This is a genomic window from Proteus sp. G2673, from assembly GCF_009915125.1.
In the GTDB taxonomy this organism is placed as follows: domain Bacteria; phylum Pseudomonadota; class Gammaproteobacteria; order Enterobacterales; family Enterobacteriaceae; genus Proteus; species Proteus penneri.
The window spans coordinates 1-57,671 of record NZ_JAABLT010000023.1; the positions used below are offsets into that span (position 1 = coordinate 1).

The 57,671-nt window shown below is 36.2% G+C and carries 54 protein-coding genes, 1 tRNA gene and 1 pseudogene (1 of these 56 running past the window's edge); 32 read left to right on the top strand and 24 right to left on the bottom strand.

Features of this window, described 5'->3' with window-relative positions; translation table 11 throughout:
* Positions 1 to 46: 46 nt before the first annotated feature.
* Positions 47 to 1,389 (top strand): IS3 family transposase gene (locus GWI59_RS14085; protein WP_442958892.1). Its coding sequence is split into 2 segments (ribosomal slippage): positions 47 to 497 and positions 497 to 1,389, totalling 1,344 coding nucleotides; the frame shifts between segments, so codons are not numbered across the junction.
* Between the two features lie 129 nt (positions 1,390 to 1,518).
* On the opposite strand, the gene GWI59_RS14090 is transcribed toward GWI59_RS14085, so the two are convergent.
* The 3 genes from GWI59_RS14090 to rimJ all read right to left on the bottom strand — a co-directional run bounded on the left by GWI59_RS14090 (position 1,519) and on the right by rimJ (position 5,156).
* Positions 1,519 to 1,791 carry a hypothetical protein gene (locus tag GWI59_RS14090; RefSeq protein ID WP_006536582.1) on the bottom strand — a complete coding sequence of 91 codons (273 nt, stop codon included), beginning with the start codon at positions 1,789 to 1,791 and terminating at the stop codon, positions 1,519 to 1,521.
* A 1,012-nt stretch (positions 1,792 to 2,803) separates the two neighbouring features.
* Positions 2,804 to 4,339 (bottom strand): murein biosynthesis integral membrane protein MurJ, encoded by a 1,536-nt coding sequence (gene murJ, locus GWI59_RS14095; protein ID WP_161724960.1) that lies wholly within the window; start codon positions 4,337 to 4,339, stop codon positions 2,804 to 2,806.
* Positions 4,340 to 4,574: 235 nt separating this feature from the next.
* The gene (gene rimJ, locus GWI59_RS14100) at positions 4,575 to 5,156 is read right to left on the bottom strand and encodes a ribosomal protein S5-alanine N-acetyltransferase (RefSeq protein ID WP_006536580.1); all 582 of its coding nucleotides are present in this window, start codon (positions 5,154 to 5,156) and stop codon (positions 4,575 to 4,577) included.
* Positions 5,157 to 5,353: 197 nt separating this feature from the next.
* On the opposite strand from rimJ, the gene mdtH reads away from it, so the two are divergent.
* Together mdtH and GWI59_RS14110 are read left to right on the top strand one after the other, a co-directional pair.
* On the top strand, positions 5,354 to 6,556 hold the full coding sequence (gene mdtH, locus GWI59_RS14105) for a multidrug efflux MFS transporter MdtH (protein WP_072064026.1): 1,203 nt from the start codon (positions 5,354 to 5,356) through the stop codon (positions 6,554 to 6,556).
* A gap of 42 nt (positions 6,557 to 6,598) precedes the next feature.
* Positions 6,599 to 7,153: a lipoprotein gene (locus GWI59_RS14110; RefSeq protein WP_161671596.1), complete on the top strand. Its 555-nt coding sequence runs from the start codon at positions 6,599 to 6,601 to the stop codon at positions 7,151 to 7,153.
* Between the two features lie 109 nt (positions 7,154 to 7,262).
* Here the strand turns inward: GWI59_RS14110 and GWI59_RS14115 are convergent, their stop codons facing one another.
* The 4 genes from GWI59_RS14115 to ghrA form a co-directional block, all read right to left on the bottom strand.
* Complete coding sequence (locus GWI59_RS14115; protein ID WP_161671597.1) at positions 7,263 to 7,844, bottom strand: TorD/DmsD family molecular chaperone; 582 nt, start codon at positions 7,842 to 7,844, stop codon at positions 7,263 to 7,265.
* Between the two features lie 252 nt (positions 7,845 to 8,096).
* A complete protein-coding gene (locus GWI59_RS14120) occupies positions 8,097 to 8,705 on the bottom strand; it encodes a 2OG-Fe(II) oxygenase (RefSeq protein WP_115065382.1) in 609 nt (202 codons plus the stop codon).
* Positions 8,706 to 8,942: 237 nt separating this feature from the next.
* Positions 8,943 to 11,888 (bottom strand): hypothetical protein, encoded by a 2,946-nt coding sequence (locus GWI59_RS14125; protein WP_161724963.1) that lies wholly within the window; start codon positions 11,886 to 11,888, stop codon positions 8,943 to 8,945.
* A gap of 197 nt (positions 11,889 to 12,085) precedes the next feature.
* Positions 12,086 to 13,027 carry a glyoxylate/hydroxypyruvate reductase GhrA gene (ghrA, locus tag GWI59_RS14130; protein ID WP_109847389.1) on the bottom strand — a complete coding sequence of 314 codons (942 nt, stop codon included), beginning with the start codon at positions 13,025 to 13,027 and terminating at the stop codon, positions 12,086 to 12,088.
* A 317-nt stretch (positions 13,028 to 13,344) separates the two neighbouring features.
* Here ghrA and GWI59_RS14135 point away from each other — a divergent pair.
* Positions 13,345 to 13,432 (top strand) — tRNA-Ser (locus GWI59_RS14135).
* 577 nt (positions 13,433 to 14,009) lie between these two features.
* Positions 14,010 to 15,710 carry a C4-dicarboxylic acid transporter DauA gene (gene dauA, locus GWI59_RS14140; RefSeq protein WP_161724966.1) on the top strand — a complete coding sequence of 567 codons (1,701 nt, stop codon included), beginning with the start codon at positions 14,010 to 14,012 and terminating at the stop codon, positions 15,708 to 15,710.
* Positions 15,711 to 15,796: 86 nt separating this feature from the next.
* Here dauA and GWI59_RS14145 read toward each other — a convergent pair whose 3' ends face one another.
* From GWI59_RS14145 to hemA, 6 genes are read right to left on the bottom strand one after another with little or no spacing between them, the layout of a single operon-like run.
* Entirely contained in the window at positions 15,797 to 16,720 is a 924-nt protein-coding gene (locus GWI59_RS14145) for a TIGR01212 family radical SAM protein (RefSeq protein WP_161724968.1), read from the bottom strand.
* An 8-nt stretch (positions 16,721 to 16,728) separates the two neighbouring features.
* Positions 16,729 to 17,583, bottom strand: coding sequence for a 3-deoxy-8-phosphooctulonate synthase (kdsA, locus tag GWI59_RS14150; protein ID WP_109847386.1), 855 nt, complete (start codon positions 17,581 to 17,583; stop codon positions 16,729 to 16,731).
* A 57-nt stretch (positions 17,584 to 17,640) separates the two neighbouring features.
* Positions 17,641 to 18,450, bottom strand: a complete 810-nt coding sequence (gene sirB1, locus GWI59_RS14155; protein ID WP_167426104.1) for an invasion regulator SirB1 — start codon at positions 18,448 to 18,450, stop codon at positions 17,641 to 17,643.
* The gene (gene prmC, locus GWI59_RS14160; RefSeq protein WP_006536563.1) at positions 18,434 to 19,282 is read right to left on the bottom strand and encodes a peptide chain release factor N(5)-glutamine methyltransferase; all 849 of its coding nucleotides are present in this window, start codon (positions 19,280 to 19,282) and stop codon (positions 18,434 to 18,436) included. Before prmC ends, sirB1 begins: the two co-directional genes overlap by 17 nt.
* Positions 19,282 to 20,364, bottom strand: a complete 1,083-nt coding sequence (gene prfA, locus GWI59_RS14165; protein ID WP_072064034.1) for a peptide chain release factor 1 — start codon at positions 20,362 to 20,364, stop codon at positions 19,282 to 19,284. The genes prmC and prfA overlap by 1 nt, the downstream gene beginning before the upstream one ends.
* A gap of 28 nt (positions 20,365 to 20,392) precedes the next feature.
* Complete coding sequence (hemA, locus tag GWI59_RS14170; protein WP_109847385.1) at positions 20,393 to 21,655, bottom strand: glutamyl-tRNA reductase; 1,263 nt, start codon at positions 21,653 to 21,655, stop codon at positions 20,393 to 20,395.
* 240 nt (positions 21,656 to 21,895) lie between these two features.
* Between hemA and lolB the strand changes: the two genes are divergently transcribed.
* The 3 genes from lolB (at position 21,896) to prs (ending at position 24,441) form a co-directional block, all read left to right on the top strand.
* Complete coding sequence (gene lolB, locus GWI59_RS14175; RefSeq protein ID WP_006536558.1) at positions 21,896 to 22,534, top strand: lipoprotein insertase outer membrane protein LolB; 639 nt, start codon at positions 21,896 to 21,898, stop codon at positions 22,532 to 22,534.
* A complete protein-coding gene (gene ispE / locus GWI59_RS14180) occupies positions 22,531 to 23,406 on the top strand; it encodes a 4-(cytidine 5'-diphospho)-2-C-methyl-D-erythritol kinase (protein ID WP_161724971.1) in 876 nt (291 codons plus the stop codon). The genes lolB and ispE overlap by 4 nt, the downstream gene beginning before the upstream one ends.
* Positions 23,407 to 23,493: 87 nt before the next feature.
* Positions 23,494 to 24,441 carry a ribose-phosphate diphosphokinase gene (prs, locus tag GWI59_RS14185; RefSeq protein ID WP_036912921.1) on the top strand — a complete coding sequence of 316 codons (948 nt, stop codon included), beginning with the start codon at positions 23,494 to 23,496 and terminating at the stop codon, positions 24,439 to 24,441.
* A 237-nt stretch (positions 24,442 to 24,678) separates the two neighbouring features.
* Here the strand turns inward: prs and ychH are convergent, their stop codons facing one another.
* Complete coding sequence (gene ychH, locus GWI59_RS14190; protein WP_006536555.1) at positions 24,679 to 24,957, bottom strand: stress-induced protein YchH; 279 nt, start codon at positions 24,955 to 24,957, stop codon at positions 24,679 to 24,681.
* Positions 24,958 to 25,301: 344 nt separating this feature from the next.
* Between ychH and pth the strand changes: the two genes are divergently transcribed.
* From pth to GWI59_RS14205, 4 genes are all read left to right on the top strand, one after another.
* The gene (gene pth, locus GWI59_RS14195) at positions 25,302 to 25,886 is read left to right on the top strand and encodes an aminoacyl-tRNA hydrolase (protein WP_109847384.1); all 585 of its coding nucleotides are present in this window, start codon (positions 25,302 to 25,304) and stop codon (positions 25,884 to 25,886) included.
* A gap of 183 nt (positions 25,887 to 26,069) precedes the next feature.
* Positions 26,070 to 27,161: a redox-regulated ATPase YchF gene (ychF, locus tag GWI59_RS14200; RefSeq protein ID WP_072064039.1), complete on the top strand. Its 1,092-nt coding sequence runs from the start codon at positions 26,070 to 26,072 to the stop codon at positions 27,159 to 27,161.
* Positions 27,162 to 27,225: 64 nt separating this feature from the next.
* Entirely contained in the window at positions 27,226 to 27,432 is a 207-nt protein-coding gene (locus tag GWI59_RS17465; protein ID WP_115065385.1) for a hypothetical protein, read from the top strand.
* Positions 27,433 to 27,574: 142 nt separating this feature from the next.
* Positions 27,575 to 28,192: a Fic/DOC family protein gene (locus GWI59_RS14205; protein WP_006536549.1), complete on the top strand. Its 618-nt coding sequence runs from the start codon at positions 27,575 to 27,577 to the stop codon at positions 28,190 to 28,192.
* On the opposite strand, the gene GWI59_RS17470 is transcribed toward GWI59_RS14205, so the two are convergent.
* The 3 genes from GWI59_RS17470 to GWI59_RS14215 all read right to left on the bottom strand — a co-directional run bounded on the left by GWI59_RS17470 (position 28,189) and on the right by GWI59_RS14215 (position 29,997).
* Complete coding sequence (locus GWI59_RS17470; protein ID WP_006536548.1) at positions 28,189 to 28,353, bottom strand: hypothetical protein; 165 nt, start codon at positions 28,351 to 28,353, stop codon at positions 28,189 to 28,191. The two genes, GWI59_RS14205 and GWI59_RS17470, sit on opposite strands and share 4 nt — an antisense overlap.
* A 267-nt stretch (positions 28,354 to 28,620) precedes the next feature.
* Entirely contained in the window at positions 28,621 to 29,112 is a 492-nt protein-coding gene (locus GWI59_RS14210; protein ID WP_109847383.1) for a hypothetical protein, read from the bottom strand.
* 366 nt (positions 29,113 to 29,478) lie between these two features.
* Positions 29,479 to 29,997, bottom strand: coding sequence for a hypothetical protein (locus tag GWI59_RS14215; protein WP_115065386.1), 519 nt, complete (start codon positions 29,995 to 29,997; stop codon positions 29,479 to 29,481).
* A gap of 251 nt (positions 29,998 to 30,248) precedes the next feature.
* Here GWI59_RS14215 and GWI59_RS14220 point away from each other — a divergent pair, with 251 nt between their 5' ends.
* The gene (locus tag GWI59_RS14220; RefSeq protein WP_006536543.1) at positions 30,249 to 30,422 is read left to right on the top strand and encodes a hypothetical protein; all 174 of its coding nucleotides are present in this window, start codon (positions 30,249 to 30,251) and stop codon (positions 30,420 to 30,422) included.
* A gap of 127 nt (positions 30,423 to 30,549) precedes the next feature.
* On the opposite strand, the gene GWI59_RS14225 is transcribed toward GWI59_RS14220, so the two are convergent.
* Positions 30,550 to 32,178: a DUF4435 domain-containing protein gene (locus tag GWI59_RS14225; protein WP_161669350.1), complete on the bottom strand. Its 1,629-nt coding sequence runs from the start codon at positions 32,176 to 32,178 to the stop codon at positions 30,550 to 30,552.
* Between the two features lie 918 nt (positions 32,179 to 33,096).
* Between GWI59_RS14225 and budA the strand changes: the two genes are divergently transcribed.
* Together budA and alsS are read left to right on the top strand one after the other, a co-directional pair.
* Positions 33,097 to 33,924 carry an acetolactate decarboxylase gene (budA, locus tag GWI59_RS14230; protein ID WP_161671601.1) on the top strand — a complete coding sequence of 276 codons (828 nt, stop codon included), beginning with the start codon at positions 33,097 to 33,099 and terminating at the stop codon, positions 33,922 to 33,924.
* Between the two features lie 67 nt (positions 33,925 to 33,991).
* A complete protein-coding gene (gene alsS / locus GWI59_RS14235) occupies positions 33,992 to 35,671 on the top strand; it encodes an acetolactate synthase AlsS (protein ID WP_006536537.1) in 1,680 nt (559 codons plus the stop codon).
* A gap of 232 nt (positions 35,672 to 35,903) precedes the next feature.
* Here the strand turns inward: alsS and GWI59_RS14240 are convergent, their stop codons facing one another.
* Positions 35,904 to 36,977: a hypothetical protein gene (locus GWI59_RS14240; RefSeq protein ID WP_161706475.1), complete on the bottom strand. Its 1,074-nt coding sequence runs from the start codon at positions 36,975 to 36,977 to the stop codon at positions 35,904 to 35,906.
* 456 nt (positions 36,978 to 37,433) lie between these two features.
* On the opposite strand from GWI59_RS14240, the gene GWI59_RS14245 reads away from it, so the two are divergent.
* The 10 genes and pseudogenes from GWI59_RS14245 (at position 37,434) to lhgO (ending at position 46,786) form a co-directional block, all read left to right on the top strand.
* Positions 37,434 to 37,859 (top strand): PPC domain-containing DNA-binding protein, encoded by a 426-nt coding sequence (locus GWI59_RS14245; RefSeq protein ID WP_006536534.1) that lies wholly within the window; start codon positions 37,434 to 37,436, stop codon positions 37,857 to 37,859.
* 80 nt (positions 37,860 to 37,939) lie between these two features.
* A complete protein-coding gene (locus tag GWI59_RS14250; protein ID WP_006536533.1) occupies positions 37,940 to 38,521 on the top strand; it encodes a hypothetical protein in 582 nt (193 codons plus the stop codon).
* 2 nt (positions 38,522 to 38,523) lie between these two features.
* Entirely contained in the window at positions 38,524 to 39,228 is a 705-nt protein-coding gene (locus GWI59_RS14255) for an energy-coupling factor transporter transmembrane component T (RefSeq protein WP_109847374.1), read from the top strand.
* Complete coding sequence (locus GWI59_RS14260; protein WP_161724973.1) at positions 39,219 to 40,061, top strand: energy-coupling factor ABC transporter ATP-binding protein; 843 nt, start codon at positions 39,219 to 39,221, stop codon at positions 40,059 to 40,061. The genes GWI59_RS14255 and GWI59_RS14260 overlap by 10 nt, the downstream gene beginning before the upstream one ends.
* Positions 40,048 to 40,689 (top strand): annotated as a pseudogene (locus tag GWI59_RS14265) (energy-coupling factor ABC transporter ATP-binding protein); the annotation flags it as partial. The gene GWI59_RS14260 and the pseudogene GWI59_RS14265, both read left to right, overlap by 14 nt.
* 248 nt (positions 40,690 to 40,937) lie before the next feature.
* Entirely contained in the window at positions 40,938 to 41,450 is a 513-nt protein-coding gene (locus GWI59_RS14270) for a DedA family protein (protein ID WP_006536526.1), read from the top strand.
* Between the two features lie 389 nt (positions 41,451 to 41,839).
* Positions 41,840 to 42,874, top strand: coding sequence for a TAXI family TRAP transporter solute-binding subunit (locus tag GWI59_RS14275; protein ID WP_109847371.1), 1,035 nt, complete (start codon positions 41,840 to 41,842; stop codon positions 42,872 to 42,874).
* A 12-nt stretch (positions 42,875 to 42,886) separates the two neighbouring features.
* The gene (locus GWI59_RS14280) at positions 42,887 to 44,854 is read left to right on the top strand and encodes a TRAP transporter permease (protein ID WP_072064049.1); all 1,968 of its coding nucleotides are present in this window, start codon (positions 42,887 to 42,889) and stop codon (positions 44,852 to 44,854) included.
* Positions 44,855 to 45,568 carry a FadR/GntR family transcriptional regulator gene (locus tag GWI59_RS14285; RefSeq protein WP_109400536.1) on the top strand — a complete coding sequence of 238 codons (714 nt, stop codon included), beginning with the start codon at positions 44,855 to 44,857 and terminating at the stop codon, positions 45,566 to 45,568.
* 15 nt (positions 45,569 to 45,583) lie between these two features.
* A complete protein-coding gene (gene lhgO, locus GWI59_RS14290; RefSeq protein ID WP_109847370.1) occupies positions 45,584 to 46,786 on the top strand; it encodes an L-2-hydroxyglutarate oxidase in 1,203 nt (400 codons plus the stop codon).
* Positions 46,787 to 46,849: 63 nt separating this feature from the next.
* Here lhgO and GWI59_RS14295 read toward each other — a convergent pair whose 3' ends face one another.
* Complete coding sequence (locus tag GWI59_RS14295) at positions 46,850 to 47,728, bottom strand: LysR substrate-binding domain-containing protein (protein WP_109847426.1); 879 nt, start codon at positions 47,726 to 47,728, stop codon at positions 46,850 to 46,852.
* 171 nt (positions 47,729 to 47,899) lie between these two features.
* Here GWI59_RS14295 and bla point away from each other — a divergent pair, with 171 nt between their 5' ends.
* Positions 47,900 to 48,790 (top strand): class A beta-lactamase, encoded by an 891-nt coding sequence (gene bla, locus GWI59_RS14300; protein ID WP_109847369.1) that lies wholly within the window; start codon positions 47,900 to 47,902, stop codon positions 48,788 to 48,790.
* A gap of 205 nt (positions 48,791 to 48,995) precedes the next feature.
* Here bla and GWI59_RS14305 read toward each other — a convergent pair whose 3' ends face one another.
* On the bottom strand, positions 48,996 to 49,460 hold the full coding sequence (locus tag GWI59_RS14305; RefSeq protein ID WP_023582027.1) for an Lrp/AsnC family transcriptional regulator: 465 nt from the start codon (positions 49,458 to 49,460) through the stop codon (positions 48,996 to 48,998).
* A gap of 161 nt (positions 49,461 to 49,621) precedes the next feature.
* On the opposite strand from GWI59_RS14305, the gene GWI59_RS14310 reads away from it, so the two are divergent.
* Complete coding sequence (locus GWI59_RS14310) at positions 49,622 to 50,233, top strand: LysE family translocator (protein WP_072064053.1); 612 nt, start codon at positions 49,622 to 49,624, stop codon at positions 50,231 to 50,233.
* Positions 50,234 to 50,289: 56 nt separating this feature from the next.
* On the opposite strand, the gene GWI59_RS14315 is transcribed toward GWI59_RS14310, so the two are convergent.
* Together GWI59_RS14315 and GWI59_RS14320 are read right to left on the bottom strand one after the other, a co-directional pair.
* Positions 50,290 to 50,859 (bottom strand): HutD/Ves family protein, encoded by a 570-nt coding sequence (locus GWI59_RS14315; protein WP_006536514.1) that lies wholly within the window; start codon positions 50,857 to 50,859, stop codon positions 50,290 to 50,292.
* Positions 50,860 to 50,973: 114 nt separating this feature from the next.
* Entirely contained in the window at positions 50,974 to 52,389 is a 1,416-nt protein-coding gene (locus GWI59_RS14320; RefSeq protein WP_161724977.1) for an aminotransferase-like domain-containing protein, read from the bottom strand.
* Between the two features lie 136 nt (positions 52,390 to 52,525).
* Between GWI59_RS14320 and GWI59_RS14325 the strand changes: the two genes are divergently transcribed.
* From GWI59_RS14325 to GWI59_RS14345, 5 genes are all read left to right on the top strand, one after another.
* Positions 52,526 to 53,860, top strand: coding sequence for a cytochrome ubiquinol oxidase subunit I (locus GWI59_RS14325; RefSeq protein ID WP_161724979.1), 1,335 nt, complete (start codon positions 52,526 to 52,528; stop codon positions 53,858 to 53,860).
* A complete protein-coding gene (gene cydB / locus GWI59_RS14330; protein ID WP_006536509.1) occupies positions 53,850 to 54,857 on the top strand; it encodes a cytochrome d ubiquinol oxidase subunit II in 1,008 nt (335 codons plus the stop codon). Before GWI59_RS14325 ends, cydB begins: the two co-directional genes overlap by 11 nt.
* Positions 54,838 to 54,999 carry a DUF2474 domain-containing protein gene (locus tag GWI59_RS14335; protein WP_006536508.1) on the top strand — a complete coding sequence of 54 codons (162 nt, stop codon included), beginning with the start codon at positions 54,838 to 54,840 and terminating at the stop codon, positions 54,997 to 54,999. The genes cydB and GWI59_RS14335 overlap by 20 nt, the downstream gene beginning before the upstream one ends.
* Positions 55,000 to 55,663: 664 nt before the next feature.
* Positions 55,664 to 56,047 carry a DUF805 domain-containing protein gene (locus tag GWI59_RS14340; protein WP_006536506.1) on the top strand — a complete coding sequence of 128 codons (384 nt, stop codon included), beginning with the start codon at positions 55,664 to 55,666 and terminating at the stop codon, positions 56,045 to 56,047.
* Between the two features lie 367 nt (positions 56,048 to 56,414).
* Positions 56,415 to 57,278, top strand: a complete 864-nt coding sequence (locus GWI59_RS14345) for a siderophore-interacting protein (protein ID WP_006536505.1) — start codon at positions 56,415 to 56,417, stop codon at positions 57,276 to 57,278.
* A gap of 86 nt (positions 57,279 to 57,364) precedes the next feature.
* On the opposite strand, the gene GWI59_RS14350 is transcribed toward GWI59_RS14345, so the two are convergent.
* Positions 57,365 to 57,671 carry the 3' end of a fimbrial biogenesis chaperone gene (locus GWI59_RS14350; protein WP_161724981.1) on the bottom strand. It continues 401 nt past the right edge of the window, so only the last 307 of its 708 coding nucleotides appear in the window; its start codon lies beyond the right edge, outside the window — the gene reads right to left on this strand; the stop codon is at positions 57,365 to 57,367.

The window sequence follows — 57,671 nt, forward strand, 5'->3', positions numbered from 1 at the left end:
TGAACTGCACCCCAAAAGTTGGACACCAACTTTGGGGTGTTTTTCTATGGCTAAATATTCTCTTGATTTTAAACTAAATGTGATTAATTTTTATCTCAAAGGCAATAGTCGTCTATCGACGGCTAAGCATTTTTCTATTAATGATTCTCAGGTTCGTTGCTGGTGCTCCGCTTATCAATTGCATGGTATTGAGGGAATTAAGCCTCGAAAATCCAAAGTAATCTATTCTCTTGAGCTAAAAATGCATATATTGTCTCACATGACAAAACATTCGCTTTCTGCCAGAGAAACAGCTGCTCTTTTTAATATTCCAGCCTTTACCACTATATTGGAATGGAAAAATATTATGGATATTCATGGTATTAAAGCACTAGTCCCCAAGAAAAAAGGAAGACCTACATTGACTAAAAAGAAAAAAGAATTACCTAAGGATGACAAAGATAAATCGGTTAAAGAACTTTTAAAGGAACTTGAGTATTTGCGTGCTGAGAATGCTTGCTTAAAAAAGTTACAAGAATTGCAGGAAACAAAACGACGGTAAAACAACGTGTTGCTGTCGTTAATCAATTAAAAATGATTTATCCGGTTTTGGTTTTATTACGTGCGCTTTCTTTATCAAAAAGTACGTTTTATTATCACCAAAAAAATAGTCATAATTCAAAAGACAAATTATTAAAAGATAAAATAAAGGAGATTTATCATCAACATAAAGGTCGATATGGTTATCGAAGGATCACTGCTGTACTGCGAAATGAAGTTGTTATTAACCATAAAAAAGTACAGCGGTTAATGCAGGTTCAGGGACTAAAATCTATTGTAAGACCTAAAAAATATCGCTCTTATAAAGGCCAATTAGGTCGAATTGCTGATAATCATCTCGAAAGAAATTTTAATGCCAGCAAGCCTAACGAAAAATGGGTTACTGATGTCACCGAATTTAAGGTAAAAGGTGAAAAGCTTTATCTTTCGCCTATTCTTGACTTATTTAATCAAGAAATTGTTTCCTATCAGATAGCTAGACGTCCTCATTACAACATGATTGAGCAGATGCTTACCCAAGCCTTTTCAAAATTGACTCAGAGAGGTGAGCTGATACTGCATTCAGATCAAGGATGGCAATACCAAATGAGCCATTATCAAAATAGCCTTAAGAAACAAGGAATTATTCAAAGTATGTCACGAAAAGGAAATTGTTTAGATAATGCAGTAATCGAGAATTTTTTTGGCATATTAAAAACAGAATGTTTTTATACAAAGCAATTTAGAGATTTGGATGAACTAGAAGAAGAGCTTCATGAATATATCAAGTATTACAATACTGAACGGATCAAGATAAAATTAAAAGGACTGAGCCCAGTTCAATACCGAACTCAGTCTTTACCTAACTAATTTAAACTGTCCAATAAATTGGGGTCAGTTCATAATACCATCGGTTTTTTATGCGTTAAATTTTAATTCAAGATAGCTAAAAAATACGTCAAATAATGGCTCAAACAAATTTCCAATACGCCTTAATTATTAATCTTCGTTAGCTGTAATAACATCTTGGCACAATAATCCTGAGATATCTTTACTTTCAATCCAACCATCAACACTATCAATAGGTTTATCGGGACTATATAAGCGCTGGTCAACGTCTTTCGCTGTAAAGCTTACTCTCTCATTCGTTTTATCAAAAACGCCGACACAATTCACTGGCGTCAATCTTGATGTTTTAATTTTTCCGTCAGCAGTACAGCCAGCAAGAAATAATGTAGCTAATGATACAGAAATGATAATTGCTTTTTTCATAGTAGCTCCTTGACTCTCTTATTGTTATTTTTACCAAAATCACTGAGTGATTATTTAGTAGTCTTAAACTAAAAATACCTGATGATTATAACTGTTTTGAGTATAACGAATAAATGGAGAAATATTTGAGTTATTGAGCTATGAATAAGAAATATTGAGAAGGGATAGAAAAGAGAGGGAAAAACAGAAAACAATGGCGGACAAATGAAAGCAGTAATTAGTGTACCATACTGAATTTTCAGTAATCTAATTATCTATTAACAATAGATTTAGCATTAATTTCATTATTCACACGACTTATTGTTTACTGCTTATCCCCAGCAATCGTGTTACCTATTTGAAGCGCAGACAAAATAGATATGATCACTTTCAGTAGTACTGAACGATAACAAGCAAATAACTTTACAGTCACGGTTAATCTACCTGAATAAAGAAATAATAATATGTCTTAAATCAAAAAAATCAAATGTTTTAAAATATACTGCAATATTTTGAAATATTCGTAATATCTCATCATTAAGTAAGAAATATTTAACAGATGTGTCAATTTTTAAACCTACACAGCACAAGAGAGTTTATCTAAAAAAAGATAATTCGTCAAACCGTAAGTACCTAGAATATAGCGTCTATTTTTTTACTTTATGTAGAATATCACGGCTAGTAAACAAATTGTCTAAAGATATTCGATATGATTAATGTTTAGATAAATTTATCAATATTGATTAAAAAACACATTCCAACACCGAAAAACTGTATAAATCATTTAGAAATTGGAAAAAAAATTTAATAAAAAAATAGAGAGAAAAAAGATTTTTGCATTTTCCTTACTTTTTCTTTTTTTAAAGGATGGAGCAAATCTACATAACTAAATGTTAGAAGTGTGATCAATGTGGCATTAAAAATAGTCTAAAAATAGAGAAAGGTTCTAAATAAGGAGAGTTGCATTGTTTGAAAGATTGTTAATTTTGCAACTCCTCGCTTTTATACAAAAGCGAGGGTTCAGTGTTATCAGTTATAACGCACGTAGTGAGAAATGGCGAGGTCTAAATCCTAACGCATATAACGCAACAAAATAGCTTCCTGCTCCGACTACTACAACTAGTAGCAAGCGCAAGATACGCATTAGCATGTTGCCGACATCCCAACTTGGCATGAACCACAACATTCCAACTAATACAGCCGCCATTACGGCAAGCGCGATAATAAGTTTTAATAAGAATACAGGCCAACCAGCTAAAGGCTGATAAATATCTTTTTTACGGATCTGCCAAAACAACATAGAGGCATTAAAACAAGCAGCAATACCGATTGAGAGCGCAAGACCTACATGTTTTAAACTACCAATAAACGCAAGATTCATTAATTGTGTGAGTATCAATGTAGCAATTGCAATTTTTACTGGTGTTTTAATATCCTGACGTGAATAAAAACCTGGCGCTAATATTTTTATGATGATCAGCCCCATTAACCCAACACAGTAAGCGATTAATGCCTGTTGTGTCATTAGTGCATCATGGGCATTAAAATTACCATACTGGAATAAGGACGCAGTTAAAGGCCCAGATAATATCGCTAAACCAATAGTACAAGGCAGTGCTAGTAAAAAACACAGTCTTAATCCCCAATCCATCAATTTTCTATATTCTTCAGTATTACCACTGGCAAAACTTTTAGATAATGAAGGAAGTAAGATTGTACCTAATGCAACACCCAATACCCCTGTCGGTAATTCCATTAAACGGTCTGCATAATACATCCAAGAAACTGATCCAGACACTAAAAAAGAAGCAAAAATAGTATTGATAATTAACGATATTTGGCTAACCGACACCCCCAAAATAGCCGGTCCCATCAGTCTCATCACACGCCAAACACCGCTATTTTTAAATGAAACACGCGGCAAAACAAGCATACCGATTTTTTTCAAATGTGGTAATTGATAACCTAGCTGTAATATTCCCCCAGCAACAACCGCCCATGCCAATGCCATAACAGGAGGATTACAATAAGGGGCGACCACTAAAGCGAAAAAGATCATACTGACATTGAGTAGTGTTGGAGCAAAAGCAGGTACTGAAAAACGATTCCAAGTATTTAAAATAGAGCCCGTCAATGAAGCTAATGAAATAAGGAAAATATAAGGAAAGGTGATCCGTAATAAATCTGTCGTTAATTGAAACTTATCGGGTGAACTACTAAAACCTGGTGCTGTAACATAAATCACCCAAGGCGCGGCAATAATACCAATTACGGTAACCACAGCGAGAATAAGCGTCAGCATACCCGAAACATAAGCAATAAAGGTACGCGTTGCTTCCTCGCCTTGCTGACTTTTATATTCTGCCAAGATCGGAACAAATGCTTGAGAAAATGCGCCTTCCGCAAAAATACGACGTAATAAGTTTGGCAGTTTAAACGCAACAAAAAAGGCATCGGTTGCCATACCTGCGCCAAAAATACGCGCAATAATTGCATCACGAATAAATCCTAGCACCCGTGAAAATAAGGTCATAGAACTCACTGCAGCAAGTGATTTAAGTAAATTCATAAAGTCATTCAGGTTTTTGTTAAATAGAATAAAAAGAAAGGGACTATACTCCGTCTCTAACATCGAAAAATCAATCTTCAATTGGCTAAGAATATGCTGATCCAGCCTATCTTGGACTAATCAAAGCGATTAAAAAATAGTTATTTATGGTTTCGTGAGTATTTTTCTCAACATTACTTCCACCATAGCGTGTATCTCACCTTCAATAATCGAGTTTTTATTCGGAAAGTAATGATTAACGTTTAAAATAAGCTCGCGTTGTTAATGCCGTCAGTACGTGATCTCGCCACTCTTGATTAATTTGTAGATAATTTTTGGCGTATCCTTCACGCTCAAAACCATGTTTAGCTAATAGGTTTCCACTGCGTAAATTATGAGGCATATAATTCGCCATAATACGATGCATCCCTTGTTGTCTTTGCATATAGCGAAGTGTTTCCGTTAACGCTTCCGACATATAGCCATGACCTTGCCATTTTTCACCGACTGAATATCCCAAAAAACAGGCATTAAAAGCGCCACGCATAACATTGCTATAATTAGCAACGCCAATAATTTCATCCTCTTTTTGTGTTAATAGCAGAAAATGAAAAGCACTTTCTTGTCGGTGTAATTCATTCATAAATTGTAAACGGTGTTCCCAACCAGAAGGTAAATAATGTGTTTTATCTCTTACGGGTTCCCATGGAATTAAAAAACGACGGTTTAATGTATAATAATCGGCCAATCTTTCAGCATCTCGCTCGTATGCTAAACGAATGACCATTCTTTGTGTTTCAAAACGAATTTTAGGAATTCCGCCACGATAACCAAACATTACAATCTCATTATCCTTTGATATAAATAAGTCTAATTCTGAAGCAACTCTTCTTATTCTGCCACTAACCTTAATAAAAAAATATCATCTTTAATTTACTAGGAATTATGCACATTTAGAGACAGAATAGTCGAAGAAATAAATTATTTCATTCCTCCCTTATTTTATTTAAATTATTTGCTTATTGATGGTGAGTAATGGCGCTGGTAACACAAGCCCGTACTTTGGGTAAATACTTTCTCCTAATTGACAATATGTTAGTTGTCTTAGGTTTTTTCGTCGTTTTTCCACTGATTTCTATTCGTTTCGTCGAACAATTAGGATGGGCTGGTGTTATTGTCGGCTTTGCATTAGGGCTTAGACAATTAGTACAACAAGGCCTCGGCATTTTTGGTGGTGCTATTGCAGACCGTTTTGGTGCAAAACCAATGATAATAACAGGCATGTTATTACGAGCTTTAGGTTTTGCTTTAATGGCAATCGCAGATCAACCTTGGATACTTTGGTTATCTTGCATTTTATCTGCATTAGGTGGAACGTTATTTGATCCTCCTCGCACAGCGCTAGTTATCAAATTAACCCGTCCTTATGAGCGCGGTCGTTTTTACTCTTTATTATTGATGCAAGATAGCGCCGGCGCCGTGATTGGTGCACTCATCGGTAGCTGGTTATTACAATATGATTTTCATTTAGTTTGCTGGGTCGGTGCTGGTGTTTTTGTTATCGCAGCCTTATTTAATGCTTGGTTATTACCCGCTTATCGTATATCCACAACCCGAACACCAATTAAAGAAGGGTTAAAACGAGTATTTCTTGATAAGCGTTTTGTCAGTTATGTCTTAACACTGACAGGCTATTTTGTATTATCCGTTCAAGTCATGTTGATGTTTCCTATCATCGTCAACGATATTGCGGGTACACCAACGGCAGTAAAATGGATGTATGCCATTGAAGCCCTGCTTTCTTTAACATTACTTTATCCGATTGCTCGCTGGAGTGAGAAACGTTTCCGATTAGAACAGCGTTTAATGGCCGGCTTATTTTTAATGAGCATCAGCATGTTCCCTGTTGGTATGATCCATTCATTACAAAGTATTTTCTTGATTATTGGCCTATTTTATCTTGGTACTATTACAGCAGAGCCTGCACGCGAAACATTAAGTGCCTCACTTGCCGATCCTCGAGCTCGTGGTAGTTATATGGGATTTAGCCGGTTAGGCTTAGCGTTTGGTGGTGCAATTGGATATACAGGTGGTGGATGGATGTATGACTTAGGCAATCAATTTGATATGCCTGAATTACCTTGGTTCTTACTAGGAACCGTAGGTTTAATAACACTTTATGCATTACATCGCCAATTTAATCGTAAAAAAATAGAAACAGCCATGCTTACTCCTTAAAGATCGGGTAAACTTTTAGTTATCAATGATCAAGGAGTGTTTATGAAAGCAATTTTTCTAACCGCTATATTCGTATTAACAAGCTTAGTCACAGGGTGTGATCAGCTCAAGCAATTTGATGTGAGTGAAAACCTTATTAATGACTACATCCGTCAAAAAATAAATCTCCAAAAACATATTGGTGAAGATGAAGTTGTATCCGCAGATATTAAATTAAGCAATCTTTCCATTCAAATTGGCCGCACTGAGCCGGGTAAAATTAGTCTTTCCGGTACAACCGACCTGATGATTAATTCATTTTTTGGTAAGACAAGCGCTAAAGTTGAGCTTACGTTATCAGGCCAACCTTCTTATCAAGCTGATAAAGGAGCGATATACATAAAATCAATGGTTATTGATAGCTACAAAGTCTTTCCAGAAAAAATGGATGCCGTGGTTATCGCACTAAAACCTTATTTAGATACCACAATCACGACTTACTTTGATAATCATCCTGTATATGTTCTTAATCCAGAAAAAAACAGTGCTGAAGCTGCCGCATTTAAACTGGCTAAAGGAATTGAAGTTAAACCGGGTAAATTCGTGATCCAACTCTAATCGTTACGCGAGTTGATTAAAAATATTTATCGTCATTAATGAGAAAGGCAAACCTAATGGTTTGCCTTTTTTATGAATAATAAAATACTTTTACAAAGAAATAGTTATATTACTCTACTTCTGGATCTTCTGCCTTATCACTCTCTTCATCATCAGAGAGTTCTTCGCGTAATGCTGATAATGCACCACGTGCAATACCTGCTAGTGTACGATAGAAGCCACTTGTTGCATGAGCTTCAACTTTTCCTAAAAATGTTCCAGCCCAAGGTAGCAAATATTCATCAAATAATTGTATTTGTGCTAATATTTCATCTTCCGCAGAATTATCTTCAAGCCATGAAGCAGCAAGTAATAAAGCACCAAAACTGTCTGTTGCATTATTAGTAATAGGCATCCCTCTTGTGACTAAGAATTGGCGGATATCATCTTCTTTGATTTCTTCATAATCATGGGCGTAAACTGACACAGCTGGCGCTTCACCAGCAAAAAGAGATTGATAATCAGCTTCAACGATAGCCAAATCTTTGACGCTACTTTTTAATGTATTAAATAGCTCATCTTGCTCTAATGGCCATAACTGACTAAGTTTCCCTTCAGCAATCATTTTAATAATTGGTGATAAAATAGGATCTTTGGGATCACGCTGAAATAATGTGCCTAAAAGTCGGCAAACTATTGAAAATTCATTCATTGTATTTTTATCCTAAAAAGTTTCGCGTTATTGTGCTTTTAATGGTAAGAAAATCAACTTTTTTCGTCATATCTCTTTTATTGTCAATATTAAGCTTACTCTCTTTAATCGCTTAAAACAGAAAAAGCGCGCTCTTATTATTAAGTCTTTTACTTAATATAAGAAACGCGCCTAATCCCATGCTACTTATCTTCTAAAGCAGTTTTATAAAAATATTAAAACAACTTTATGACAACAGCATTCTAATGCTTTTTAACTGGCTATATCGAGAAAGTTATCTCTTACACCATTTACACGAAACCACCCTGCAATACTGATTCTCTCTTTATAAGTAGGGAGTACTTCATGAGGGAATTGTTCTGAAAGGAAAACGACCAAACGTCCACCTTTAGGAGCGACTGTTGCAAGTTCATTATCTTCCAAATCATAAATAACTAACTCACCTCCATCTTCTTTTTTCCAATCCTCATTAAGATACAATACTGTCGTTAAACGTCGAGTAACATTCTGTTTAAATGCATCCAGATGTTTTTTATAAAAAGCGCCTTTTTCATAGCAAGCAAAATGCGCTTCATATTCAAAAAGTCCAAGAAAAAATTCACGATTCACAGCACGTTGAATAGACTCCATTTGCATTAAATAATGCTGAACGGGTGTTCCCATTTCGGGTTCTAGCCAACGAATTTTATCACTCCGTATCGCTATCTCTGCCTGTCGATTTTCATGACGCCCAATACGAGCTTGTTGTGCCTCGCCATTAAAACAAGTGCGTAATTGTTGAACAGCTTCTGGTGTGAGGAAATTATCCCATACACACCATCCTTTCTCTGCTATTTGCTCAAGAAGTTTTGCTATATTCATTAGGTATATTGCCTGATAAACATGGGAAACTACTTTATATCACCAAGTTAAACAAAATTACAATTTAATAAACTTATCTTTTCGATTACATCAATTAATTAGCGATAAATATCATAAGAATTAAAAATAATAGATTAAACAAAACTTAACACTGCTCATCTTTTTGAAATCCTTATTCACCTAAAAATGATTTTATAAGTTACATTACATTAACTATAAGCAAAACAAATGATTCCATTAGAAATAATAACTAGTTGATATTTTTTCGATTGTCTCTTCATCCCCATTAAAAATATAATTAATATTCCCTTTAACTTGAGTATGCGTAATCGCTTTTTCACTGTTTGGTCGTATAAATATTGTTGGTAATGTTTTCTTTTTGTATGAATATTCACTAATAGACATAATATCTGTAGATTCAATTTGATATTTAACATTAGTAAACTGCTGTTTATATTCAGTATATAAATCATCCAGCTTTGTTTTGATTATATTTAAATCAATTTTTTTATTACTTCTACACTCTTCAATTAGATGATTTATTTCTTTTTTTAAATCATAACGAATTGAGCACCCTTGTTTATTCAACTGATAATTAGATATAAAATAAGGCTTAAATTTTTCATTCATGTTATTTTTTTTCTGAGAAGACAAAGTCTCTTTTCTTTCCTTTAATGAGGCTAAAAAAAGGCGAATATTATATTGTCTATTTTCCTTTGTTATTTGATTCTGAAAATTATCTTCTTTACTTTGAGGTGGGACAGTAATAATATTTTCATCAGTAATAACATTTTCATCAACATTATCTTTTAATTCATTAATCGGATTTTTATCTGATGATAAATTTAAATAGACTTTATTTAATTTATTAATATTATTAGAAAGTTGATATTTTTCTGGATAACTTTCTAATAACTTATTTAACTTTAATACTCTTTTATAAATTCCTTTTATATTTTTATTATCTTTCTCCAGAGTTTCTGCTTCTATTAATTTTTCACTTTTAAAAAGTGTAAAATTCAATAAGCTATTTATTCTTTTTTTCACCATTAATTCGAAATCTTTTACGGATATTAATGGATACCATTGAACAGAATAATCAGAAGTCGTTGTAGAAGGCATAATTCTCAAATCACGATAAAAATCAAAACCAAGCTCGATTAAACTGAGATCAAGCCTTTTTGTTTTTTTTGTGACATCTGTTTCACCAATATCAATTAATTCATTAATATTTAAATTTAGTTTTAATAAATTGAGAATAAAATTTACACCAATAGCATTTCTTGGTATGGTTAATTCCATATCGGGATTAGCAACTACATCAACATCAAAACTCACTTCATTTCTTAGTTCAGTTCCCACAGAAACACTCATATTTTTATCCATTTCAAGGGTAGTATTAGTGATTAATTCATTTTCATTTAAATTAAGCCCTTGATTAATAAAATTTTTGACCTCGCTAATATCAATACTAAATGAGAAATTAGATTTTTTAGCATAAGTGGCATTTAATATAGCGCTTGCCATGACAGGAGTAACAAAACCATAATTTACACTTTTTGTACCCCATCTTTTTTCATATCCACCAATACCCGCGGACAACCCCGTAGATAAAAGTCTCGTCTTATTATTAATAAAAGAAAAAGTGATTTTATTATCTTCACTTTTTGATAATGTGATTGAGTGCGATTTTGCATAAGAAGCTAATATAAAAGCGTTAACTCCTATATTATAGGGTAAACTAAATGCATTAAAACCAAAGAAAGCTAAAAGCTCATTATGGTGTCCGATTGTAATACTTTCTTTATTTTTTAGATCATTAACCAATAAATGAATTACCTCACCTTGTGTTAAACCATTTTTTACACCTTTCACAATACGATTTAACACATCATAGCCTTTCCTTATATTTTCTTTAATACCATATAATGCCATTGGCTTACTTCTATATATAGTGTTCGAAGAATTAATAAGTCGTTTTATATTACAAACGGTTCCTATAAATCCAGGATCAATAGCTTTAGCAATATTTATCAACATTGATCGGTATTTTTTTAATGCATATTGTTCTTTAGCCTTACTAACATTTACTCTAATATTATCAATAAGAGATGATAAAAAAGGGATATTTCGGCTACTAAAATTTCCGATTGTCTGAGTCGAAAATGGTTGTCCTGAATGATAATTTTTATAATTATTTTCACCAACCATTGAGTAAAAAGATAAAGGAGGCTCCTGTTTTAAACGAGTAACCTCATACTGATAATCTTTAATCGCAAAAATATTGAAAGGATCTAGATAATATATTTTTATTTTATTACCTTTATCAACAATAATTTGAATCTGATTTAATATTGGTTTAATAGCTAATATTTTATCAGTTTTCTTCAATGGAAGTTTTATTCTATGCTTTTCAAGTTCAATATTACCATCAGTTTTAGCATAGTCAACTTGATCATATTCTGACTCTAATATTGCAGGTAATCCAGTTGTAAAAAGCTGGTTATCTTTAACTTCAACTGTAATATTTAGACCTTCTCTATTTATTTTTATTATATTATTTTCTTCTAATTCAACAACATTATTAATATTTGATAAATCTTGTTTTTGATTATCATCAACTATATATTCTTCATACTCAACAATAAAGTTACCATCAATATTATTTGATGAAAAATCATTTAAATCATATTCTTTTTCAATTTTATTAAACTTGATTTTATATAACTCATTCTTGTTTTCTTCTATACTATTAGATTTATTTTCACTTCTCTTACTTCCAATTAAAAAACCATTACAATCAACATAAAGTTCTTTAAACTTCATGTTATCACCTTTTTGAGACTCTATATTAAAAACATTATATTTAAATCCTCCATTAAAATGTTTTTGATATATTCCTGTAAATAAATCATATGTTTTTCCTTTAATTAAGATCAAAGAACCATCATCTGCAAGCGTGATCCCCATATTATTAAGTAAAGGTGCATTGGTTGAGCCTAAATATACATAGTTATTAATGTTATTTAAGCTAAATTGTTTTTCTTCTTTTTGCTTATCACACGTTTTAACATAGATACTATCGCTATTCTTTATATCTCTTACCAAGTCTCCTTCTTTACGTCCATGAAAAGTGCCCATAGGTGTTAATTTACTGTCTATCTTTTTTATTCCATTAACCATAATATACCTCATCATTTCGAAATAATGAGGAAATAATCAACAAGATAATTTGCAAAGGATATCTTTTTACAACCAGATTTTTATGACATTATATGGAATTTAAGAAAAGTATTTTTTTTGAAAGCTGACATAAAAAAATAGACAGTAAACTAAATTTTACCGTCTATTATCTAAAATTAAAAATAAATAAAATAGACTTAGTACCCACTCTTCATATCAACCACACCCAAAGGTACATCGCCTTTTTCAATTCGATGAATATTTTCAACAATCGTATCCATTGCAATATTAGGAATGGTAAAAGCAGCAATATGTGGCGTAATAGAAATGCGAGGATGCGTCCAAAATGGATGCATTCCTGCTAAAGGTTCTTGAGAGAAAACATCAAGAGTCGCGTCAGAAATATATCCTTGATCTATCGCTTCGAGTAAATCTTGATCAACTAAATGCGCACCACGGGCAAGATTAATTAAATAAGAAGAAGGCTTGAGTTGTTCAAATAGAGAAAAATTTAAAATACCGTGAGTTTCAGACGTATAAGGTAATAAATTGATCAGTAGATTACACTCTTTGAGGAAATCACTGAGTTGATCTTTACCATAAAAGCTTTCAACATTTTTAATTTGTTTTTCACTGCGACTCCAACAGCGAACTTTAAAACCAAGTTCGGCAAGTTTAGTCGCAACACACCCACCTAAAGCTCCTGCGCCTAAAACGCCGATCACAAAATTATCATAAGAATGCGCAGGAAGCTGTTTCCATAAACGTTGTGATTGTTGGCGTTTATAATCATCCATACGACGAAAATAATACATCACTTTCGCAATCGCATATTCTTGCATTTGAAGCCCCATTCCTGTGTCTTCCAAACGCATAACCGGAACACCTGTAGGTAATGTGCCAGGCTTTTGTTGTTCTTGCTTTAAAATAGCATCAACGCCTGCCCCTAATGCAAAAATACCTTTAAGCTGATTACGACTGGCAAGCATTTCATAAGGAGGAAGCCAAACCATAGCATAATCAGCAGGTTGATTATCGCCAGGTTCCCAAATACGTATATTGGCATTTGGCAAACGCGCCTTCATGCCATTGATCCATGTTTCTGCGTCAAAAAAAGGATGATAAAAAATAATATTCATTTTGCCTTCCTCCAGCATTTTTATCATAGGGTGCGAGGGTTACGTTCTGATTTCAAGTCTCTTTGAATAAGTTGTTAATAAAAATGTTGAGAATGTTAACCAGTTAACGAAATTCTCAATTCTTTTTTCAATACGCTAACCTATTGCATGAATTGGTTTACTGCATAATTTGTCTAGCATTTGTGCATATTGTTTTTTATTTGACTGCTTGATACAAAAGTTAAAGGAAAAATGCATTTAGCTGTTGACGCCTATGAACCTTTTCCATATAGTAGCGCCCCGTTGAGAGATGTTAAGTACATATCCAACAACAATACGGTGAGATGTCCGAGAGGCTGAAGGAGCACGCCTGGAAAGTGTGTATACGGCAACGTATCGAGGGTTCGAATCCCTCTCTCACCGCCATATTCTAAAATAGAGCCTAGCTTTTTTAGCTAGGCTCTATTTTTTGGTATTAAAAATATACACTTCTAGTCTCGTTTCTCTTCACTAAGTTATTTATATCCACTATTCTTCATTTTTTGATGATATTATTGTTAGCATACAACACATTTTTTATTTTATTTTTGCTTAATTATTTTATTTAATAATCTGTTATCACTTAATAATCTCTGATAATTAATTTTAATGAGTTGAAAAAACTTATGTAGTTGTTATTTATATCTATCCTATTTTTATGGCATAAAAAGATTTTATTATCCTATTTATAAACGACATTTATTCTAAAACAAAACACTTTTTATAATTTTAATATAAATTTAAACTTTATTCTCATGCAAGCAACAGAATAAACACAATAAGATACATTACATTATCTATTTAGGTTAACTTATTAGTTTAATTGATTTTATTTCTACTAAGCTTTAAGATATGCATTAATAATTTGATGTATCACATTATTATCAGCGAATAAAAGCGATATCCTCTCTTTTCCTTATCGCCGTTATTCGGCATCTGACTTCTTATTTTGGTTTAATCCTAAATGAAAACTCATAAAGTTAACCGGGTTCGCCCCTTTAGTGCATTTATTGATGCATGTGTAAAAGAGCCTTACTCTTTTGCGCGTTTATTAAAAGATATTATTGCAGGGATCACCGTCGGAATTATCGCGATACCTTTAGCTATGGCACTGGCAATTGGTAGCGGTGTTCCTCCGCAATACGGTCTTTATACCGCAGCTATTGCCGGTATAGTCATTGCTGTTTCTGGTGGCTCTCGCTACAGTGTTTCAGGCCCCACAGCGGCTTTCGTTGTGATACTTTATCCTGTATCTCAGCAATTCGGTTTAAGTGGCTTATTGATTGCCACATTAATGTCTGGCGTTATTTTAGTTGTTATGGGATTAGCCCGCTTTGGTAAACTCATTGAGTATATTCCTGTTTCTGTAACACTTGGATTTACCTCAGGGATTGCAATCACCATTGCGACCATGCAAATAAAAGACTTTTTTGGTCTTGAGATGGCGCATGTACCAGAAACTTATATCGATAAAATTATTGCCTTAGGTTCTGCATTACCAACCATTCACCTTGGTGATACGCTTATCGGCTTAACAACACTGTTTGTTTTAATCTACTGGCCAAAATTAAATTTACGCCTACCAGGGCATTTACCCGCTTTAATCGCGGGTACTGCAGTAATGGGTATTGTGAATATGTTTGGCCATGAAGTTGCAACGATTGGCTCACAGTTTAGTTATCTACTTCCAGATGGATCAACTGGGCAAGGTATTCCACCTATTTTGCCTCAGTTTATTTTACCTTGGAATTTACCAAGTACTGGAGCATCTCTTGAATTAAATTGGAGCACAGTTTCTGCTTTATTACCCGCAGCTTTTTCAATGGCAATGCTAGGCGCTATCGAATCGTTACTGTGTGCCGTTGTACTTGATGGCATGACAGGCAAAAAACATCACTCTAATGGTGAATTACTAGGACAAGGGGTTGGTAATATTGTCGCACCTTTCTTTGGTGGTATAACAGCAACTGCAGCGATTGCACGTTCAGCTGCTAACGTGCGTGCGGGTGCAACATCACCAGTTTCTGCCATTGTTCACTCATTGTTGGTATTACTAACTTTGCTAGTATTAGCCCCATTTCTTTCATATTTACCTTTAGCCGCAATGTCAGCACTACTGCTAATTGTTGCATGGAATATGAGTGAAGCGCGTAAAGTTATTGATCTTATTCGTCACGCCCCTAAAGATGATATTATTGTCTTAGTATTATGTTTATCACTCACCGTTCTCTTTGATATGGTCATTGCCATTACTATCGGTATTGTATTAGCTTCACTGTTATTTATGCGTCGTATTGCCAATATGACCAAAATAACTGAATCCCCTTATACTGATGATGATAAGCAGTTATTAGTTGTGCGTATTAATGGTCCATTATTCTTTGCAGCAGCTGAACGTATTTTTAATGAGTTACGCGAACGCAGTAAAGGTTATAAAACCATTATTATGCAATGGGATGCGGTTCCTGTATTAGATGCAGGGGGCTTACATGCGTTCCAACATTTCGTTACTGATGTAAAACATGATACCCATGTGATTGTGTGTGATATTCCTTTCCAGCCATTAAAAACGTTGGCAAGAGCAAGAGTCACGCCTATTGAAGGAGAACTTAATTTTTATCCTTCATTACAAAAAGCACTGGATGATCTGGAATTAATTCAGTAGTTATTTAGATTTTTAAGATAAAAAATTAACGCCTTTAATCAATATTAAATAAAGATTAAAGGCGTTTTTAATTATGAGTAATTCACTTAATAAGGAATAAATGCTTTGCCAATCCCACTACCTTGCACACCTTTTTTTAATAAATCTTGATAAAGTGCGTTCATTCCTAACCAGTGATTTTCACACCATTCAGGAGCTAATAACGTAGGTTTTCTAGCACTAGCGCAAACACGATGATAAATAATTTCAGGAGGAGTATGGCGGATCATCTCACCCGCTGTATAAACATATTGTTCTTGCGTCAATGCATTAATACGCCCTGCTTTCCATGCCTTAGCTATCGTACTGCCTTCAACAATATGCAAAGGGTGCAATTTAAGCCCATCAGTACCCGTTTCAACCACTCGTTCTAATGTCTGCATATTAAGCAGATGATCTTCTCGTGGTAACCCGACAATAAGGTGCGTACACACTTTTAAACTACGCTGGCGAGCTTCACGAGTCGTCGCTTGGTAACATTGAAAATCATGCCCACGATTAATGTACTTCAATGTTTTATCATGAGCTGTTTGTAAACCGAGTTCTAACCACACTTCATAACCTTGATCACGATAACCTTGCAATAAATCTAACACACTAATTGGCACACAATCTGGCCGGGTTCCTACACATAACCCTACCATATCGGCTTGTAATAGCGCGGTTTCATATAAAGTACGTAAGTATTCTACTTCGGCATAAGTGCTGGTATAGGCTTGAAAATAAGCAAGATAACGATGTGCGCGGTTAATATTTTTAGCTTGTAATGCAATTTGTTCTTCAATTGAGTGATATTGTGTTTGCTCATCAGCAAAAGAAGAGACATTACAGAAAGTGCAACCTCCCCGCCCCAATGTACCATCTCGATTAGGACAGTTGAAACCGCCATGAAGGGTGATTTTATGAATTTTTTCGTGATAACGGCGCTGAAGATCAGCGCCGAACATATTAACAACCGTGTGTAGTTGCATAACACATTTTATTTGCTGGTATCTAACTCTGGGAAATTTTTTACCACTTCATCAATCGCTTTAATTTGAGCTAAGAAAGGCTCTAATTTTGCAAGCGGTAATGCTGATGGGCCATCACAAAGCGCATTATCCGGATCTGGATGAGCTTCAAGAAATAGTCCAGCAAGACCAACAGCCATACCTGCACGTGCTAACTCTGCAACTTGTGCACGACGTCCACCCGATGCAGCACCAAATGGGTCACGACATTGTAGTGAATGTGTCACGTCAAAAATAACTGGTGCGCCTTGAGACGCTTGCATCATGACATGAAAACCTAACATATCAACAACTAAGTTATCGTAGCCAAAATTACTGCCGCGATCACACAGAATAACTTGGTCGTTACCGCCTTCTTTAAATTTATCAACGATATTCCCCATTTGCCCAGGGCTGACAAACTGCGGTTTTTTCACGTTGATCACTGCACCTGTTTTTGCCATCGCTTCAACAAGATCAGTTTGACGTGCTAAAAATGCCGGTAATTGGATAACATCCACAACTTCTGATACAGGTTGAGCTTGTGCAGCTTCATGAACGTCAGTAATAATTTTAACGCCAAAAGTTTCTTTTAACTCTTGGAAAATTTTCAGCCCTTCTTCTAAGCCTGGACCACGATAAGAGTGGATAGAAGAACGGTTTGCTTTATCAAAAGAAGCTTTGAATACATAAGGAATATTCAGTTTTTGAGTTACAGTGACGTAATGCTCACAAATACGCATGGCTAAATCGCGCGATTCTAATACATTCATGCCACCAAAAAGCACAAATGGCAGGTTGTTTGCTACCTTGATATCACCAATATTCACCACTTTATGTTGCATATTTATCCCTATACTGTTTGTCATGTACTGTATTAATCAAGTACGTTTCTTAAATTTTTAATGTAGAACAATAGGATTTTGTTCTATCGAATGAATTTGGATTTTGATCATCTCTGAAATAGGATCTTCAGGACATTGCTCAACAAAATAGTTTAAGTCAGAAATCGCCACATGGTTACACTCTAACTGAGCAAAAATAAGTCCGCGATCACGTATCTCGTAAGGATCTTCAGGATCAAACATTAATACCGTTTCACTCGCTTTTAATGCTTGCTCCATATTCTTTTCTTCCATTAAAGAAACTTTTAATGTATCCAAAAGTTTACGAATAATGGAACTGTATTCTGACTCTTCTAAATCTGCCTCTAATAGTACCGAATTATTTCCTACATTCCCTTTTAACCAAACTTCTAGGGTATGTTGTGATAGATATTCGCCATTTATTGGATTTAAAAATAACGGTTGTTCGTTAGGAATATCTATTCTGATAATAAGTTGTGTAGGAAAAATAACAGGCGCTAACGGTAAATTTAACAATTGTGCGATATAAATAAGAATCGAACCCAGAGAAACAGGAGAACCTACATGAGTCGCTAATACTTTATCTAACCATAAAGTATCAGAAAGACAATATTTACCACTTGCACCACTAAAGTGCCACTGCTTATAAAACAGTTTTAGTAATGCTTCTATTTGCTCTTTGATGTTTCCTTGCTTAGGAATTTCAGCTTCTGCTTGTTCAACAAGTTGTGCTAGTTGATAACCAACAGAAGTAGTCGGAAAATCAGGTCGAATAGCCTGAGAGATAAGGATCATGCCCTTAACTAAAGGGGCTTTATTAAATTCGTAATCAGCTATGGTTTCTATCATAATTCCAACGACCTACTGTCACTCGCTCATTACCGCCATAATCACGGAAAGTTTCCACACAGCAGTAACCCTTATCAGTAAAAATTTTGCGAACACCTTCACCTTGCTGCCAACCGTGCTCCAGTAATACCCAGCCTTTATCAGTTAAAAACTGACGGGCGGTTTCAATGATAATCTCGATATCAGCAAAACCGTTATTACCAGCAACTAATGCGGTTAAAGGTTCAAAACGAACATCCCCCTGATGAATATGCTCATCATTTTCATCTATGTAAGGAGGATTACTAATTATCATACCAAATTGATACCCAGAGAGTGAACTAAACCAGCAACTTTCCATAAATTCTGTGTTGTTTAATGCTAAGCGGGTCGCATTCTCTTGCGCTAACGCTACGGCTTCGGCTTGAAAATCCACACCAATAATATGGCAGTCAGGGCGCTCTGATGCCATAGCAAGCGCAATAGCCCCAGTTCCCGTTCCTAAATCAAGAATAGTTATTGGCTCTGTTGGTAGTTTTTCTAACGCTTGTTCAACAAGACATTCAGTATCAGGTCGAGGAATTAATGTTGCAGGTGAGACTTTTAAAGGCAGTGACCAAAATTCTCTTTCACCCACTAGATAAGCGATAGGTTCACCTTTAATACGTCGAGTAAGTAGTTGCGATAATTGTGTTAATTCGTCTTGTGAAAGCAACGTTTCATTAAAAGCCATTAAGTACGTTCGAGCACGCTGTGTTACGTGCCCAAGTAAAATTTCAGCATCACGTTTAGGGCTGTCACTTTCAATTAATTGCAAGGCTGCTTGACGCAGCCATTGTTCATAATTCATTAATTTAACTCAGAAAGTGCAGAAAGCTGGTCCGCTTGATATTCAGTGACAATAGGCTGAATTAGAGGATCTAATTTCCCTTCCATCACTTCATCTAAACGATAAAATGTGAGGTTGATACGATGATCTGTCACTCGCCCTTGTGGGAAGTTATACGTTCTAATACGATCAGAACGATCGCCAGAACCTAATAAGTTACGACGTTCAGACGCTTCGGCTTCTTGACGTTTTTGCATTTCAGCAGCACGAATACGTGCGCCTAATACAGACATCGCTTTGGCTTTGTTTTTGTGCTGTGAACGCTCATCCTGACATTCCACTACAATCCCCGTTGGAATATGCGTAATACGGATAGCAGAGTCGGTGGTATTAACGTGCTGACCACCCGCACCTGACGAACGGAATGTATCAATACGTAAATCGCTTGGACTAATATCAGGTAATTCAGCTTCTGGCACTTCAGCTAATACTGCAACCGTACAAGCCGAGGTATGAATACGACCTTGAGATTCTGTTTCTGGTACACGTTGAACACGGTGACCGCCTGATTCAAATTTCAATACCCCATAAGCGCCATCACCCACTACTTTTGCAATGACTTCTTTATAGCCACCATGCTCACCTTCGTTAGCATTCATGACTTCAATACGCCAGCGACGTGATTCTGCATAGCGGCTATACATACGGAATAAATCACCAGCAAATAATGCAGCTTCATCCCCACCTGTTCCTGCCCGAATTTCAAGGAAACAGTTAAATTCATCATCAGGATCTTTAGGCAATAACAGCACTTGTAATTGTTGCTCTAAATCATCGTTTAGTGCTTGCGCTTCTTTCAGCTCTTCTTGCGCCATCTCTTTCATTTCAGGATCATCAAGCATCATTTCTGCTGCTTCGATGTCGTCTTGCACTTTCCGCCATTGACTAAAACAAGCCGTGACGTCGGTTAATTGAGAGTATTCTTTTGAAAGCGCACGAAAACGCTCCTGAGAGGCAATCACATCGGCTTCTGACAGAAGAGCCTGAATTTCTTCATAACGCTCTTGTAGAGCTTCCAACTTAGCGACAATAGAAGGCTTCATTCGTAGATTAAGATCCTGTTAGACAAAGTTAATTATGGGTAATACCCAAACTTTCGCGTAATAAATTCAGGCGTTCAATATCACCATCACTGGCAGCCTGTTGAAGAGATTTCGTAGGTGTGTGAATTAGACGATTCATCAATTGATGTGAGAGTTGCTGAATAACTTTTTCTGCATCTGCGCCATTTTGTATCAATGTGATGGCTTTTTCTGTCATTTCTGCACGTAGCATTTCAGCACTGTCCCGATATTCTCTAATCGCACCCACAGCACCTTGCGCTCGTAGCCAATCCATAAATTGTCCACTTTCTTGTTGAACAATATGTTCGGCTTGAATAGCAGCCGCTTGGCGTTGTTCGCGGTTATGTTGAATAATCGCTTCTAAATCATCGACACTATAAAGGTAGACATTATTGAGTTTTTCAACATCTTGTTCAATATCTCGCGGAACCGCAATATCCACCAGCAACATAGGTTGATTGCGACGCTTTTTAAGCGCCCTTTCAACCATCCCTTTGCCAATAATAGGCAAAGGACTTGCGGTAGAACTAATAACAATATCAGCTTGCGATAAACATTCATCAATCTCTGATAATGTAATAACATCCGCATCGACTTCATTAGCTAAACGCTGAGCACGCTCTTTAGTTCGGTTAGCAATAATGATTTTTTTAACTTGATGTTCACGAAGATGACGAGCAACTAATTCTATCGTCTCGCCTGCGCCCACTAATAAAATAGTCAAAGAGGATAACGATTCGAAGATTTGACGCGCTAATGTACAAGCAGCAAAAGCAACAGAAACGGCATTAGCACCGATCTGTGTCTCTGTTCTCACTCTTTTCGCAACTGAAAAAGACTTCTGAAACAAACGTTCCAGCTCTGAAGAGAGCGAGTCATAATTTTGGGAATCGGCAAAGGCTTTTTTAACTTGCCCTAAAATTTGAGGTTCACCTAATACGAGAGAATCTAAACCACTTGCCACTCGCATTAAATGGCTGACAGCTTGATTATCTTGATGCCAATAAACACTGTTTTTCAGCTCATTTGGCTCTATTTGGTGATATTGACATAACCAGCGAATAAGCTGTTCATGACTATTTTCTTTGTCTTCCATACTAAGATAAAGCTCAGTACGGTTACAAGTAGACAGCACAACACCACCTCTGACAGCAGGTTGCTGTAAAAGGTTATTTAAGGCATCACCCATGGTATCAGGAGAAAAAGAGACTTTCTCACGTAAAGCAACGGGGGCTGTTTTATGATTAATACCTAATGCTAATAACGTCATATCAACTATATCGAGTTATGAATAAATACCGCCTCGCGACTTGACTTAGTGTAAACCTAAAACAGCGCATTTAGTATGGACTCTTCATTCCCGCCATTCTACTTGATGAACAGATTCAATAAAAGAGCTTACTTGAGTGATAAGAGATTTCTATACACAATTTAACGAAATATCGTTATATCATGAGGTTTATGATACTCTTTTTTTCAACTAATAACGAATTAAAGGAATGTCTCAGCTATGCGTTCACGCTTTTTTTCAACCAAACAACTCCTGCGCCTTATCCCGCTAACGGCGTTGTTGCTGAGTGCCTGTAATCTAAATCAGATAAAGACACAAGGTTCAGCATCTGATAACGATATGCAATGGCAAGCTCGCCAACAAGCATTAAAGAAAATTTCACAATATGAAACTCGAGGCGCTTTTGCTTATATCGAAGATACAAACAAAACCTATGCCCGATTCTATTGGCAAGACAAAGCAGATGAGCGTTATCGTTTATTATTGACGAATCCGCTAGGTACCACTGAGCTTGATTTAAATGTTATGCCAGGTGTCATTGAAGTCACTGACAATAAAGGTAAAAAGTATTATAGCGATAACCCAGCAGAGATGATCTACCAACTTACTGGCATGGTTATTCCACTCAAAAATCTACGTGCTTGGCTTGTTGGTTTACCGGGTGATGCAACTCATTTTGAGTTAGATGCTAATCACTTATTAAAATCTGTCACATTACCAGCACCTGAAGGTGATTGGATCGTGACTTACCAAGCTTATGATTCAAGTACCACCCCCAACCTGCCACAGCGTCTTGAGTTAAAACAAGGCGAACGCATCATCAAATTAAAAATGGATAACTGGGATATACAGCAATGACTCTAAGTTGGCCTTCGCCTGCCAAATTAAATCTTTTTCTCTATATCACAGGGAAACGCTCGGATGGCTATCATAATCTACAAACATTATTCCAATTTTTAGATTATGGTGACACATTAACGATTACTCCTCGTGATGATACTCAGTTAACTATCTTAACGCCGATTGAAGGCGTAGAAGATAAAGATAATTTAATTATTAAAGCAGCTAAATTACTGCGTGATTATTGCCAACAACATCATATTCCTTTGAAGTATCAAGGCGCAGATATTAGTGTTGATAAAAAGCTACCAATGGGTGGTGGCTTAGGCGGAGGCTCTTCTAACGCCGCAACCACATTAATTGCACTTAATTACCACTGGCAAGCGGGTTTAAGTGATGAAACCTTAGCCGAATTAGGGGTAAGTTTAGGGGCTGATGTCCCTGTTTTTGTAAAAGGTCATGCTGCGTTCGCTGAAGGTGTTGGTGAAATTTTGACCCCAGCAGAACCAAAAGAACAATGGTATTTGGTTGCACACCCTGGAATTTCCATTCCAACCCCGACAATCTTCACAGATCCAGAATTAAAACGTAATTCGCCTATTCGCTCTCTTGGCGCATTATTAAAGGCTCCGTTCGAGAATGACTGTGAAATGATCGCAAGAAAACGTTTTCGTGAGGTTGAATATCTGCTTTCGTGGCTGTTAGAATATGCACCGTCACGCTTAACTGGGACAGGTGCCTGTGTGTTCGGTGAGTTCGGATCACAAGTTGCCGCTAGTGAAGTGTTAATTAACGCCCCTGAGTGGGTGCATGGGTTTGTAGCGCAAGGCGTCAACATTTCTCCTCTGCATTTATTCCGCTCAAGGATACCTGTGTTATTGCACCCGTAAGATGATGTTTACAAACCCTATGTTCATAAACACGTTCTTTACAGGTCAACAATATCTCTCTCTGGACGCAAGCCTGAGGTTTTTCTCGTGCCCGATATGAAGCTTTTTGCTGGTAACGCAACCCCGGAACTGGCTCAACGTGTTGCCAACCGACTCTACACTAGCCTAGGAGACGCGGCTGTAGGTCGTTTTAGCGACGGTGAAGTCAGTGTGCAAATCAACGAAAACGTACGTGGTGGTGATGTATTTATCATTCAATCAACCTGTGCACCTACTAATGATAACTTAATGGAATTAGTGGTCATGGTTGACGCATTACGTCGAGCTTCCGCTGGTCGTATCACTGCTGTTATTCCTTACTTTGGTTATGCCCGTCAGGATCGCCGTGTTCGTTCAGCCCGTGTTCCTATTACGGCAAAAGTTGTTGCGGATTTCTTATCTAGTGTAGGCGTAGACCGTGTTTTAACCTGTGACTTACACGCAGAACAAATCCAAGGGTTCTTTGATGTACCGGTTGACAATGTCTTCGGCAGCCCAATTCTTTTAGAAGATATGCTTCAAAAAGATTTGGACAACCCTATTGTTGTTTCTCCAGATATTGGCGGTGTTGTTCGCGCTCGTGCTATCGCTAAACTGCTAAACGACACTGATATGGCTATTATTGATAAACGTCGCCCTCGTGCTAACGTTTCTCAAGTTATGCATATTATTGGTGATGTTGCTAACCGCGACTGTATCCTTGTTGACGATATGATCGACACAGGCGGTACATTGTGTAAAGCAGCTGAAGCGCTGAAAGAACGTGGTGCGAAACGCGTATTTGCTTACGCGACTCACCCAATCTTTTCTGGTAATGCTGTTGAGAACATCAAAAGCTCTGTTATTGATGAAGTGGTTGTCTGCGATACAATTCCGTTATCAGCAGAAATCAAAGCATTAAATAAAGTCCGTTCATTGACTCTTTCTGGTATGCTGGCTGAAGCAATTCGCCGTATTAGCAATGAAGAGTCAATCTCTGCGATGTTTGAACATTAATTTGTTATAACATTCATTGCAATTTGAGATAACTAAAAACCCGCTATAGCGTTTGTTATAGTGGGTTTTTTTGTTGTTTTTTCTAGATTAAAAATTTTAGGCAACAAAAAACCCGTTATTATTAAACGGGTCTATAGATGTGTATTACAACACATAATGACAACTTTCATTCACCTAATATCAGTTTTAGCTTATTTGTTTTTTTATCTGTCCTGATATTTATTTGTGATAACAACATTATGGATAACGGTGATTATCATGGCGACGATAACGTTCATCATGATTACGTAACCACCAATATCTTTCTGCTATTGTTTCTCTACCCCCGATACGGGCACCTGCTAGCCAAACCAGAGCACCAATAAAGATCCCCATTAAAGAGATATCGGCTAAAAATTCAGGCAATCCTAATGGGAAAATATGACTAAGAAGCGTATAACCAAGACTACCGAGCATTACTATCATCCCCGTAGCCATACATAAATTACCAACTGCGAATGCATGTTTATATTTCATGTTGCACCTCCAAGCGCGTCGTCAGACGATTCAACAACAAAATACATCGAATAACCTTTTATTCTTTGTAGTTATTATAGCCATAAATGCTAAGAAGTTATTGTCGAAGGGATCACATCGCTCCGAAATTTATTGATAATTCTTAACAAAAAATGTGTTTTTATCTTTCAAAAGAAGAAAATAGCGCCAAATTTGTCACTTTCGCTTTTTTTGTTAAGTCAAAGAAGTGATATTTCCTCTGACTATCATTTCAAAAAACATTCTATGCAATCTATTTTGTGCTTCTGTGCTTAGACGGGTAAACTATGGGCTTTCTTTTAAGACGATAACAGTGAAAGGCTATTGTGAGTAAAATTAAACTTATCGTCGGGTTAGCAAACCCCGGTGCAGATTATGCCCAGACTCGCCATAATGCGGGAGCTTGGTATGTAGATTTATTGGCTCAACGTCATCAGCAATCTCTAAAAGAAGAGAGCAAATTTTTTGGTTACACCGCACGCATTAATTTAAATGGTAATGATGTTCGTTTATTGGTTCCGACCACTTTTATGAATTTGAGTGGTAAAGCAGTACAAGCAATGGCGAATTTTTATCGTATTGAACTTGATGAAATTTTAGTTGCACATGATGAACTCGATTTACCGCCCGGTGTTGTCAAAATGAAATTAGGTGGTGGTAATGGCGGCCATAACGGATTAAAAGATATTCAAAGTAAGTTTAGCAATAATCCAAATTTCTATCGTTTGCGCATTGGTATTGGTCACCCTGGTGATAAAAATAAAGTTGTTGGCTTTGTATTAGGCAAGCCACCAATGAGTGAACAAAAATTAATTGATGACGCTATCAATGAAGCACTTTCGTGCACAGATATTTTAATGCGTGATGGTTATGAGAAAGCAATAAACCGCTTACATAGCTTTAAAGCATAATCATTGCATTGATAAATTAAGCAATTTCAATATTCAGAGGGTAAAATGCCCTCTTCTTTTGTGCGATTAATTCCTGATGATTTAATCAAACAGGGATTTGCTCTATAATAGCGCCAAATTTTTTTAACAGCACACAACAGGAATACTCCCTTCTGTTGTTTTTATGTGACAAGGTGAACGTTTATGGGATTTAAATGTGGTATCGTCGGTCTGCCTAACGTAGGGAAATCTACACTGTTTAATGCCTTAACTAAGGCAGGTATTGAGGCAGCCAACTTCCCATTCTGTACTATCGAGCCAAACACAGGTGTTGTTCCAATGCCTGATCCTCGCTTAGATAAACTCGCTGAAATTGTTAAGCCACAACGTATTTTACCTACAACAATGGAATTTGTTGATATTGCTGGCTTAGTAAAAGGCGCATCTAAAGGTGAAGGTTTAGGTAACCAATTCCTAACGAACATCCGTGAAACTGAAGCGATTGGTCATGTCGTTCGTTGTTTTGAAAATGACAATATCATTCACGTTGCGGGTAAAGTTGATCCTGCTGAAGATATCGAGACTATCAATACTGAATTAGCGCTTTCTGACTTAGATACCTGTGAACGTGCAATGCACCGTAATCAGAAAAAAGCAAAAGGTGGCGATAAAATTGCTAAAGCAGAAATGGAAGTGTTAGAAAAATGCTTACCGCATTTAGAAAACGCTGGCATGTTACGTGCTTTAGATTTAACGGAAGAAGAAAAAGCAACGATTCGTTATTTAAGCTTCTTAACGTTAAAACCAACAATGTATATTGCAAACGTTAATGAAGATGGTTTTGAAAATAACCCATATCTTGAAACTGTTCGCAAAATCGCAGAAGCAGAAGGCTCTGTGGTTGTTCCTGTTTGTGCCGCTATCGAAGCAGACATAGCTGAGTTAGAAGATGCAGAACGCGAAGAATTTATGCAAGATTTAGGCATTGAAGAGCCTGGTTTAAACCGTGTTATTCGCGCGGGTTACTCATTACTGAACTTACAAACTTACTTCACTGCTGGCGTTAAAGAAGTACGTGCATGGACAATCCCTGTAGGTGCAACAGCGCCACAAGCCGCAGGTAAAATCCACACTGACTTTGAAAAAGGTTTTATCCGTGCTCAAACTATAGCTTATAACGATTTTATCACTTACGGTGGTGAACAAGGCGCAAAAGAAGCTGGTAAAATGCGAGCAGAAGGTAAAGAGTATATCGTTCAAGACGGCGATGTAATGAACTTCTTATTTAATGTGTAAGCCTACACTTAAGTCTCACACTGTTTCAAAAAGTATCACTTAATAATAAAATAGCATAAAATTCATGATATTAACTGGGTTTTATGCTTTTTTATGTCTCATTAAGTTTCATAAAAGCTCGCGATTAAATGAGTTAGGATATCGACCTGATGCTATCGAAGCACAATTAGCCCATATGGACTCAAATAGCGTTAGACGTTCATATAATCATGCAACTTATCTTGAAGAGCGCAAAATCATGATGCATGGGCGTGTTGGCGTTGAAATATAACGATATTTATTATTTTTCAGCAAAACCTACAATTCAACCTACACTTAATTAATCCGTTGATTTATAGGTAGTTATTATTTATCTGATGTTTTTAGCATTATAACGTACAAAATTCATACCCACACCACAAGAACACGCTTATATGAATAAATACGATGTGTTTAACAGCGAAGGAAAATTTGCTGATGGTTCTGATGAAGAAGTGCTAGCTAATAAGCTAGGGCTTTCAAACGTTGATGATATCAATGATGCTGAGCTTGTCCTGTTAGAAAAACTGTATCAAGTCATTTTTGAAGAACAATTTTCCACTGAGCAAATTACCGTATCACTTATTCAGCGTTGGCACCGCCAATGGTTAGGGAATGTTTACGAGTGGGCTGGTCAGTTACGTACGGTGAATATTAGCAAGGGTGGCTTTATGTTTGCCCCTGCGAGTCGAGTTGCAAAGTTACTTGCTCAATTTGAAAAAGAGTTTCTAGCGAAGTACACACCCTGCACCAATATGAGCCGAGAACAAGTCATAGAAGCTATAGCCACAGTGCATGTGGAGTTAATTCTGATACATCCGTTTAGGGAGGGGAATGGGCGCTTATCGCGCTTACTTGCTGATGTGATGGCAGTACAAGCAGGCTACCAGCCGTTAGACTATGAACGTTGGACTCAACACCCCGAGCAGTATATTGCAGCAATCCACGCAGGGTTAAACCTTAACTATGAACCCATGAAATATTGGGTTAACGAAGCCTTGAAAACGAACTAAATCGCGAGTTTCAAGTGCCCAAACTTCTCACGCTTCGCTTTCATCTCTTCTTCAAGACGACGAGACTCCTGCCCTGTTTCAATCGCCGTAGAGGTTGCTACCGAACGAATAAGTTGAGTACGAGTTGGTCTTGTTGCTTGAATTAATTCATTCTTTTTCATGGTAGTCTCACTTCAAACTGAAGATAGTGCATTTTATCAGCTTTGTTTTATATGGCAATATAGATCACTTTTCTAGTTAAAAATTTTACAGCACAATGTCACTTCATTTCCATCTGCTTTGAGCGAACTGAGGAAGTTAGAAGTTACTCTTACATCTTATGTGAGAGCTACGTTAGTTCCAAATCAAAAACCGACATCAAGGAGGTTATATGATTTGGGCAAATGTAACCTTAACGCAGCTCATAAAAAACATCTATATTCAATTAACTAAGCGCACCAAGATAATGCTTTAGTGACAAAATCATCCGAATCATCGCATATGACCACTTCAAAACTTCTATCTTTGGCTTGGTACTTAAACATCTCTATTTCACCGTCAATACTCTTCCTGAGCGAGTTTGATAAACGGGTCATCCCTTGGGGTTTTAACACAAAAGCACTTTTTGAATTAGTTTTTCCCTTGGAGGCCATATTTACTAAAGAAAGATCTCTCATTGCTTCATAAAAACGAGTGGACCTTCGCTCAACATCTAAATAATCTGCAGATATTACTGTCGCAACATCACTCAATCCATTTTTTCTCATCGGAATATATGCGGACAAATCTTGTTTAACTTCTAAATATGGATTGTCTGGAATATAACCTTTATAAATATCCGGAATTTTATCTTTTAACGTTGTTAATAGCCTTTTGGCTGTCAACGGTGAGTATCTAGATTTTCTCTCTTTAGCTTTATATGCAGTTACTACTTGGCCCATTAATTGCTCGGTCAGTAAAATAGCACTATTAGAAAAAGCAATACCTTGATCTCTAATTTTAACTTGGGGAGTATCAATATCACCTGATATCGTGTTACTGCTAACCCTTGAATCATGTGAGCAAGTAACTTACGTCGCATCACATCACGATGCCACTTTTTCCATTCCCCATTTTTTGTTTTTCGCTTTGTCGTATTAAATGGTTGCTCAACCTCATTCACGACAGAAAGCCCATGCCTATTTTTCTTTCCTATTTTTAGATACTCGTCAATGAGTTGATTTATGCTTTCGCGTAGCTCTGTTGTCTCTAATTTCCAATGTTCCAGTATTTCTGATACATAATCGTTGGAATAGAGCTTTTTAACATCAATTCATACAGTGTTTCGGGTTTCTTACGCTTATCAAAATATTCGTCAAATAGGTATAGCGATCTGTACGTTTAAGATAATCCTTTCGTTTACCGGGAAATAAAGCTTTAAGGACACTTTTAGATAAAGCAAATTCTCGGCACTTATGGGTTCCATAGCTATGTTGGATAATTTTAATGATTTTAGCTTGTTCCAAAAACTCTAAACCGCGTTCTAAGCCTAAATCGCGACTTTGCTTAAAAATCATAGGAAATTTCTCTTTTCCCAGTTCAGCGGAAAATGGTACTGAATACGTCCACTCTTTATCTCCTTTAAACCTCGCTTTTTTCTTCGTATTTTTGCTAACCGTCGCACTACAGATAATATGCTGTAAGAACAAGCCAATTTCACTGTAATATTGAGGTTTATGACGTTGATCGACGGTATTATCAAAGGGAACGCTCAGAACAATTGCTTTATAGGCTTCTACTGTAGCTTCTGTAACAAGAATGTTATCTTTGGTGATATATGCTGTCATTTCAATTTACCATGTTGTTAATAGTAAATTGAATTACGCAAATACCTTTTTTAGTGGAGTTACCGCTAACCCCATTTTTTAGTAGGTAATTAGAAAAACCAAGAAAGCGTCAAACACCCGTGCCAGCTACTCAAAGCGATCAGTTAAGAGCAACAACTCGCGGTCTAGGCGAAAATAGCAAATCCCAATATCCCCATACTATAGCCATATATAGATAACGTATAGCACAGGAAGAGTGGCAAGGTTTATGGGTGCCGAATGAGGCTGGCTGGGAAAGCCTCGGTGAGGAAAACATTCATCAAACAAGAGGAATTGGTGAGTGGCCTGACTTCCCCAATAAAAGCATGAAACCGTTGGTGCATGGTCTGCAAGAGGATGGAGGGGATTATTTGCGATATTTGATTTATTGGAAAAGCCAAATTTAGCCTCACATTATTCAGAATTGTGCTAACAGGTTAACTGTTAGCACAATTAAATCTGACAATCTGGTTTGAGCGAGAAGCGGACATATGAACCGCACATGTCATTCAATTACAGTCATGATAAGTATTATTATGTATTTTGTATGACTATTTTACTCGAAAACTCACCAAAATATGGTCTGAGAGCCTTTCTCATTGACTCTCCACTTTCATTGTGAACCATTCTAACTACTAATTCAGCAAGTTGGCCGTTAGCTAGCCCCAGATGCTTACTAACTTGGGATGAAAGACTTTTCCTGTTATAAAGCTTTAATGCAAGAAGATAATCACATTTCTCAACTGCATTTTTAAACAGAGATAAACTTTCATTATAAAGTTCTTTAACATTAATATTTGACGTCAACAAGTTGAGAGCGTTACTAAGACCATCGATCCCTTTTGCTTTTTCATCGAAGCAATTAAGCATGAATTTGATTTCGCTAGCCACACGCAGTGAAATCTGAGTATCCAGCTCAGAGGATATTGCACGGAACACAAAATCTTTAACTGATTGTAGATCTTGATCTGGATTTCTGACTAATTGTTCACTAACTAAAGTTATAACTTCTGGAACGCAAAAGAGATTTTCAACTTCTGCTACGCTTAGAGTATAAATACCATACTCTAAAAGAGATTGAATTTCCCCTTCAACACGTCTATCCCTATCAATAATACCAGAAACTTCCATATAATGGAGTTCTTCACTGGTTCTTAGAGCTTTAACATTTTGTATTACTTGGCTACAAGAACCAGATGGTATCACTAGATAACTATTTAACACAGCACGGTAAAGGGATACATCATAGCTTCCATTTTCCCCCTCTACAAAAACAATTGGCTTTCTACTGCCCAATATTTCAATTAGTAAACTTTCTGGTAGACCTTCTACATCGGGAACATATTCCCAATCCCAACAGGAACCATCATAACCTTTTAACCAGATTTTCTTTGCTTCATGCAGTGCTGCAGCAAAATCAGTATCATGAGTCATATATACAAACAGGCAATCAGGTCGGAGTTTTTCTATATCCTTCCATAATGGAACTTGCACAGATTTGTGAAGATGAATTTCTGGTTCGTCTATGATAATAATTCCATTTTCAGGTGCTGCAAGACATTGCCCAATTAGATAGAAAATGACTCGCTCGCCGTCGCTCATTTCTGAGGGGTTATAGACAATATCGTTATTTCCTTTTACTCGTGTTTGAATTGTCAAACCACCTAAAACAAGTTCTCGGTGAGGTAAGGTTTTTTCCCAAATGTACTTAACCTTATCTAATTTAGTTGTCAGTGGTTCAACTCTTTCGTCTGAAAGCTTTACTAATTCAATATATTTCGAGTTCACTTCAACTTTGTCTGAAAAGAGGTACACCATTAATTTATCATAATCATCTAATGATGATGTGGCAGGTTTCCTTGTCCAGCGCCTATGCTCTTTATACCAAAGTGTTTCCAAATTTTCCAAATCCGTGCTTCCATAGAGCAAATTATTCTGTGCTTGTTTAAGCGAAGTTGGTGTTGTATGGTCAGGCATCGTTAAAGCCCGTTGAGCGGAAATACGATGAACCATATTTTTTTGAGGAGATTTAAGATCCATCCATGTCCCAAGGCGAGACTTTCCAGAACCATTCGCACCTATAATAAGCACACTCTGATTAGTCTCTATTTCTTCTAGGCTATTATCTTTTTTAGGTAGTAGAATGGAAAACGAATTACTCATTTTTTTGCTTGCCTTATTTGCGTGGGGTTTGATTAAAAATTAACATCCTATTAGATGCCACTATTTCTTTTATCAGGTCACAATTAATTGAAGGTAACTTTTATATGCATTTTTAGCAAAATATTAATATAAAATAATTTCATGATAATAATATCCAATAGTGATAGGAAATTACGCAAAGTGTCCGCTTCTGGTACCAAGCTGCCTGTCAGATTATGTTATACTCTATGCAATAGATTAGTGTTTTATACTGATGTAATTTTACTTTGATAATCTTATAAGTACTATTTTAGCAGACACCTTGTTCTAAATGAGTACACCGCTGAGTGAAAAATAAACAACTTAAAATTAAATCATTATAAATCAAAATGATACACAATAAATTTAGGTTTAATGTGCAATAGCTATTTATATTAAACATCATATCTAAACCCACGAATCATTCGTGGGTTTTTTATCGATATTTCATTTTAATTTAAATCTTGTCATTAAAAAATTTCCTTCCATTAACTAATAATTACAAATAGAAACTACAATACTCACTATTACATTCACGTCTTTTCCTGAACCTATTCGTATACACTTTCGTCACCCAAAGCACATATTTTAGATATCAAAAGATAATTTATCTTTCTAGTAACTCACCTATAAAACTATTAATCTAACTCTTTTTAGCTAGAACCTTCATTTATCATATATTATAACTCTATCTTATTAATAAAATCCTACTGATTAATTTCTTTTAAAAAATAATTAATTGTAAAAATTAAATTATATTTAATTTACAGAATCATAACTATCACCTCTTATTTAATTACAATAAAAAACATTTGAAATATTTATGAATAAGGCTAATACTTAATTCATAATCAGTTAATGATTATTGTTTATTAAATAAAGGAAAGGAATGACTTCACCATGAATAATAATTTTCAATCTAATGTGCGAGATAATAGTGATATAGAAAATAATAAAAATAATTATTGTCAATGTGGACAAGAAATAATTACAAACTTAAATAATTATATTAATAAACATCCTGAATGTACTGTTTATCAAAACTCATTAATGAGCAGTTTGATTGCAGGTGTTTATGATAGTGATATCACAATTGCTGAATTATTAAAGCATGGTGATTTTGGTTTAGGCACATTTGAACAACTTGATGGCGAACTCGTTGCATTCGACAATAATGTTTTTCAATTACGCTCTGATGGTAGTGCTCGTGAAGCTTTGCATTCTCAAAAATCTCCTTTTGCTGTAATGACATTTTTTAATTGTGATATTGAACATCACTTTTCTTATGGTGCATCACAAAAAGAGATACACAATATCATTAATCAGTATGTTCCTTCTGACAATCTATTTTGTGCGATCAAAATTGAAGGCGAATTTGAATTAGTCAAAACACGTACCGTCCCCCGTCAAACACCACCCTATCTTCCGATGTTAGAGGCTATCGAAAATCAACCTATTTTTACATTTCACAATGAGACCGGAATTATTGCTGGATTTCGCTCACCACAATTTACTCAAGGAATAAATGTTGCAGGGTTTCATGAACATTATATTAATCAACAACGCCAAGGCGGTGGTCACGTCCTTGATTATTATTTAAAACAAGGTACCTTACAAATCGGTGTTATTTCCCGCCTTACTATTGACTTACCCTGTCATTCAACTTTCCTCCAAGCGAACTTAATGCCAGATAATCTTCACCAGGCAATAGAGCAAGCCGAAAATTAATTTAAAAGCCGCTTCATTTTATTCTCAATCTAATTTTTTATTCACTTGCAAAATTAAAGAAGGCTATATGAATACTCCTCATTGGAAATGTGGTGCAGATTTAGTTGTCAAACAATTAGAACAACATGGCATTAAACAAGTATTTGGTATTCCGGGTGCAAAAATAGATCGTGTATTTGATTCTCTTGTTGATTCAACTATTGAAACAGTGGTGGTCCGTCATGAAGCTAACGCTGCCTTTATGGCAGCCGCAGTTGGACGTTTAACAGGCAAAGCGGGAGTCGCTATCGCAACATCGGGACCTGGATGCTCTAATCTTGCGACAGGCATCGCCACAGCCACATCAGAAGGCGATCCATTAGTTGCATTGGGAGGAGCAGTAAAGTCCTCAGATAGATTAAAACTAGTTCATCAAAGCATGGATACCGTTACCATGTTTAATCCGATCACTAAATTCTGTGCAGAAATTGATTCTTCAAAATCTATTTCTGAAACCATGGCTAATGCCTTTCGCCATGCAGAATCAGGAAGACCAGGTTCGGCTTTTTTAACTTTTCCAATGGATATTTTAAATAATGAAGTTGATAGCCCAATATTAGTACCAAAATCAAAATCTAATATGGGGGGCGCTAATAATGATGCTATCCAAGAAGCCGTTAAATTACTACTGAATGCTAAAAGCCCCGTTATTTTATTAGGACTACAAGTTAGTTACCCTGAAAATGCATTAGCATTACAATCACTACTCGATATTTGCCCGCTCCCGATTGTAGGCACTTATCAATCAGCAGGTGCGATCGCTCAACGCCATTTTCCTTTGTTTGCTGGCCGTATTGGCTTATTTAATAATCAACCGGGTGATGAGTTATTATCTCATGCCGATTTAGTGATTACTTTGGGTTATAGCCCTATAGAATATGAACCGTCATTATGGAACCACAATAATGCCAATATTATTCATATAGACGAGATCCCTGCTGAAATTGATTTAGCTTACTGTCCTGATTTAGAATTAACAGGTAATATCAAATTAACAATTAATAATTTAACTCAGTATTTTGCTAAACAATCTACATCTCAAATTACACTCTCAAATAATACTCGTCAGATTTTAGAGAAAATTCGTCACCAAAGAGAAATTTTACAACAAAATAGTTATTTTCGACATGGTTCCCCTATTCACCCTTTAACCATCATCCATGAGATGCAAAATATTATTGATAACGATGTAACACTCTGTATTGATATGGGAAGTTTTCATATATGGCTTGCACGTTATCTTTATAGCTTTAGAGCAAGACAAATGTTAATTTCTAATGGACAACAAACTATGGGAGTTGCATTACCTTGGGGAATTGGTGCTTCTTTTGTTCGACCTTCTGATAAAATTATTTCTGTTTCTGGTGATGGTGGCTTTATGCAATCGTCCATGGAATTAGAAACTGCGGTTCGTTTAAATACAAATATCTTGCATATTATCTGGGTAGATAACGCTTATAATATGGTAGAAATGCAAGAGCAAGAAAAATATGGTCGTTATTCTGGCGTAAAATTTGGTGCAATTGATTTTAAACGTTATGCTGAATCCTTCGGAGCTAAAGGATTTTCTGTTGAATGTGCTTCTCAATTACGTACCGTCTTGCATGAAGCAATGACTGTTAATGGCCCTGCTGTTCTTGCTATTCCCGTCGATTACTGTGATAACGCTAAATTAATGGAACATATAAATTATAATTTGATTATTTAGCATGATACAGAACTAATCACAAAGAAGCTACCAAGAAGAATTAAATCAAAACACAAAGCCCACTACAAATGAGCTTTGTGTTTTTTAAACGAAAACGTCTCATATTGGGCTTCCAAGCCATATTCTCAATTTAAAAATATTTTTTATTTAAATCGTGTCCAATATATTGTTATATGTCGATTAAACATTATATCTACTTCTAAGTTTAATAACCGTAATAACTTATCTAACTTTACTTTTTGTGGAGTGCATTATAACTATCTTTAAACATCTCAAAGTCTTTATTAAATAAGTCATAATAATTAGTTTGTTCAATAAGTTTTCTTTTACCTTTGATATAAAGAGAAAACTTACTCCAACTTGCATTCATCCCTATCTCATCAGGAAATAACATATTTACTAGGTCTTCATGGCTAACAACTATCGTTTTATCACCACTTACAATAATATAATTTTTATTTTTCTTATCGCTCCAGTCAACTGTTTTATTATTCCAAAGATTTTCTTCTTTAGCAAAGTCTTTTATTTCTTCTATTTCAAGATAACTATTGTATAAAGACCTTCCTTTTTCCTGAATAGCTAAGTCATCATGATAAACAGTCAATGCCATCAATTTAATAAAACATCCATTTTTTTTCATCATGTATTCTTTGACTTTTTCATTATCAAGTTCACTGATTAGATCTAAATTAAAGGATAAAATACCAGAAGAGAGCTTATCAGAATACATGTTAACCTTCTCTTTTAAATACTTAGTATTTAATAAATTTTCAGCAAAATCTTTAATAACACCATCTTCTAAATAATATTTCTTAGACGTTATATTATCAATTATTGAATCAATAGGAAATGATTCCAACTTCACCTCACCACTATTATTTATTGATTCTATAATCTGTTTTACAAGTTTTATTTTTATTTCTTTGTATTTATCATCTATTGTATTTATTGTATTTAATTTATTTAATGTATTACCACTTAACTTTCCGTTTAAGAGATAAGCACTTTCAGTTTTATTAAAAGATTTCGTTTTAGAATTAAGTTCGACACCATCGAGATTTTCATTTATAAAATTAACATTACTTAGATTAGAAGCTAAAAAATCAAATTTAATATCTTTAAACTTTTCATTTTCAAAATCTTTATTTCTATTACTCAATGTGATGTCCTTATTTTTTATTTCACAACTTAGTAAGTTACCTGGGAGAGAAGTATTATTTAAAGATAGATTGTTATGTGTCAAATCAGGCGCAGATAATGCTCTATTAGATAAATATGATTTTAAATTTTGCAATACGTTAATCATGATGCTCCCCTATGTAATTATATCGAAATAGATTAAATAGTTTTAATCTGTTTTATATTCATGTCATAAACACTATAAAAATCATTAATCAAATACGCTATAATAAAAGGAACAACATTAAGATTTAAAAATATTATAAAATCATTGTCGTTTATAGTTACCACACTAACCATCTGCTTATCAACAGAACAGGTAGCAAATCCACTTTGCCAAAATTCCGTACAATACAATAGTAAATATGAAATGTTGGAATGCTACAGCTTTAGTCAGTAATACTGGTAACGATTATAAAGAGTAATACTGCAAAATCGAGTTTAAAGATAAATTAGGTTATATGCCCTTTTCTATCTTATAAACAGAATAAATTGTATTTACTCTTATCTCGCCTAATAATAACAACCTTTAGAATTAGCTAACTTCACTAATGCGGTGTAATTAATCATAAGGTAAATCATCATGTCTCAAACACAGTGTCCCTCTTCTCATGTCCGCTTTATTGCGGTTCGCCTTATTCCAGGTGAAGATGTGATTGTGGCATTACGACAGATAATCGCCGATAATCAACTGCAATCGTCTTACATTGCAGGTTGTGTAGGTAGCCTAACCGATGTTGCATTGCGTTTTGCAGGACGCGAAGAAAATCGCTATCTTACTGGTAAATTCGAAGTTGTCTCACTGATTGGCACATTAGATGCCACCGGCGAGCACCTTCATTTAGCCGTATCAGATGAAAATGGAATTATGTGTGGTGGACATATGATGCCAGGTTGTACAGTGCGCACGACGCTAGAGCTCGTTATTGGTGAGTTAGAGCAAGTGACTTTTAGCCGTCAGCCTTGTGAATACTCTGGTTATGAGGAGTTGGTCATCACACCGCGTTAATCGTCTTTTTTGCAGAGAACCTTATTGACGCAAAATAATAAAACCAATAATAACTATCCTTTGTAAAGGCTTTTTAAACTATGTCTACAACTCCTCAAATTTCGAGCCGCACTCTTGTGCTCATTGTCGTTTCTATTGCAATAAATATGATCGGTGGTCAAATCACCTCAATGGTCAAACTTCCTATCTTTTTAGACTCTATCGGTACACTTATTTGTGCCTTATTAGGTGGCCCATGGGTTGCATTATTTACTGGATTATTAACCAACTTATTATGGGGATTAATTAGTGGTCCAATAGCGGCTGCATTTGCACCCGTTGCCATGATGATAGGATTAAGTGCAGGTTTATTAGCGCGTGCAGGCGGTTTTCGTTCATTAATTCGAGTTATTGGCTCAGGCACTATTATTACTTTAGCGTTAATGATCGTTGCCGTTCCAATTCGTACTTATTTATTTGGTGGTGCCACAGGCAGTGGTGCAGATTTCTTTGTCGCTTATTTCCATGCGGTTGGTGAAGGGCTGATTGAATCCGTTGCAATCACTGTATTAGGTGCCAATCTCGCCGATAAAATATTATCAGCGATTATTGCTTGGTTATTAGTACGTCAATTACCTCAAAGAACACAACGTAATTTTCCTGCAATGGCTAAGGTTCGCTAATAATGCATCCCTTTACCTCACTGGCATTATGGCTTTGGCTAAGTGCTAGTGTGCTTTTCTTATCATTAAGCTTACCACTGTTGATTATCAGCAGTGGTACTTTTATTGGCTTATTACTTTGGAAAGCCTCTCGCTGGCGTTGGCGTCTTATTGCATGGTTGATGATCCCCATGGCGATAGGTTTATGGTTAGTTCATAGCGGTTGGCTTGCTTATTGGTTAACAGGTGGCATTTTAGATACCAGTAAACAAACCATGGCAATAACGCTATGGCTAAGATTATTAGCAATAATAAGTGGTGCTCAATTGTGGTTGCAGTACACTACAACTGAACAATTTATTAGAGCCTTATTTGCTAGCCGCCTACCTATAAGCCTTTCCTATTTATTTGCAGGTCCTTTGTTACTTGTAGAACAGCTACGCCAACAATTACACAATATAAGAGAAGCACAATTAGCACGAGGTGTACCTCTTGATGGTTCATTTTGGCAACGCCTAATAACATTACCTGCCATTATCCTACCACTGATTAGTCATGTATTAAGTGATTTGACTATTCGTAGTGCTGCATTAGATATGCGAGGATTTCGTATTATTGCAAAACGTACCACGCTTTCTCCTCCTGTCGATACACCACTACAAGAGATGTTACGCTATTTTATTTTACTGCTTATCTTTGTTGAAGGAGTTATTTGGCTATGGTATTAAATCTTCAGCAATTTAGTTTTACCCCCAAAGGCGACGAAAAACCTATTCTTGGCCCTATTGATCTGCAACTAAAACAAGGGGAATGGCTTGTTGTTTTGGGAGGAAATGGCAGTGGAAAAAGTCTTCTTGCCCAGCTATTAGCAGGTTGGTATCCCGATTTATTAACAGGCTCTGTACAAGGCTTGGGTATTGTACAAAACATTGCTCTAGATAAGGGTCGGTTAGTATCACTCGCCCCAGGAAGACAACTTGTTCAACAATCCCCTCAATTACAACTTTCAGGTTGTGCTTTTACAGTAGAGCAAGAGATTGCTTTTGGCCCTGAAAATTTAGGGCTAAGTGATAATGAAGTTCGATTTCGTGTAAAAGAAGCAATGAAGTTAACACAATGTGACAACCTTCGTTTTCGCCCGCCTTCTACTCTTTCTGGTGGAGAGGCACAGCGTGTTGTGATTGCAAGCGCTCTTGCTATGCACCCCAAATTATTATTACTTGATGAAGCATTTAGTCGTTTAACACCTAATGCAACACAACAATTGCAACAACGCATTAAACAGTATGCACAAGAGCACAAATGTAGTGTGATTATTTTTGAACGTAACTTATTGCCAGCAATAACACTAAGTGAACAATTTTTATTATTAGAAGCCGGAAAAACAAAAGTTGCAGGCGCCTTAGAAGATATTTTTCCTTTTTTATTTACAACAATTAATGCACCTGATGCTTGGCTAGCTTTAAATTGGTTAATTGAAAATCATCATTGGAATAAAAATATTGTAAATAACGATAAAGCTTTACTTAAGGCTTTTAAGGAATTTTATGTTACAGCTTGATAGAGTAACTTATCGTTGGAGTGAAGATGTTCCACCTTGTATTTCTCAATTATCTTTAACGTTAAATCAAGGTGAATGGATAACACTCGTTGGTGATAATGGTGCGGGTAAATCAACCTTATTACGTTTAATTGCAGGATTGTTAACGCCAAATGAAGGTGAAGTAACACTCAACCATCAGTCATTATCTCAAATGAAAGCTGAGCAACGTGCTCAATATATTGGTGTATTATTCCAAGAACCTGAACGACAAATATTTCATAATACAGTAGAAAAAGAAGTCTCTTTTGGCCTAAAGCAACGCAAGTTTTCTAAAGAAGAGATTAAAAAACGTTTAGATGAAACATTGATGCTTTGCGGTTTAAGTGATGTTGCTGATGTTCATCCTTTAGATTTACACGCAGGTCAACGCAGAATGGTTGCTGTCGCTAGTTTGAGTATTTTATCTCCTCAAATATTACTGCTTGATGAACCGACTCGCGATTTCGATGCATATTGGCTAACATGCTTTGAGAACTGGCTTCAGGTACAAAAAACATTAGGCACATCTGTTCTTGCTATAAGCCATGATCTTGATTTTACGGCGCGTCATTTTCAGCGGATTATCCATTTATCTTCAGGAAAACTAATTGCTGATGGCACCCCTGAAAGCGTATTAATGAGTTCAACACTGCAATCCCTTTCAGATATACCTGCACCTACGCTATACTCATTAAGCCAAAAGTTAAAATTACCGATTAAAAATTCTCCCATTGAATGGGCTACAATGCTAGTTGAAATGAATAAAAATCGTCAAATTAACGCATAATACTCTTAAGGTTTATTTATCTATTATTAGTCTTCGTTGTTGTTTATTTTCTTGTTGGAGACAATAAAATGGAACTTATTCACTCTCTATTAAATTCATTGGGTCATTTATCTCCTATTACACTTTTTCTTTCCATTATATTAATCACAGCAGGAAAATCGACTATTGGTATTTCTTCATTCTTGCCTCCTGCATCTTTAATGTTAATCTTTATTTTCAGTGCCTGCTTACCTTTTTATTCACCCGTTTTTCTTTGGTTAGCAACCAGTTGTGGCGCACTTTTAGGCTCAATTATTAGTTATGAATTAGGTCGTTCTATTTATCGATTTCCTCGACTTAAAGCATGGGTTAAGCGTTATCAGGCAAAAATTAATCGTGTTCAGCAACTACTGAAAAATAAAACTCACTACATTTTATTTATTTCTCGATTCCTTGCAGTATTTCGTTATTTAACCCCTTTCAGTGCCGGTTTGCTAAAACTACCTACATACGGTATTTACATTACCAGTGCTATTTCTGCATTAATTTGGTCAGCGATGTTTGTGCTGATTGCGACAGGTGTACTTTCCATTGCGCTATAAGGTCTGTAATTATTACTAAACTTTACTTATTTTCTTAACACTAAAATAGCCTATTTTTCTCCTTTCTTTATCAGATGATTTAACGATTTTCTGATCCGTCTATTTTTTCATTTTATTTTTTATTATCGATTAATAGGCTATTTTTTAGCTAATTTTATCGTTTCGCTAGCAAGTTATTAATATTTTCTTTTGTGTTTTATGATTATCACCATAATTATGATTAAAAATTGCATAATTACTATGTTGATCACAAAGTGTTATTTTTTTGTTTCAATTTAATTAATCTACCTCACAATTTCTTAACGTTCCTTATTTCTATAAAAGTTGTCATGTTGTATACAAGTTGGTGTGAAACATTCACCTGCGTTTTTATGTACAGGAACAACATCATGAGAATAAGAAAAACAAAGCTTGCCATCGGTATTGTTGCTGTTATTGCTGTTGTCTCATTAGCAGTAATCGGCAAAAAAGAGAATGCGAATAAACAATTTCTCTCTGTAGCAACCGCTTCAACAGGAGGAACGTATTATCCGATGGGAGTGGGTTTAGCAAACGTATGGAGTACACATCTTAAGGATAGAGGTGTTCAAGTCACAGGACAATCTTCTGCAGGCTCAATAGAAAATATCTATTTAATGCAGAAAAATGAAGCTCAACTTTCAATACTACAAAGCCTTTTAGCCGTAGAAGCTTATGAAGGCGTGCGTAATTTTGAAGGCAAACCAGAAAAAGATCTGCGCTCAATTTCTATGCTATGGCCTAATGTTGAACACTTTGTTTTAATGGATAACAAAGTAAAAACTGGCACGTTAGACGATATTCGCGCGACTAGCTTTTCTGTAGGCCCTCAAGCTAGTGGTACTGAACAATCCACGATTATTATTCTTCAAGGCGTTAATTTAACTAAAAAAGATATTACCCCTGAATATCTGGGATATGGCGATACCGTTTCTGCCATGCGAGATGGTCGCCTTGATGGAGGTGCATTACCTGCTGGAGTACCCGCTTCTGCGGTAACTGATATGTACGCAAGTGGTGTCAGTGCAAAATTACTCGAAGTCACAGATAAGCAACTTGATGATATCAATCATGTGGCGAATTCATGGTTCCGTTTTGAAATCCCCGCCAATACCTACCCTCGTCAAACTGAAATGGTTAATACGATTGCTCAACCTAATATCTTAATGACCACAACCAGTATTGATGACGAACTGGTTTATGAGTTGACAAAAACCATGTTTGAGAACCTTCCTGAGGTTCACCAAGTTCATAGTGCAGCTAAGTACATCACCACAGAAAATGCATTAAAAGGTGTTTCTGTACCATTACATCTAGGGGCTTACCGCTACTACAAAGAAATCGGGTTAGAGATCCCTGATTACCTTATTCCACCAGAAGCTCAAACGCAGACTAATAATAAATAACAGGAGTGAGTTATGACTAACAATGACCACCTAACTCCGGTAGAGCCACCTGCATTAGATAAAGAAGCAAGCTCCGGCAATCGCCAACTTGCAGGTATTTACCTGAAAATTACCACGACTCTTGCAATATTAATTTCGCTTTACGCTATTTATTCCAACGCATTATCAAATACTCAAGAATTTTACCGTAATACGATTTTTCTTAGCGGTATTTTAATTTTAGGCTTTATTTTGTTTCCATTTTCCAAGCGTTTTTCAACGCCTAAATTTAATGGATGGGATTATCTTTTTATTGCTTTAACATTAATCAGTTATGGCTACTTTTTCTTTAATTACGTTGATCTTCACGTTGTGAGAAAAAGTATTCCAAATACTACCGATTATGTCATGGCTATATTAGGAATTATTGTACTGTTTGAAGCAGCAAGAAGAACTACTGGGTATTTCATTCCAGGACTTGCAACTTTTGCCATTATCTATGCTTTATTTGGTCAGTATTTTATGGGTATTTTCGGTCATGCAGGATTTTCTGTAGAAAGATTGTTATACCGTTTATTTATGACCAGTGAAGGGATTTTTGGTATTACACTTTCAACGGCCTCCACCGCTATTGTGGTCTTTATTCTCTTTGGTTCATTCTTGAGTGTCAGTGGTGCTACTGCTTTATTTAATGATTTAGCGTTGGCTATGGCTGGTCGTCGTCGTGGAGGGCCTGCCCAAGTTGCCGTTATTTCATCCGCATTAACCGGTTCATTAAGTGGTAGTGCTGTCGCCAACGTCGCAACAACGGGTACTTTTACCATTCCTTTAATGAAAAACATTGGATTAACGCCTCGTTTTGCCGGTGCCGTAGAAGCGACAGCATCAACAGGCGGTATGATAATGCCACCTATTATGGGGGCTGCTGCATTTATTATGGCGGGATTTTTAGGTATTTCTTATACCACCATTGTTATTGCAGCAATTATTCCAGCCTTGTTGTATTACGCAGCCTTAATTATGGCCATTGATATTGAAGCTAAAAAACAAGGATTAAAAGGTTTAAGTAAAGAGAATATTCCACAAGTTAAAGCCGTATTGAAAGCGCGAGGTTTATTATTACTACCTTTAATTATTGTTATTGGCACCTTATTAGTGGGGAAAACACCTATTTATGCCGGTTTCTTAGGTATTCTAACCATTATTGTTGCAAGTTGGATAACGCCTGATAAATCAGTCCGTATGACATTAACTAAAGTGGCTGACGCCTTAGCTGAAGCAGCTCGTGGTTCTGTTCAAGTGACTGTTGCTTGTGCGGCCATTGGCGTCATTATCTGTGTTGTTACGATGACAGGTATTGGTGCAACACTCGCCTTTAATATTGTTTCAATGACGGATAACACCTTATGGATGATCTTGTTAGTCGTTATGCTGGTGTGTATCGTATTAAGTATGGGCTTGCCTTCAACAGCGTTATATATTGTCGTAGCAGTTACAGTGTCACCTATTTTAATTAAAGCGGGTGTAATGCCTTTAGCGGCTCACTTCTTTGTTTTCTGGTTTGGTGCTTTATCCAATATTACCCCACCAGTAGCATTAGCAAGTTATACCGCAGCGAGTATTGCAAGAGCTGATCCAATGCAAACATCATGGGATGCGGTTCGCTTAGCACTTCCCGGTTTTATTATTCCGTTTATTTTAGTCTATAACCCAGCTTTACTGATGCAAGGTGATAATTTAGGTGTACTTTCCATTGGATTAATGATTATTACTGCATTAGTCGGAATTTATGCACTCAGTATCGCAACAGCAAACTTTTGGATGATTAAAACAACGTGGTTTGAGCGTATTGCATTTGCAGCAGCGGCAATTCTAATGATTAAACCAGGCTTATATACCGACCTTTTAGGTGTCGCCTTGATCCTATTAACCGGTACATTCCATTTATTACGGTCTAAAAAACAGTTAACCAATATGGGGCATGTATCTGGAGAAAACTAGATGATACAAAAGATCTCACGCCAAAAAGCGTCGCATCAAATTCTTGAGCAGATAAAGCAAAATATTAGCAACGGAACTTACCCTATTGGTGAAAAGTTACCTTCTGAAAATGTACTTGCTGACGCCTTTGGCGTCAGTCGAGTCCCTATCAGAGAAGCATTAGGTGTCTTAGAAGCGAGTGGAATTATTACCTCTCGTCAAGGTGGAGGACGACGTGTTATAGACCATTCTATCTTGAGTAAATATGAACCTATTGTAATGGAAATTGCACGTCCTCAAGAGATAGATTCTTTGCTTGAAATGCGTGAGGTCATTGAACATGAAGCGGCAGCTATTGCCGCTTTACGTCGGACACCTGAAGAATTACTTACTATTGAAAACGCGCATCAAGCCTTTATTTTGGCAACTAAGCAAAATAAAAACATTGGTCATGAAGAAGATTATCAATTTCATCGATCTATTATGGTCGCTTCCCATAATCCTTTTTTTGTTCGGATTTTAGATAACATGCATGAGCTTTATCTTGGGGTATTAATGTATTCATTAAGCCAAAATAAAGGTCGAGAAATGGAAACAGAACGTGTTATTGCAGAACATGAAGCAATTGTTGAATCTATACGCCAACAAGATCACGATGAAACAAGCCATAGAATGCGTCTTCATTTAACCAACGTACGTGGCAAATTAAAGCGTTTACAACAAAAAATCAGTTAATTCACTCTTTGTAAAATGGATAATATTATGACTTATGACGTTATTATCATCGGTGCAGGATTAGTCGGATTAGGCGTTGCCAGTGCATTACAAGAAAGCCAACCTGAACTTAAATTACTGGTGATTGATAAAGAATCAGGCCCTGCTGTTCACCAAAGTGGGCATAACAGTAATGTTGTTCATTCAGGTATTTATTACACACCAGGAAGCCTTAAAGCAAGGTTAGCAAAACAAGGCAATATTACGACATATGCGTTTTGCCAACAACATAATCTCTATTATGACCGTTGTGGCAAAGTTATTGTTGCTACCAATGAAGCAGAGTTAAAAGCATTAGAAAATATCTATCAACGTGGTATCGAAAACGGGCTTGAAGTGATCAAAATGACGGAAGCTGAGCTTAAAGTCAGAGAGCCTTATGTCAATGGTATTGCAGCTCTATTAGTTCCGGATGCAGGTATTGTGAATTACCCTGAAATTGCGGCGAAACATGTTGAAATTATTCAATCACGAGGTGGGAAATTTGCGTTTGGACAAGCGGTTACAGCCATTAATGAAACCGATGATACTGTCACCATCACAACATCCAATAATCAATTTACAAGCAAATGGTTGATTAATTGCGCCGGTTTATTTAGCGATCGTATTGCTAAAATGGCAGGCTATGACACAGGTATGAAAATAGTCCCATTCCGTGGTGAATACTTTATGCTTAATACTAATAAAAACTACTTAGTAAACCATCTTATCTATCCCGTTCCTAACCCTGACTTTCCCTTCTTAGGTGTACATTTTACGCGTATGTATAACGGACATCGCGATGTTGGGCCTAATGCAGTATTGGCATTTAAACGTGAAGGTTATAAAAAAAGCGATATTAACTTAAAAGATCTTGCTGAAGTGCTCACTTATAAAGGATTTTGGAAAATTGCTGGAAATTATTTAGGTGAAGGAATGGCGGAGCTTCGTCGCTCATATTCACGAAAACTATTTACGGCAAATGCACAAAAACTCATTCCTGATTTACGTGAAGCAGATATTCATCCTGGTCCTGCGGGAGTTCGAGCTCAAGCATTAACTCGCGAAGGGAAATTAGTAGATGATTTCCATTTTGTGAAAGGTAAACGTTCATTACATGTGTGTAATGCCCCATCACCTGCTGCAACAGCGTCTATTGAGATAGGACGAGAAATAGTAAAAGAGCATTTTTCTTTGTAATTGAAAGACGATACTGCGAGTAAAAATAATAAATAGCACTGAAACTCATCAGTGCTTTTTATATCACTCACAACACTCTTTTAGTGCTTCATTTATTAGCCACTGCTGAAATATTTCCATTGAGGCGGTCATTGGTTTTGACTTTAAATACGTTAACCAATACTTACCCATTTCAACTTCTATTTTAAAGGGCTGTACTAACTGTCCATTTTTAATTTCTCTTGAAAACATTTTTGCTGGAGCTAATGCAACTCCCCCTTCATAAATTGCACTTTCAATCATTAAACGTGAGGAGTCAAAAATAGAACCCGTTATTTTTATCGGTGATATTTCTGCTTTTTCAAACCATTTTAACCACTCATCTTCTCGATATGAGCGATATAAATTTTCATTTATTAAGTCAGTTGGATAATGTAGTCGTTTTGCTGTTGTTGGTGAGCACAAGACCGTTAATGGTGCAGAGAATAAGGCTTTATTATGAGTTAAAGGCCATAACCCTTCACCAAATCGAATAGCAAAATCCAATCCTTCGGTAGCTAAATTAACCACATTATTATTGGTTCTCAAATTTACTTCTATTCTTGGATAGAGTTGCCTGAATTCAGCCAATCTGGGTAATAACCATCCCACAGCGAATGTGCCGACAGCCGCAATGGAAACCACATCTCGATATTCACCACATTCAAATTGTTTAAATACACGCTCAATATCACTAAAAGCTGTTGTTAATACTGAAAATAAGATCTGCGCGTCATCCGTCATTTCTAAGCCTCGAGGTAGTCGCTTAAAAAGAGTAACACCAAGTCGATCTTCTAACATCCTCACTTGTTGGCTAACAGCCCCTTGAGTGACATACAGTTCTAATGCCGCTTTGGTAAAATTAAGATGTCTTGCTGAAGCTTCAAATGCACGTAATGCATTTAGGGGGAGATGAGTTCGCATAGTACGTTTAGCCATTAGATTTTCTATAAGCTAAGGTGATTTATTATCGATTGTCAATAAATCAATTAAATAGGATATTGCACCGTATAAATAAACGGCTCTATATCTACGCAATAACTGTCTATTTATATTGATATTTTCTTCATTAAATTAATATGAGCAACAATAACTATGTTTAAAAAAACATTTCGCCAAACTGCTGCGATCGCAGTTTCATTAATATCTCTATTGGCATCCGCCACTCTATGGGCTAACACCAATAATACAATTGAAGCGCAATTAAGTGAGCTTGAAAAATACAATCAAGGTCGTTTAGGAGTGGCTTTAATCAACACGGAAGATAACTCACAAATAACATACCGTGGTGAAGAACGTTTTGCGATGGCAAGTACAAGTAAAGTTATGGCTGTTGCGGCTGTTTTAAAAGAGAGTGAAAAACAAGCGGGATTATTAGATAAGAACATTGCGATTAAAAAATCTGACTTGGTTGCTTACAGTCCTATTACAGAAAAGCATTTAGTAACAGGAATGTCTTTAGCTCAATTAAGTGCAGCCACCTTGCAATATAGTGATAATACGGCAATGAATAAAATTCTAGATTATTTAGGAGGACCTTCCAGCGTTACTCAATTTGCACGTTCAATTAATGATGTAACTTATCGCCTAGATCGCAAAGAGCCTGAATTAAATACAGCCATTCATGGTGATCCTCGTGATACCACCTCTCCAATTGCGATGGCTAAAAGCCTTCAAGCATTAACATTAGGTGACGCATTAGGTCAATCTCAACGCCAACAACTTGTTACTTGGTTAAAAGGTAATACAACAGGTGATCACAGTATTAAAGCGGGTTTACCAAAACACTGGATTGTTGGCGATAAAACCGGTAGTGGTGATTATGGTACAACTAACGATATTGCCGTTATTTGGCCAGAAAACCATGCACCATTAATTTTAGTCGTTTATTTTACACAACAAGAAAAAGATGCAAAATACCGTAAAGATATTATTGCTAAAGCTACTGAAATTGTCACAAAAGAGTTTGCCAATTCATCTCAATAAAAATAAATTTCTTTATTGATAATCTAAACAAGAAATTAAATATAATAAAGCTATTTATTAGCTCCATTATTAAAGCGGGATTATTTAACTTATAGTTACAAAAAGTAGTTATAAAAAAGCCTCAGTTCAATTTTGAACTAGAGGCTTTCTCTACTCACATATTATGTGATGATTAAAAATCAACTAAATCTAGATGATTAGAAAATTAAAGTGGTAAAGCAAAACTCACTTTTACCGTTTCCATTGGTACTTCTGTTTTTATACTTTGGATGCTTGGAATTTGCGTTAAATAATCGGCATGAAAGCGACGATATGTTGCTAAATCTTTCGTCACTATTCGAATAAGAGCATCGCATTCACCCGCCATTAAATGGCACTCAACCACTTCAGGTAATACTTTGATCGCCTTTACAAATTCTTCAATAGTTTCAGCATCTTGTGCTCTAAACCAAATTCTTGCAAATAAAGATAATCCCGCATCAACCTTACTACCATCTAATACAGCAACATAACGAGTGATCACACCCGATTCTTCAAGTAAACGCACACGACGAAGACAAGGAGAAGGTGAGAGTCCAACCTCTTTTGCTAGCTCAATGTTCTGGATTTTGCCATCACGCTGAAGCACCTGCAAAATATGTTTATCTATTTTATCTAATTTTATTGACATCAAAGATTAACCTTAATTCTATTTGTGGAATTTTATTGCCAATTAATTCTTTTTGTTAGCAACAAAGCAACCCGATTTTTTCGAAAACATCATATAATCTTTCCGCTAAATTTCACAGCAAAAACGATCTTTCTCTTAAACTATCTCTGTCAGGTGAAAAGATGGAATTTAACACTTTATTATTATTTGCACTGACTGTTCTACCGCTGATATGTACACCTGGGCCCGATATTCTTTTTATCTCATCCCAAGGACTATCCGGAGGTATGAAATCAGCATGGATTGCCAACACTGGCGTTATATCAGGCTATTTAACTCATGCATTATTGAGTGCATTAGGGCTTGCCGCCTTAGTATCAGCATCCCCCATTTTATTTCATTTACTTAAATGGGTTGGTGTGTTTTATATCAGTTATCTTGCAGTCAAAATGTTGATATCCGCCTGCAAAAAAGGCCAATTAGCTCTCGATGCCTCAAAAACCTCACACTTATTTCGTAAAGGTTTTTTAACTAGTTTTCTTAATCCTAAAGGGCTATTAGTTTATCTCGCTATTTTACCAAACTTTATTGATCATCATAATGATATAGCAACACAATCATTGCTGTTATCTGGGATATTTATCACGACTTGTTTAATTATTTATGGTCTACTCGGCACCTTTTTTGCTTATATTGGCTTAAAAGGCGGTTTAAGTGAAAAACGTCGTCGCTATAACGATGGTATTGCAGGTGGATTACTCACTTTTGCGGCAATTAATTTGGCTTTAAATTAACCTTAATCCTAAGCACTATTTATTATTCTAGTCAGTATTTGACCACAAGAATGCCTCTATTTAAGTGGTCGAATATCTGACCATAATAATTGGCAATTTGCGGTTAACGGTCTTATTTCACCTTCTCGAATATCAGGTAGCCACCAAGCCCCCTGTCCTTTTGATAAACTTTGGCAAGTCGCGCCTAGTAAAGTCCATTCACCTTGAGTGACATAAATTAACCCCGCATGAGAGCTAGGCAAAATAAGCGGTTGTGTTACTAAAGTCGTCTCTGCTTTCCAGCATGTTCTTCGCACCATAATATTTAGGCACTTTACGCTGCCTTTAATAAGTTCAGATTTAACATAGGTATCACCTGAAAAATTAAAAGACTGATAAGCGTCTGTAACGGAATGACTAAGAAAATCTGGACTAATTAAATTGATACCATTACCTTCTAATAACACTATTTGCCGTTCAATATCAGGAAATTGACCTAATGAGCTATTTTCTTCGATAGAGGTTAAACACGCTCGCCATGAAAAATCATTATTAACTGGCCAGCACACAATTTCTTGCGTTGTGCCTTTTTGATTATTCCATGATATAAACGGTAACTCTTGTTGATCAAAACAACGTAGCTTCATTATATCCTCCTGCAATATCTGGCTATCAGTCTGATAATGAGGTTAAGGATTAATCATTGGAGATTACCGCCAATAAATCAATAGTTAACTTTTAAAAGTGTGCACTGACGTCAGCTATTTACGTCGTAAGTTCTTGCACCCTGCACCTATTATTTCAATTCCTTTTTCAGTACGACTATTCCATTGAAAAGAAGAATTTAAACGAAATGCATGATCAAATTGGGAGCTAGTGGAAAACATTGAACCAGGCGCAATACTGACACCTCTTTCTAGTGCAAAGTGATAGAGTTTATTCGCATCAAATGTTGATTCAAACTCTAACCAAAGAAAATATCCTCCTGATGGAATATTTACTTTTACATCTTCTGGTAAATACGTTTGTATCGCCTGTAACATACGATAACGTCTTTGTTCTAATACTAATCTTAATCGACGAAGATGCGTATCATAACCACCTTGTGACAAATAATCGGCAATAGCTTGTTGTGTTGGCATACTCGCAGATACTGTACTCATCATTTGCAACTGCTGTATTTTTGTTGCGTGTTTTCCAGCGGCAACCCAACCTACACGAAATCCTGGCGCAAGACATTTAGAAAAAGAAGCACAATGTAAAACGCTATTTGTTTTATCAAACCCTTTTACTGGCATAGGTGCTTTCTGGCTGTTATAGAGTTCACCATAAACATCATCTTCGATTAGCGTTATCTGTTTCTTCGCTAATATGCCCACCAGCCTTATTTTATTTTCATCAGGCATTGTTCCACCTAATGGATTTTGACAATGACTCATCAACCAACAAGCTTTAATATCGTATTGCTCAACCACTTTTTCGAGTTCATCTAAACAAATTCCTGTTACTGGATCTGTTCTAATGGCAATCGCTTTTAATCGCAAACGCTCTATTGCTTGTAATGCACCATAAAATGCAGGTGATTCAATCACAACCCAATCACCCGGTTCAGTAACGGCTTGCAAACTAAAACTTAGTGATTCCATTGCGCCGGCAGTAATCACAATTTCATCTGGAGAGACATGAATTCCTTGTAATGCATAACGTTGTGCAATGTTACGGCGTAACTTTTCATTTCCCGGAGGTAGATTGATCACTGAACTTTGCGGCGCTAAATGTCTTGCAGCAGAAGCTAACGCCCTACTTAATTTAGGCTGAATAAATAAACTGGGATCGGGGAAAGCGGAACCAAAAGGAATAATGTCAGGATCTTTACACGCTTGAAGTACATTGAAAATAGAGGTGCTTATTTCAACATTTTCACTCATGTGTAACCCTTTGCTGGCTGTCACTTGACCGAAACGGTTATTACGATGTGCAACGTAATAACCTGATTGTGGTCGCGCTGCTATCCATCCTTGACTTTCTAATAACTGATACGATTGTAAAACCGTCATTAAACTTAAACCAGATTGTTTCACCGTATCCCGTAATGAAGGTAAACGGTCGCCAGATTGCCAGATATTATCTTCAATTTGTTGACGTATTTGCGCTGCAAGCTGTTCATATCGAGTCATATAAAACTGTTTACCTCAAAACTGTTATAGTTATTTTTAAATTTATTGTCACTATTATAGCTTACTGTCATATGGTCTACTAATCCACACGATTTACCTGCGATTTACATTTTTATATCAATAAAACGAGGTTTTTATGCTTGGGTTAAGTGCCTTTGATTTGGCGCGTATCCAGTTTGCGTTCACAGTTTCTTTTCATATTATCTTCCCCGCAATTACTATCGGACTGGCTAGTTTTTTAGCCGTACTGGAAGGTTTATGGTTAAAAACGCGCAATAAGGATTATTTAGCGCTATTTCATTTTTGGTCAAAAATATTCGCTGTTAACTTTGCGATGGGCGTTGTCTCTGGTTTGGTCATGGCCTATCAATTTGGAACCAACTGGAGTTTTTTCTCTGATTTTGCGGGCTCAATTACAGGCCCTCTACTTACTTATGAAGTACTTACCGCTTTCTTCTTAGAAGCAGGTTTCTTAGGCGTGATGCTGTTTGGTTGGAATAAAGTAGGTGAAAAACTTCACTTTTTCGCCACTTGTATGGTGGCATTAGGCACATTAATGTCTACGTTTTGGATCTTGGCTTCAAATAGCTGGATGCAAACACCGCAAGGGTTTGAAATTATAAATAACCAAGTCGTTCCAGTAGATTGGATCGCCGTTATTTTCAATCCATCGTTCCCTTATCGTCTTGCTCATATGGGGGTTGCCGCTTTCCTTGCCTCTTCCTTCTTTATTGCGGCATCTGCCTCATGGCATCTACTCAAAGGCCATAAAACATCAGCCATGAAAAAGATGCTTTCAATGTCTTTATGGATGATTTTAATTTTAGCACCAATTCAAGCACTCATTGGTGATGTTCATGGTTTAAACACCTTAAAACATCAGCCCGCTAAAATTGCCGCTATTGAAGGTCATTGGAAGAATGAACCGGGAGAAGCGACACCGTTAATTCTCTTTGGTGTACCTGATATGGATGCCGAAGAAACGAAATATAAAATAGAAATTCCTTATCTTGGTAGCATGATCTTAACTCATAGCTTAGAGAAACAAGTTCCAGCATTAAAAGAGTTTCCTAAAGAAGATCGACCTAACTCACTTATCGTTTTCTGGTCTTTCCGCATTATGGTTGGCCTTGGCATATTAATGATTTTCGTCGGTGTTTGGGGAACTTGGCTGCGATATAAAAAGAAACTTTATGAATCTAAGACCTTCTTACGCTTAACGTTTTTAATGGCGCCTTCGGGACTTATCGCTATTCTTGCTGGTTGGTTTACAACGGAAGTAGGTCGTCAACCTTGGGTTGTTTATGGCATACAGCGAACACGAGATGCTGTATCTGCACATGGTGAAATGCATATGAGTATAAGCCTGCTGATCTTCTTAGTCGTTTATAGCTCTGTATTCGGTGTTGGATATGCCTATATGTTAAAACTGATCCGCAAAGGTACACCGGAGGTTCATCATGGGAATTGATTTACCAGTTATTTGGTTCATCATTATTGTATTTAGTACGCTAATGTATATCGTGATGGATGGTTTCGATCTTGGTATCGGTATGCTTTATCCATTGATTAAAAGTGACCAAGATCGTGACGTAATGATGAATACTGTTGCCCCTGTATGGGATGGTAACGAAACATGGTTAGTTCTAGGAGGAGCAGCATTATTTGGCGCCTTCCCATTAGCTTATGCGGTTATTCTTGATGCTTTGGCAATGCCTTTAACATTAATGCTTGTCGCACTAATTTTCCGTGGTGTTGCCTTTGAATTTCGTTTTAAAGCCGATAATAATCACAAAGGTTTTTGGGATAAATCATTTATCTTTGGCTCTATCTTAGCCACTTTTATGCAAGGTGTTGTCGTTGGTAGCGTTGTTCAAGGTCTACCGGTTGTTAATCGCGCCTTTGCAGGTAGCTATTTTGATTGGCTGTCGCCTTTTGCACTTTTCTGTGGTTTTGGTTTAGTTGTCGCCTACTCCTTATTAGGATGTGGCTGGTTGATTATGAAAACCGAAGATCATTTACAACAAAATCTATATAAGGTTGCTAAACCTCTTGCTCTCATTATGCTTGCCGTTATTGTGGTCGTCAGTGTATGGACACCATTAGCGCAACCTGCAATTGCTGAACGTTGGTTCACATTGCCTAACCTTTTCTTCTTTTTACCTGTTCCTCTTTTAGTGTTGTACAGTACTTGGTTAATTTTGCGCTCAGTGAAAAGACAAGGGCATTACCTTCCTTTTTTTGGCGCGCTCGCTTTAATTTTCTTGGGTTTTGCTGGGTTAGGGATAAGCATTTGGCCTAACATTATTCCACCTGCAATTAGTTTTGTAGATGCATCGGCTCCACCAGAAAGCCAAGGATTTATGTTAGTTGGCGCGCTGTTTATCATCCCTATTATTCTCGTTTACACATTCTGGAGTTATTACGTTTTCAGAGGAAAAACAAATTATGAAGAAGGTTATCACTGATCCACAAATACAAAGTAAACCCTCATTATTAAAAAAATGGGGATGGTTAATTACTATTTGGTTTTGTAGTGTTTTAGCCTTATTCACTGTTTCTTCCCTCTTTCGCTTTTTAATGACGTTAGCCGGAATGAAAGTCAAATAAAGGTAAAGTATATACAGCAATATAATTAACACCGAATACGATAAACTATAAAATAAAATTAAAGAAAGGGCTGAAGTTATCTTTGGCCCTTTTATCTTTATTTAAGATAGTGGATTGCTCTTTCATGTCATTAAAACTTAACCTATTCTTATTAAATATTCTTTTAGTAACTTATTTTATATAAAGTTTTTTGTTATAAAAATAAGGCACAAAAGTAAATATTTTCATTTATCCATAATTAACTAAATTTAAATCAAATTATTTGATAAAATCACTTTAATTACATCATTTTTGATTAATAATAAGAGATAAAATCTTTTTTATGTATTTGTTTTCGATAAATAAAGATGTAGAAAATCCTGTAAAAACTATCTTTTCTAAAAATAAGCTGGAATGAATGTTGAATTAAGTTTTCAAAGTAATTATGATATCGCCGCCTAGCAGGTTCATATCTGTATTATTCTATAAAGGCACAAAAAATGTGTCATTTAGATATGCCTTATGACTAATTCAAGAATTAAATCCACTCCCTATTAAAAAGGATGGATAATAGATGATCTCTGTTCAAAATACATATTTTGATAATTTAGATTTATCTTAATTGCTAAGAAAGATCACTTACACTAGGCTTACTCATTGTTGCTACTAAATTAAGGATGAAATCATGAATTGGTATTTGGAAGTCATTAAAAATAATTATGCTAACTTTTCAGGACGTGCTCGTAGAAAAGAATATTGGATGTTTACTCTAGTAAATACCATTATTATTACCATCCTATATGCTATTGTGATTTCATCAATAGACATGAATACGGGTGAAATGAGTGGGTTAGGTTCAATTGTTGGTATCATTTTAGGTATTTACTCTTTAGCTATTATCATCCCTAGCCTTGCCGTGACTATTCGTCGTTTCCACGACCAAGATAAATCAGGTTGGATGTTCTTACTTGCATTTATTCCTGCTGTTGGTGGATTAATTGTTTTTGTCTTTATGTGCCTTGAAGGTACTAAAGGTGACAACCGATTCGGCCCAGATCCTAAAGCTTAATCTATTACTAAATTAATATAACAATACAGTGAGTGTGCCTACTAATAAGTTTACTCACTGTATTCATTTATTCTCCCGCCTTTATTACGACCATCTGAAAACATCTTTTCTTTAAAGAAAATAACACCAACTCATCTTATCCCACATTGCGCTTCGTATTTTTATTTACCTTTGACTTCTTTAGCTAATGCCTCAACGTTATCAAATCATACTTATCACATTGATTATTATCTTCTTATTTTTAATTTGAACCTAATCACACTATATAAATAAAAAATACGCATTCCTTTACTAAATCAATATTAATATTGATAATGACTATCATTATTAATTGAAAATGATAATATCTACATCAATAAAAAATTAAATGAGTCAGGTAAAAAAAGTGAGTAACCAAAAAATATCTCAAGAAAAAAACATTTATAAACCCGCTCCTCCTCGCCTAGTTCAAGTAAAACATATTACTGATGTTACACCGGGAATGCGCTGCATCACCTTTACGAGTGATGATTTAGATACTTACCCAGCAGATACTGCGGGGGCACATTTAAAAATATTCTTACCTTTAGAAGGCCAAGTTAAACCAACAGTACCAGGCTTTTCTGAGAAAGGCCCTACATGGCCTGAAGGCGAACCAAAATCGATTGTACGTACTTACAGTGTTCGTGCTATTCGCCCCGAACAAAAAGAGTTAGATATTGAATTTGCAATACATGACGATGCTGGCCCTGCTATTCATTTTGCACTAAATGCTAAGCAAGGAGACTATATTGGGATCACTAATCCGGGTGGACCTGCTCCTTTATTAGCACCAGCGTCGCATTACTATATGGCAGCTGATCCAAGTTCATTACCTGCTTTAATGGCTTTGATAGAAACCATGCAACCTAATGTTCAAGGGAAAGTCATTATACGAGTAGAGGACGAAGCGCATCGCCAAGAAATTAAACGTCCTAAAGGCTTAGAGATAATCTGGTTAATCGGTTCTGTTGAAGAACAAACTCAAAACTTGATTAATGAATTTACGTCGTGGAAATTACCAACTGAAGATGTGGCATTTTGGATTGCTGGTGAAGACAAAATTATTCGTGCATTAAGACGTCATATTCGCCGTGATAACGGTTTCGATCGCAGCTTAATTTATGCTATTCCTTATTGGCGTTTTGGTTATGACGAAGAAGGCTATCACGCTGAACGTCACCATGTTATGGATAACGAAGACGTAAGCTAAGCGATAATTAAAGACTAAGCGTTGGCTGTACGGACTGCATATTAACTTCTTCAGTAATATGCAGTCTTTTTTATTATAAAATATAACTAATGTATATTCTTCTTATCTTGCTGATAATTTCCATCATCATCTATATAGATGACTGTAATAACTTGGTTAGTATTAATTCGTCCTTTATATTCGACTTCCTGTTTTGAGAAAGGCGCTATCATGGTGGGCTCAATTAAAGATTGCTCTATATTCTCTTGTGTATACATTTTTGAAATCGTAAAAAAATATGCTGAAGGATTATTAATCTCTAAATTCTGCTGTTTCTTTATAATTCCAATCTGTTTAAAAATAGTGCTACTGGTTAATTCAAGTTGTTTAGGACGATAGAAAAGCTTGATGCGA

Coding starts and splice junctions, on each gene's coding strand:
- GWI59_RS14090 (WP_006536582.1), bottom strand. CDS start 1,791: ATGAAAAAAGCAATTATCATTTCTGTATCATTAGCTACATTATTTCTT.
- murJ (WP_161724960.1), bottom strand. CDS start 4,339: ATGAATTTACTTAAATCACTTGCTGCAGTGAGTTCTATGACCTTATTT.
- rimJ (WP_006536580.1), bottom strand. CDS start 5,156: ATGTTTGGTTATCGTGGCGGAATTCCTAAAATTCGTTTTGAAACACAA.
- mdtH (WP_072064026.1), top strand. CDS start 5,354: ATGGCGCTGGTAACACAAGCCCGTACTTTGGGTAAATACTTTCTCCTA.
- GWI59_RS14110 (WP_161671596.1), top strand. CDS start 6,599: ATGAAAGCAATTTTTCTAACCGCTATATTCGTATTAACAAGCTTAGTC.
- GWI59_RS14115 (WP_161671597.1), bottom strand. CDS start 7,844: ATGAATGAATTTTCAATAGTTTGCCGACTTTTAGGCACATTATTTCAG.
- GWI59_RS14120 (WP_115065382.1), bottom strand. CDS start 8,705: ATGAATATAGCAAAACTTCTTGAGCAAATAGCAGAGAAAGGATGGTGT.
- GWI59_RS14125 (WP_161724963.1), bottom strand. CDS start 11,888: ATGGTTAATGGAATAAAAAAGATAGACAGTAAATTAACACCTATGGGC.
- ghrA (WP_109847389.1), bottom strand. CDS start 13,027: ATGAATATTATTTTTTATCATCCTTTTTTTGACGCAGAAACATGGATC.
- dauA (WP_161724966.1), top strand. CDS start 14,010: ATGAAAACTCATAAAGTTAACCGGGTTCGCCCCTTTAGTGCATTTATT.
- GWI59_RS14145 (WP_161724968.1), bottom strand. CDS start 16,720: ATGCAACTACACACGGTTGTTAATATGTTCGGCGCTGATCTTCAGCGC.
- kdsA (WP_109847386.1), bottom strand. CDS start 17,583: ATGCAACATAAAGTGGTGAATATTGGTGATATCAAGGTAGCAAACAAC.
- prmC (WP_006536563.1), bottom strand. CDS start 19,282: ATGAATTATGAACAATGGCTGCGTCAAGCAGCCTTGCAATTAATTGAA.
- prfA (WP_072064034.1), bottom strand. CDS start 20,364: ATGAAGCCTTCTATTGTCGCTAAGTTGGAAGCTCTACAAGAGCGTTAT.
- hemA (WP_109847385.1), bottom strand. CDS start 21,655: ATGACGTTATTAGCATTAGGTATTAATCATAAAACAGCCCCCGTTGCT.
- lolB (WP_006536558.1), top strand. CDS start 21,896: ATGCGTTCACGCTTTTTTTCAACCAAACAACTCCTGCGCCTTATCCCG.
- ispE (WP_161724971.1), top strand. CDS start 22,531: ATGACTCTAAGTTGGCCTTCGCCTGCCAAATTAAATCTTTTTCTCTAT.
- ychH (WP_006536555.1), bottom strand. CDS start 24,957: ATGAAATATAAACATGCATTCGCAGTTGGTAATTTATGTATGGCTACG.
- ychF (WP_072064039.1), top strand. CDS start 26,070: ATGGGATTTAAATGTGGTATCGTCGGTCTGCCTAACGTAGGGAAATCT.
- GWI59_RS17465 (WP_115065385.1), top strand. CDS start 27,226: ATGATATTAACTGGGTTTTATGCTTTTTTATGTCTCATTAAGTTTCAT.
- GWI59_RS14205 (WP_006536549.1), top strand. CDS start 27,575: ATGAATAAATACGATGTGTTTAACAGCGAAGGAAAATTTGCTGATGGT.
- GWI59_RS17470 (WP_006536548.1), bottom strand. CDS start 28,353: ATGAAAAAGAATGAATTAATTCAAGCAACAAGACCAACTCGTACTCAA.
- GWI59_RS14210 (WP_109847383.1), bottom strand. CDS start 29,112: ATGGGCCAAGTAGTAACTGCATATAAAGCTAAAGAGAGAAAATCTAGA.
- GWI59_RS14215 (WP_115065386.1), bottom strand. CDS start 29,997: ATGACAGCATATATCACCAAAGATAACATTCTTGTTACAGAAGCTACA.
- GWI59_RS14225 (WP_161669350.1), bottom strand. CDS start 32,178: ATGAGTAATTCGTTTTCCATTCTACTACCTAAAAAAGATAATAGCCTA.
- budA (WP_161671601.1), top strand. CDS start 33,097: ATGAATAATAATTTTCAATCTAATGTGCGAGATAATAGTGATATAGAA.
- alsS (WP_006536537.1), top strand. CDS start 33,992: ATGAATACTCCTCATTGGAAATGTGGTGCAGATTTAGTTGTCAAACAA.
- GWI59_RS14240 (WP_161706475.1), bottom strand. CDS start 36,977: ATGATTAACGTATTGCAAAATTTAAAATCATATTTATCTAATAGAGCA.
- GWI59_RS14245 (WP_006536534.1), top strand. CDS start 37,434: ATGTCTCAAACACAGTGTCCCTCTTCTCATGTCCGCTTTATTGCGGTT.
- GWI59_RS14250 (WP_006536533.1), top strand. CDS start 37,940: ATGTCTACAACTCCTCAAATTTCGAGCCGCACTCTTGTGCTCATTGTC.
- GWI59_RS14255 (WP_109847374.1), top strand. CDS start 38,524: ATGCATCCCTTTACCTCACTGGCATTATGGCTTTGGCTAAGTGCTAGT.
- GWI59_RS14260 (WP_161724973.1), top strand. CDS start 39,219: ATGGTATTAAATCTTCAGCAATTTAGTTTTACCCCCAAAGGCGACGAA.
- GWI59_RS14270 (WP_006536526.1), top strand. CDS start 40,938: ATGGAACTTATTCACTCTCTATTAAATTCATTGGGTCATTTATCTCCT.
- GWI59_RS14275 (WP_109847371.1), top strand. CDS start 41,840: ATGAGAATAAGAAAAACAAAGCTTGCCATCGGTATTGTTGCTGTTATT.
- GWI59_RS14280 (WP_072064049.1), top strand. CDS start 42,887: ATGACTAACAATGACCACCTAACTCCGGTAGAGCCACCTGCATTAGAT.
- GWI59_RS14285 (WP_109400536.1), top strand. CDS start 44,855: ATGATACAAAAGATCTCACGCCAAAAAGCGTCGCATCAAATTCTTGAG.
- lhgO (WP_109847370.1), top strand. CDS start 45,584: ATGGATAATATTATGACTTATGACGTTATTATCATCGGTGCAGGATTA.
- GWI59_RS14295 (WP_109847426.1), bottom strand. CDS start 47,728: ATGCGAACTCATCTCCCCCTAAATGCATTACGTGCATTTGAAGCTTCA.
- bla (WP_109847369.1), top strand. CDS start 47,900: ATGTTTAAAAAAACATTTCGCCAAACTGCTGCGATCGCAGTTTCATTA.
- GWI59_RS14305 (WP_023582027.1), bottom strand. CDS start 49,460: ATGTCAATAAAATTAGATAAAATAGATAAACATATTTTGCAGGTGCTT.
- GWI59_RS14310 (WP_072064053.1), top strand. CDS start 49,622: ATGGAATTTAACACTTTATTATTATTTGCACTGACTGTTCTACCGCTG.
- GWI59_RS14315 (WP_006536514.1), bottom strand. CDS start 50,859: ATGAAGCTACGTTGTTTTGATCAACAAGAGTTACCGTTTATATCATGG.
- GWI59_RS14320 (WP_161724977.1), bottom strand. CDS start 52,389: ATGACTCGATATGAACAGCTTGCAGCGCAAATACGTCAACAAATTGAA.
- GWI59_RS14325 (WP_161724979.1), top strand. CDS start 52,526: ATGCTTGGGTTAAGTGCCTTTGATTTGGCGCGTATCCAGTTTGCGTTC.
- cydB (WP_006536509.1), top strand. CDS start 53,850: ATGGGAATTGATTTACCAGTTATTTGGTTCATCATTATTGTATTTAGT.
- GWI59_RS14335 (WP_006536508.1), top strand. CDS start 54,838: ATGAAGAAGGTTATCACTGATCCACAAATACAAAGTAAACCCTCATTA.
- GWI59_RS14340 (WP_006536506.1), top strand. CDS start 55,664: ATGAATTGGTATTTGGAAGTCATTAAAAATAATTATGCTAACTTTTCA.
- GWI59_RS14345 (WP_006536505.1), top strand. CDS start 56,415: ATGAGTCAGGTAAAAAAAGTGAGTAACCAAAAAATATCTCAAGAAAAA.